We start from the raw sequence: 57671 nt of genomic DNA on the forward strand, positions 1-57671 counted from the left end.
ACCCGTAACAAAGCATCCTGTATAAAAATGTTGGTGTAATTATCTAAAAAAGTGATGTTATGTGTGCCTTTGGGAGCGTATATGGCTACCATCATCAGCATACTTGGGTTAACTGCACGTACAGTGAGCCCAAGCCTGCTTACCACGGCAGGCAACAGCGGCGTAGCTATGCTAACCCGGTTTTGAACATCAAGGGCTGCAACATCAATATCGGTTCCGGGCTTAAACGTTACATTCAAAGTCATCTGCCCGTTATTGGTACTGTTACTTTGCATATACTCCATACCCGGTGTCCCGTTTACCTGTTCTTCAATAGGGGTAGCAACAGTTTGCTCAACGGTTTGAGCATCGGCCCCTGTGAACTGGCCGTTAACCTGTACAATGGGCGGTGTAATATCGGGGTACTGATCTATAGGTAACAGCAATATGGATACCGTACCCGTAATAACCAGTACAATAGATATCACGATTGCCGTTACAGGTCTTTTTATAAAGGTATTAGCTATCATAAATTTTTTCCTGAATAAATTAAGCGTGTTTTATCGGCCTCCTTTACCACCTGCAGAGGGAGCAGCCTTGTTGGCCGTTGTTATCGGCACGCCATTGCGCAGCAGTTGCACTCCATCAACAACAATGCGGTCGCCGGCTGCAATACCACTTTTGATGATCATGCCGGCTCCAATGGTTTGCCCCGGCTGTACCTTTTTTTGTACCGCAAAAAGCCTGGATATTTTATTTTTAGCAGAATCGGCCCCGGCTTTTGGGTTGTTAACCAAACTATCCTTGGCGGTAAATACAAAGTATTCGCCCATTTGCTCAACTACAGCTTTGCCCGGCACCACCAGCTGAGGGCCTGCTTCCTGGTTATGTACCCGTACAACACAGCTCATACCAACCCTTAACATGCGCTTTGGGTTAGCAAATACAAGCCTGATAGTAACCGACCCGGTTTGCGGGTTAACTGCACGGTCGATAACCGAAATTTTACCGTTTACAGGATATAGTGAATTATCAGACAATAAGAGCGTAAAAAGCGAATCTACAGCCTGAGTTTTACTTTGTTGCAGGCGCTCAAATTGGGGCAGTTGCTTTTCATTTATTACAAAATCAACCGCCATTGGGTCATCGGTTGATATAGTGTTTAATACGGTTGAGCCAACGTTTACTACATCACCCAGTTTAACCTGGCTAAAACCTATGGTGCCGCTAAATGGTGCATAAACCGTAGCATAGTTTAGGTTGGTTTTTGCAGTTTTTACGGCCTGCCCTGATGCGCTTAACTGATTCTGTGCATTTTGCAGCGCAATAACTGCATGGTCATAAAGCTGTTTGGCAACTGCGTTGTATTTGTTGAGATACTCGTACCGGTCGGCATCTTGTTGCGCCTGGGTAAGACTGCCTTCGGCGACCTTGCGATTGGCTACCGCCGCATCATAATTATCCTGGTATATACGCCTGTCTATTTCAAAAAGCTTTTGTCCTTTTTCCACATGCCTCCCCTCGGTAAAAAATATACCGGTTATAGCTCCCTGCACCTGTGGAAGCAGGTTAACCTGGCTTAAAGCAGCAGTAGTAGAAGGATATTGATCATAGTAAAGCACATTTTTGGCTTTGATCTTTAACAAATTAACCGGTATTTCCGGGTCGACAGGTGGCTGTTTTTGTTTGCATGCACCCAGGATAAGTACGGTTATGAAGCTGATTATTAATGATAATTTATTCATGGAGGTTTATTTTCTTTTGCATTAATAAGTAATGTCACCCATTGCCTTTTGCAGGTCTATCTTGCTTGACAGCAGCTGGAACAACGAGTTTGTATAGTTTATTTCTGCGGTAATGAGATTTGATTCGGCTGTTATTACATTGAGGTAGGCTACAACGCCTTGCTTATATTGCAGGTTTACAACAAAGTACACCCGCTTTGCCATGCCTACATTTTTTTGCTGCTCCTGGAAACTGTACAGGTTGCTTTTATAGTTGGCCATACTGGTGGCATATTCTTTATAAATCCCAAGTTTTAAGTTCGTCTCGTCCCAGTTGATGAGCTGTTCCTGCAGGTGCGACTTGTGTATATTATGCATACGGGCAAATCCGGTGAAAATGGGAATGCTGAGAGACAAGCCGACTGAAGAGCTTGGGTATGAGCCCGACAGCAGATCTGAGAAGCGGTTATTCGCAAACTGAAGCCCATAATTAAAAAAACCGGACACCGTAGGCAAAAAGGCGTATTTATAATAGTTGGTGAGTTGCGCCTGTAAATCTTTACGTGTTTGAATCTGCTTATATTCTATCCTGTTTTCATATTGAAGTCTCTTGCCGGTATCAATGCGGATATCGTTCATCATCTGCACGGTATCTATACTCACGTTAAACTGTTTTTCGGGTTCGTATCCCATCAGTTGCTTCAAAGCGGCGTACTGCGGGGCAAGGTTTTCCTTAGCTTGTTTTAATTGCGTTTTTGAGTTACTAAGGGTTATGGTTGCCTGCAGATAATCTGTTTCATCTGCAATACCACCTTTATATTGATGATAGGCATCGCGCAAACTTTTACCGAGCCTTGTAGTATCTTCTTTTAGTACATTGATTTGCTGCAGGGTGAGCAATACATTATAAAAAGCTTTACTGACCGAGCTTACGAGATAAATTTTAGTACTGTCTGTAACTTGCTTTGCCTGCTTAACGAGTAAAGGTGCGCTCTTAGCAGCGTATAACAATCCCGGGCTTACGATAGATTGTGTTACGGACAGTTCGGGGATGAATGTATTGGCATAGTTGCTGCGTACGCCCGTAATGCTACCGGCTCCTGTTGTTGCGCCGCTGCCGGCATTGGTTGAAATGTTATTGTTAGTTTGCTGTATGTAATGGACAAGGTTACCACTTGCATTGACCTGTGGCAGCCACGCCGCCAAATTAACAGCGTTTGAGGTGCGCGCTATATCTGCATTAATAAACGATTGGTTTAATGCAGGTTGATGAATTAAGGCATAATCGATACACTGCCTTAACGTAAGATACTCGCCGGAGCCCTGTATAACGGGCATCACAGGAAAACCTGCCTTCCCGGTATCCGGAACCTGATCAGGTGCAGGGAACTGCGTTTTATTATTTTGCGCGGATGCGCTTAACGACATAAGGCATAAGATAGCAGCAACCAAAAAACAGGGTCGTGCTAAGTTTATGCTGAAAAACATGATTTTCATTATTAACCGATAATTATTAAAAATTGACTTTAAATCAGGCGGGTACATGTATTAAGCGTAAGCTATTGAAACAGAAGCGCAGCTATTTGTAGCACCTCATTTACAAGCTTTGCTTATATGCATTACACTGATTAAAATGTTGTTGACACGCGAGGAAAATCGCGTAATAAGATCATGACCAAACTTATTTCAGTTAAAAAAATCAGCGGCCACGGGGAGGGTAGCAATCAGATCCTTAACCGGCGAAGTTGAAGATAAGTACCGGAATAGGAGATATTCCCTGGAGATGAATAGATGTAGTGTTTTTTCTTTAATAAGAATAAAGCGAAGGCACTGAATATAAATGCCAGCAGGGGAGTAAAGGCTGTTAATTTGGGGACAATGACTTTGCGTTTACTTTCAACAACCGAACGAATGCCATGGTGTGCCGACGAAGTGCCGTTACTTTGACTCCTGTTTTTATGAATAAATTCGCTATTGGCTAAGGCTTTGAGTTTTAAAGCCTCCTTATTAAGGTTAGGTAAAAAAAAGATATGCGTTAATGTAATAAATAAATATGCCGCTATAGCAAGCACATTTATAAACTGATCAACGATACTTTTAAACCGGTTCACCTGATTGAATTTTAACGTGATTATATTACAATACAGTAGCTATTAATGTTTTGTAACTATTTGAGTACAAATGCCGGAGCTACCATTCTTCATGCAAAAAAAATATTTCTATGCCTTTCCAATACATCCAAATAAGCGCTCTTAACGTGGTAAATGCATCTAAAAGCTATAAAATAGCCGTTTTTTAGCTGCTTTGGCTGTTTGCCTTTTCTTTACCCTGCAATAATAGCAAGATTTATTACTTGCTGTTGTAAAAATTGCTTTACCAATTGAGTATCTCCCCGAAATATTATTGTCTCTATATGTGATAATACCCTGTTTGTCAATAGTATTATTTTTTTGTTCTCGCAAACTAATTACCATTTATAAATCTAACCTCGCTGGTTATCAAATATTGTTTGGCCAACATTGAAGTTGTCTGTCTTCATAAAACAGGCAGGGGAAAGTTGCACCCCTGAAAATGCACTATCATCAAATATGTTTTATTTATCTGTTCTGTAAAAATTAAGTTTGGGGCTATTGAATATTTTATCCCAAACATTTGATTTTTTAGGATTAACAGGAGTGTTTTTAACCAATAGCAAACCCTTCTGATAAATAGCGTGGAGGCTAACAGCCTGCCATTACATAACAATTTTAACTATGAGAAAGAACTTATTGATACTAATCACCTGCTGTATCATTGCAGCAACTGGTTGTAAAAAAACAATTTCGCCCGAAAGTATCGCCAGTGAAGCCAATCACTCTGGGGGCAGTAAACTTAAAACAAATGCTACGTTCAGTTTCATCCATCCGGGTATGCTGCATACTTCTGCCGATCTGATCCGGATGCAAACACAGGTAAATGCCAATGCCTCGCCATGGGTTGACAGTTACAACATCCTCACTGCCAATTCTTATGCGCAACTTAGTTATACTATGGCCGGCCCGAATGATACACTCACGCGAACGAGTACCGGAGGCAACTATGTACACATTATGCGCGATGCCGCCGCTGCCTATCAGGATGCCTTGCGGTGGTACATTTCGGGCAATAATGCCTATGCCGATAAAGCTGTGAGCATTCTTAATGCCTGGGCAACAACCTGTAAGGCCATAGGCGGAGATTCCAACTATGCATTAGCTTCCGGTTTGTATGGATACCAGCTTGCAAATGCCGCCGAAATCCTTCGATCGTACAGTGGCTGGTCGGCTACCGACTTCAGCAATTTCAAAACATTTATGTTAAATGTTTTTTATCCGGCAGCCAATGGTTTCCTGACTAATCATAACGGTACCTGCGATACGCATTATTGGGCAAACTGGGACCTTTGCAACATGGCTACTATTTTATCTATCGGCATTTTATGCGACGATCAGGCTAAATTTAACCAGGCTATAACTTATTTTAAGAGCGGCATCGGTAATGGCAACATCGACAGAGCTGTATTCTATGTTCACCCCGGAAACCTTGGGCAAAATCAGGAAGCTGGTCGCGACCAGGGGCACGCAACACTGGATATATCACTGGTAGGCGCATTTTGCCAGATGGCTTTTAACCAGGGGCAGGACTTGTTCGCGTACGAAAACAACAAAGTATTGGCATTAGCCGAATACACTGCCAAGTATAACCTGAATATGACGGTGCCTTATAACACCTACAACAATTGCGACAACGTGAACCAAACCGTTATTTCAGATGCTTCGCGCGGTACCATACGCCCGTGCTGGGAATTGATCTATAATCACTACCAAAACGTGATGGGCATTACAGCAACTTATAGCAGCCAGTTTGCTACCCAGGTAAGGCCGGAAGGCGGCGGCGGAAACTACGGTTCAAGCAGCGGCGGCTTTGATCAGCTTGGATTTGGTACGCTTACCTGTACCGTTGGTACGCAGCCGATTGCTAATGGTACCTACCATTTAGTTAACCGGGCTACGGGCAAATACCTCGATAACCTTGGCGCAACCACAGATGGCGCTAATGTGGGGCAATGGACCTCGAGTACCAGCAATAATCAAAAATGGACATTAACCTATACCGGAGGTTATTATAAGCTGATTTGTGTATCCAGCGGAAAAGCGTTGGATAGTGATAACCATACGGACGATGCTTCAACAGTTGTACAGTGGACAAGCGGTGGCAGCACCAATCAGCAATGGACAATTGTGCCAATTGGTTCGTACTATAAAATTGTGAACAGAACTAACGGCAAATGCCTGGATACCGGCGGCGGAACAACCAACGGCAGCCCTATGGAATTTTATGGTAACAATAGCAGTTTAAACCAGCAATGGAGTATTGTGCCTTGATACTCATAGCTTGATATAGTAAAAAGGCGGCTATCTGTACTTATCGGATAGCCGCCTTTTTAAAACGGTTTGCTCTGAGTCGATTAAACCTCGCTCAACTTAAATGGCAATTTCCTGATCCTTTTACCTGTTAAATCAAATATGGCATCAGTGAGTGCAGGGGCAAAAGGCGGTAAGCCGGGTTCGCCCACACCTCCGGCATCTGCGGTATTTTCCATAATATGTACTTCAACAGGAGGGACGTCACTCATTCGAGGCATCAGGTAATCGTAAAAATTATGCTGCTCCACCAGTCCATCTTTGAATGTAATTTCATGGATAGTAGCTGCGCCCAATGCCATAACAACAGATCCCTCAACCTGAGCTTTAATAATATCCGGATTCACGTACCAGCCGCAATCCATAACTGCCCATACTTTGTCAATCTTCACTTTTCCATCTGTGTGCCTGGAAACTTTTACAATTTGGCCTACGGTAGTTTCAAAACATTCGGTTATTGCCACGCCAAAGCCTTCATTCTTTTTCCTCGATTTCCAGCCCGAAACTTCTTCCATTCTGTCAATCAGGCGCTGACAACGTTCATCTTTTAAATATTTCCTTCTAAAGTCAAGCTGATCTTGTCCTGCCAAAGCAGCCATTTCATTGATAAAACTCTCATAGCCGAAACCGTTTGTAGAGGCATAAACCGAACGCCACCACATATTAGGCAAAGGCATTTCATAGGGAACATCGGCGAAGCTGATATTCTTAATACTGTCAAAGTAAGGTTTCAAAAAACCTTCTGTTGTACTATTATTGGCTTTTCCTCTCTTATCAGTATTCCAGTGATCGATGTTCTGACCGGCCATTTTGAATTTCAATGCACTGATTTCACCATTTTCAATGGCACCCTGGCCTCTGTAGGAAATTCCGGCACGATATGGACCTTGCTTTACATCATCCTCTCTTGACCAAATAACCTGAACCGGTCCGCCTATTTCTTTCGAAATGGCTACGGCCTCATGGGTATAATCCAAAAAAGCCTTTCGACCGAAGCCTCCGCCTAAAAAAGTCATATTAACGATCACTTTTTCTTTAGGCATCTTAAATTTATTGCTGATATCACCCTGCACCCAATCCGGAGCCTGTATAGGGCCCCAAATTTCTATCTTGTCATTTTGGTAATATGCCACGCAGTTTAACGGCTCCATTGCGGCATGCGCCTGGTAAGGTGTTTGATAGATCACGTCAATTTTATTGGCCGATTTGGCCAAAATATCATCCGGATCACCTTGTTTTTTAAATGAAAGGCCTTCTTCTTTTTGAAGTAGTTCCTCGTGCTGTTTGTATATATCGGCGGTGTTTACATGCTCAAAGCCGCTTTCATCCCAGTCAACCTTTAGCGCTTTCCGGCCTTGCATAGCCGCCCAGGTTGAATTGGCAATAACTACCACGCCATCACGGGTAGTATTAAAAACCATCATTTGTATCTTAAATACATTTTTCACCCCCGGAACTTTCAAAGCCGCGGAGGCATCAAAACTTTTAAGCTTACCGCGCAGCCTAGGATTGCGCTCTACAGATGCATAAAGCATTCCCGGCAGCTTCTTATCCAGCCCGAAGATGGCCTCACCATTGGTTTTCATTGGCGTATCCAGCCTTTGAAGAGGCTTACGAATCAGTTTATATTGAGATGTTTCCTTCAACTTAACATCTGCAGGAGGCGTGAGTTTAGATGCATCAACAACCAGTTCTCCGTAATTTAATTTTTTTCCGGACGGCCTATGGATAACGTGGCCAGATTCTGCGTAGCACTCGCCAGCAGGGACATTCCATTTGTTCGCCGCCGCGGTGATCAGCATCTCACGCGCTGTTGCACTTAATTTGAGTAGTTTTTTGTAAGATCCCCTAATGGTTGAGCTGCCCCCGGTAATCTGACTGCCAAATTTATCAGGATTGCCTTGTGCAAAAACTACACTGATATCCTTGAGGTCAACCTCCAGCTCCTCTGCAATAATTTGCGGCACGGACTGAAAAGATCCCTGACCCATTTCTGCGCGATGATCTGTGAGCGTTACCTTGCCATTAGTATCGATATGCATCCAGGCATTAAAATCAAAGCCATGCTCAGCGCCGTTTGCCGATATTAACTGCTCTTTTTTTGCATTGGCGGGGAAATAAAAGCCTAAACAAAGTGCGGTGCTGGCAAGACCAGACACGCGGAGAAAATTTCTTCTTGATATCGCATTAGTTTCCATAATGGTTGCTCTTATCGTTTAAATCATTCATTTTGCCTTTGCCGAAGGTGCATACGCTCCTTTAGCTATCCACAAACGTACCTGTGCAACAAAGGCTGTCCGACTCATAGGAGGTAACGTTCTTCCATCGCCGGGATGCCATGCCCAGCCTACCAGGTCGTCTTTAGCCATATGATCGATTAGCTGTTGTTTGGTACGCCCGCCGTTTTGTTTAGGGTCAAGAAGTTGCAATGCCAGCTGGCGTGGGGTACGTCCCTGGAACACCATTCGCATATTGGCAGGAGGCAGACCCCATTTAGGATTCCCGGGCGGCATATGCAAACCTGCGGTGTTCTCCGCCTGATGACAGTTACTGCAGCGAACAGCATAAATGCCGTGCCCGTCGGCACCCCGCTTAACATTCATCGTATGTAAATGGCTATCATCGCCCTGTAAAGGCACATCGCCAGAGGGATGACAATTCATACACCTTGCACTCATCAATACTTTATATACCGACATAAATGCTTTGGTTGAGCCAACGCTGTCTTTTGCTAAGAGGGGGGAATTATTAACTTTTACAGGTTCCGTTCTGAACGATAGCAGTAGTGCCCCTCCAACGATAAGTATGGTGCTTATGATCAGCAGCTTCTTCATAATTTGGCTCCTTCCGTTTGCATGGCTGCAACTTTGTGAATGGCAGCCCGGATGCGCTGATATGTACCACAGCGACAGATATTACCCGACATAGCGTCATCAATATCCTGATCGGTTGGGTTGGGATTTTCGCGTAACAATACGGCTGCAGACATCAGTTGTCCCGACTGGCAATAGCCACACTGCGGGACATTCATTTCGTTCCAGGCCAATTGTAGCGGATGATTATTATGGAGAGAAAGCCCTTCGATTGTTACTATTTTTTGCCCAGCGGCACGGCTTAGCTTCGTAACGCATGATCGTACTGCTTCGCCATTCAAATGTACTGTACATGCCCCACATTGTGCTGCGCCGCAGCCAAATTTAGTACCTGTTAGGCCCAGGATGTCCCGAATAACCCAAAGTAAAGGCATGTTAGGGTCAGCATCGACATCGTGACGTTGCCCGTTTACCGTAATGTTGATCATAAACCAGTGATTAGTTAAATAAAATTAGGAAAAAATCAGAAATCAAAACAATAGTATTGTACTTTTCCGGGTGAGGAGGAACTTATTGTTTGGGGCAGCCATTTCGACGATTGTTGTTGAATTTATGATGCGTTATGAACTGGGCCTGGAAGAACCTGATGCAAACCGCGCTACCCAAAGCGCCATCACCATAGGCATTTCCTATATCGTAGGTGGCATCATCCCGCTTTCACCCTATTTTATTATTCATGAGGCACAAGAGGCACTTTATTACTCATGTGGGGTAACGATAATTTGCTTGTTTATTTTTGGCTATTTTAAAAGTAAAATGACCGGCCAGCATGCGTTAAGCGGGGCATTAAAAGTAGTAATTATTGGGGCTCTTGCCGCAGGGGCCGCATTCATTATGGCAAAGCTGATTACAGGGAAATAATGTTTATTTACCGTTACCGCCGTTTATCATGTCTGAAACTATGCCTCTGTCATCTCTTCTTTCGGCAAAAATACGGCAGGCTTAATTTGTCGCTGCTTTTTAAACCTGTCGCCGTTTGTCACATTTTTTATACAAAGGGTCAACTACAGTTTTGCTTCAGATTACCGTAATAGCTTGGCACGAATACTATTTGTATCCGTTTTAATGCTTTATATCGATGAAATACGTTTACTTACTGATCCTTACATTTTGCGCCCTCAACCTAAAAGCACAGGATAATTATGAAATTCAGGTTTATGGTTCAGAGACCGTTGAAAAAAGCAAAACCATGGTTGAGCTTCACAGTAATTATACGATAAGCGGCAGTACAACAGTAAGTAACGGCGAGCTTCCTACAAATCATGTTGAACATGAAACCATTGAGATTACTCATGGCTGGACAACATGGTTTGAAACCGGGTTCTACATTTTTAATTCAGTAGGCGATGGCGGCCGCACCGCTTATGTAGGCTCTCATATAAGACCCAGGGTTGCTGCACCGGAAAGCTGGAATTGGCCGGTAGGGGTAAGCATTTCAACCGAGTTCGGTTTTCAAAAAGCTGCATTTTCTGCCAATACATCCACATTGGAGATCAGGCCGATCATTGATAAAAAATGGAATAAACTTTATATATCCGTTAACCCAACGCTCGAAAAAAGCTTTAAAGGCCCCGATCAGAATAGGGGTTTTACGTTTTCACCTAACGTTAAAGGGAGTTATGATGTAACAAAAGTTGTTGCACTTGGCCTGGAATATTATGGCAGTACAGGCCCATTTTTTCATTATGACCCAATTAAGCTGCAAGACCATCAATTGTTTGTTGCAACCGACTTGAACGTTGATCCTAAATGGGAGTTTAATGGCGGTGTAGGGTACGGTTTTACGTCAAATTCAGACAGGGCTATTTTGAAGATCATTGTAGGTCGCCGGTTTTAGGTCACGCATAATTAATCCGGAGGTTTGCGCCTGGATTTACTACAATGGCCGGAGGGGGATTTGATTTAGGGAAGCAGCAAATCATGGCTTTAAAGACGTTTGCGTAAATCGATGGTTGTAATATCCAGTTACCTGTAGAGCAGAAATCCAATCCCTGCTGTGGGTTAAAAACAAAAAACGCCGTAAATAATTTTACAGCGCTTTTTGATCCTAATTGATATCTGGCGGAGAGTTAGGGTTCAGTAAGCAGTTTAATGTCCGCTATAAATCAATGCTTTGTGCTTTTATTCAGTTAGGGGTCACCTGATAGATCACCCTTAAATAATCAAATCGCTTGTGCTTATTTAACAAAGATATAACTATTTTAAATGTAAATATTCACAACTTCAAGATGAAGGAATTGACAGACGCACTAGTCTAAAAGATCTGTCGGAAACCGTACCGGTTCGATTCCGGTTTGGAAAGATTTGATACTCCAAAAAAAGCTATTTCTAAGAGCTGATTACCAATAGGACAAACTTTGCTTATCCGCGCTTTGAAAAGTGTCAGAAATGACTATCATTTCTGACTTTCAACTGCTGATATCTTCCACATAGTTTCAATAACCGAGTTTTCCGGGTGACCGATATCATTAAGTTATTTGACGGAGGTCATTCTTTTTGGTAAATGTTATTCAAAACTTTACTTAAAAAATTGATGATCATTTGTCTCTTCGAAAATGGCACCGGTATCATAAAATGATTAAAAATGAAAAAGTTGATTTTGGTGATGTTTATAGTCGAATTATTCTTTTCGATAGATGGATTTGCCCAGGACAATAATCCGGCGCTAGTCAGTGCCGTCCGTCATCAACTGAATTCACCAGCTTTACTGCAGGTATTACATTACCCGCAAACCGCAACCCGTTTTTACAGGCAAAATAACTATCGCGCGGTATGGATAAACCCCGAATCTCATTCAAATACCGGAAATGCTATGTTGCTTATAGATTGTGTAATGCAGTACGGATTATCGCATAACGATTTTCATCCCAAGGACCTTCAATTCGACGTACTTCGTGATATTTTAGATAATCCCAATACAGTGGGTGACTCGTTGAAGGCAAAATTTGATGTTTTGCTCACGGATGCGATAATCACCATGATGAATCATTTGCATTACGGAAAACTAAATCCAGATTACGGATCTGCACGTATCGATTATGGGATGGACATTCCGTTTGCAGCGGAAACCAAGCTAAAAAACGTTATAGATTCGCCCGATTTCAAAGATGCGATTCTTAGTGTTCAGCCACGTGCTAAAATCTACGTTGTTTTGCGGGAAATGCTGTATGTAATCAGGGGGCAGGCGCCTGACGATTGTTACGGAGAACCTGGCAGCGATGTTATGAAAATAGCCGCCAATATGGAACGGATCAGATGGGCGGAGATTGATGACAAGCAAGAGTTTATCCAGATCAATGTGCCAACTTATACGTTAAAATTGCATTTGCCGGATACTACAATGCTCTTTAAAGTAATTGTAGGAGCACCGGAAACACCAAGCCCGACGTTGCAAAGTCAGGTGACTTATTTGACTACATATCCGAATTGGCTTATCCCTAACCAGATATTTACCCATCATATATTACAAAATGCCCTTGCAGATAGCCTGTTTCTTGTGCGCAACCAAATAAGCATCTACAATATGGACGGGGAACTAACAGATATCACAAATGCCCAATTGAAACTGATATTAAAATCACCTGGCGGATATTATGCCAAACAAGCGCCGGGGTGCGATAAAACGCTTGGGGCGATGGTGTTTCATTTTCAAAATAGCTACAATATTTATTTAAATCAAACGGATGATCCAAAACTGTTTATATTGGATAAGCGCGATGTAAGTAATGGTTGCATTTGGATAGATAAGGCGGCTGAACTTGGTGCGTTGCTGCTTAAATATGACGGTTTGGGACAAGCTGCTCAAATGTACAGGAGTTTGAAAAAAGCAAAGACTCAAAATTTTATTCTTAATAAGTCGGTTCCTTTAAAAATTACTTATTTAACGTGTGAAGTGAGAAACGGCGAGTTGATACGGTTTGAAGATATCTATAATTTGGATGAAAGCCTTGAAATGGCCATCTATGGTAAAAATACACATAACATAAGTGTGAAATAAACATCGGTTTGCTAACCTTAACATTTAACCATTTGGTATTTTAAAGTTCCGGGTTTCATTTTCCCCTGAAGAGGTTGCTTAACATAGATCAAATTATTCTGACATTTTGCGATAATGAAAAGTAACCAGCAGCTAATTAAAAATCGAAAAAATGGGGTGGTGAAGTTTTTTTCAGTATTGGGTCCGGGCCTTACAACCGGCGCTGCTGATGACGATCCCTCTGGTATAGCCACTTATTCGCAAACCGGTGCACAGTTTGGTTATAATCAATTGTGGACAGCTCTTTATATGTTGCCTTTTATGATCGCCGTGCAAGAAGCTTGCGCAAGCATCGGGATGGTTACCGGTAAGGGTATATCGGCCGTAATAAAGGAACATTATAGCAAAGGTGTTTTGTACACGGTTGCAGGGCTGGTATTAATAGCAAATACCATTAATATCGGCGCCGACATAGGAGCCATGGCCGCTGCCGCGCAATTATTGGTTCCAACATCTTTTGTTACCTTGACGTTGTTTTTTACGCTATTAATCCTTATTCTTGAAGTTTTTACTTCTTATCGGTCATATGCCAGGATTTTAAAATGGCTGGCGATAACCTTGCTTGCATATCCCATAACTTTATTTATTGTGCGGCAACCCTGGCTCACTATACTGAAAGCATCAGTATTACCTCATTTTGAATTAAATTTTAGCTTCCTGTTTATTATTACAGGGGTGTTGGGAACTACTATTTCTCCATATATGTTTTTTTGGGAGGCATCACAGGAAGTAGAGGAACAAAAGGAATGGGAACGGCTTTCACATCATAAACCAAAAGTAAGCCGGGGGCAAATTAAGCGGATGCATATCGACAATACTTTCGGAATGTTGTTTTCAGAATTTACCACCTGGAGTATTATTGTAGTTTCTGCTACGGTTTTACACAACAGCGGTGTAACAGACATCAGGAGCGCTTCCGATGCCGCAAAAGCGATCGAACCATTGGTACATACCTTTCCGAACGCCGGTTTTTTAGCAAAATTAATTTTTTCAATTGGTATCATTGGCCTCGGCTTGCTGGCGGTTCCCGTGCTTTCTGGTTCAGTAGGATATGCTACTTGTGAAGCGTTCAATTGGAAATCGGGACTTAATTTGAAGTTAAAAAGGGCCCCGGCATTTTATGCTGTTATTTGTATCTCCACTTTAATTGGATTACTTATCAATTATAGCGGGGTAGATCCTGTTAAAGCACTTGTTTATGCTGCAGTGTTAAACGGAATTGCTGCGGTGCCTTTACTTTTTTTAATAATCCGGATCACTTCTAACAGAAATATCATGGGGGAATTCAAAAGTAAACTATTTTCTAAAATACTGCTTTGGTTCACTTTCGTCACTATGGGGGCGTCTGCGATAGCGTTATTTTATACAGTTTACGTATAAACCAGATCCTTTCGCAACAGCTATAATCATTGACTTCCTTTTTTATATTAAATAAACACGCTTTTATTGCTGATAAGCCAAATGATTTTGACACCTCAATTAAATGATTTAAATTAGGCTATGTCCAGTACCTGATTTATGAGTATTCCAATCTTAATAATAGAAGATACCGCCGACATTCGGGAGGGTGTAGTTGAAATACTCGAACTGGCCGGTTATACCGTTTATGCTGCAGAGAACGGAAAGGTAGGCGTTGAACTTGCTAAAACCCATTTGCCGCATATAATTCTTTGTGACATTATGATGCCGGAGCTCGACGGGTATGGTGTGCTGTATATGCTCAATAAATTGCCGGAAACGGCTAACATACCATTCATTTTTCTTACAGCCAAGGCGGATCGGGTTGATTTACGCAAGGCGATGGAAATGGGAGCTGATGACTATCTCACCAAGCCTTTTGATGATGTGGAACTGTTTGCAGCCATTGAGAGCAGATTGAAAAAGCAGGAACAGCAAAAGAAATTTTATAGCGGGAGCCTTGATCAGCTAAGCTGTGTTGTTTCCCGGAATGAAGGTTTAGCCGAACTGCAAAAGATCATTAAAGAACGCAAGGTTCGTTCATTCAAAAAAAATCAGGTTATATATTATGAAGGAGATAAAGGGAACGGCTTGTATGTTGTATTGAATGGGAAAATTAAAACCAGCAAGCTTTCTTCAGACGGGCGGGAATTGATAACAGATTTGCATACGGCAGGCCAATATCTGGGTGTCAGGGCTCTCCTGGCCGATGATGTATATTCGGAAACTGCCAGCGCGGTTGAAGATAGTCAGTTATGCCTCATTCCCAAGGAGCGGTTGGATGAAATGCTTAATTTATATCCCGATATAACAAGTGAGTTTATTAAACTGATGGCGGGCCAAATACGGGAGAATGAAGATCGTTTGCTGCAATTGGCTTATGATTCTGTTAGAAAGAAAATGGCAGATGCCATTTTAAGGCTTTACAAGCAAACCAACGCTGGAGACGGAAGTATTCGTATTTCCAGAGAGGATTTGGCCGCATTTGCAGGTATGGCTACAGAAACCGTTAGCCGCACATTGTCAGATTTCCGCAGCGAAGGATTGATCGAAAAAAATGGCAGTATAATCAGAGTGATTGATTTGCAGCGGTTAAGTAAAATGAAGAATTAATCCTTTTTGAAAAACCGACAAATATGTTAAAATTATGACGGAGGAAGTTTAGCGTGTGTTTTTTATTCCCCAGCCGATCGCAGGCATTGCTCAAGCGTTTGCAGTAATTCTTCCGGGCTAAAAGGCTTGCAAACGTACCCTTTTGCTCCTAAATGCATCCCCGATTCCATTTCTTTTTTCTCGGTATTTGCCGTAAGAAAAATAAAAGGAATCGTTGCTGTAACAGGGAGCGATTTTAGTGAACTAAACACTTCATAGCCATTGGCCACGGGCATCATGATATCACAGAGGATAACATCCGGCAACCAGTCTCTCGCTAACTGCAAACCAGTTTTTCCATCCCCAGCCGTCAGTACCTCGTAACCTTCCAGTTCCAATAACTCACTTGTATTTTCCCGGATATCCTGATTATCTTCAATTACCAAGACTTTTTTCATAGCGCCTCATCTTGTGGTCTTAGTGCCGCAAACAGAGTTTCAATAATAAAGATATAAAAGATTTCTTAAATACTCCTGTGAGTTGTGAGCTGGTATCAGCTGAGCTGCCTCGTTATTGGAAACGCCATTTTTAATAATCCTAAATAGTTATAATCATAATGTGAAGAGGATATAGCTGTGCCAAACTGACAACCCTATTCAATTAAATTAAGCGCTGCCATAAAGCGACAGCGCCTTCCTGTTAAAAAGCAAATTCAGCTTCTCCGATATCCAGTTTGTTTTTTACATGGAATATGCCGGGCGCGGCCCATGCTGCATTCTCGGCGTCGTCTTTCTCCGCAAGGGAGCGTACCCTGCCGGTCAGCGTTACGGTGTTTCCATCGATCTCCGCATGAACCTTCGCTGCATCTATACCTGCGCTTCTGTGAAAAGCCGCGCTAATTTTTTGCTCCAGTTCGTAAGGAGATAGCCTGGGTTTCAGCGCAATCCGGTTGATTACCGATTTTATACCCGTGAGGTTTTGAATAGCTGTTACTGCGCCGGCGCGCTGATATTCCCATTCCAATTCGCCCTCAAGTGTGACAACGCCGCTTTCTACCTTGATTTTGATCTTATCGTTGGGGATCGCTGAATGCCATTGCAGGGTGTTTAATATTGCCTCGGCGATTTCAGTATCGGTTCTGCGGTAGATTGGGGAAATCCCTATTTGGATGTCTTCGGCTACAGCCTTTACGCCGGCCACCTTTTTTACTGCCTTTTCCGCATCAACCTTTTTAGAAAATGTGTCTACGGTACCCGACAGCGTAACAATGCCGTTTTTAACGGCAACTCCAATTGTGGATGAGTTTAGGAATGGTTGCCATTTAAGTTCATCCATCACGTCTTTCTGAATTTCATGGTCTGTTTTCATAATTAATTATTAAATAATAGAGTTGTGTTAATTGATATTCAAATGACCTCATTTTCAGTAGAAAACAACATGACGGTGGACAGTACCCCGGATGATTGTTGTCACGATAATAACCCATACAAAAAAGGTAGGGAACAGCGATAGTTTGGACCATTTTCGAACATGACCCAGGTCATTTTTGTATTGGTATTTGCCAGGTAACTTGCCCGTACAAAATCGACAATTGCCATGAAAGGAATCATCATTTACGGGAGTAAATACGGCGCGACTAAACAATATGCGCATTGGCTGGCCAATATCTTGCAAATGCCGGTATCAAAAGCCGAGAGTGTAACTCCCGACTTGCTGGCTCTTTATGATATGATTGTAATTGGTAGCCCAGTTTATATTGGCAAGTTAGTGCTGCGTGATTGGCTGAGGAAAAATATCAATAGTCTAAAACACAAAAAGCTTTTTATATTCATCGTTAGTAGCACCAATGGTGAGGATATTGCCCAGCGCCAGACGCTGATAAAAAACAACCTCGACCACAACATCAGCAAAGTAGCCAAAATCTTTTTCCTCTCAGGAAGATGCGTTGTCGCTAAACTTTCGTGGAAAGACCGGTTATTATTAAAGATGGGCGCGTGGCTGGAAAAGGATCCGGAGAAAAAATTAGTTATGAAAAAGGGATTTAACTATATAGACCGCCACCACCTTGATGATATCATTGCGCAAATTCAGCGTTTAGCTGACGATTAGCGCGAGCTTTTTTGTGCAGATGTCAAACAGTTCAGAATAGCAGCTTTTAGATCAGGCTTCATCCATAACCAGCACTGCGGCGCCGCTGATTTTCCCTGATCTTAACATCGAGATTGCTTCATTAGCTTCGGCCAGTTTGAATACCTGGGTTTGCGTATGTACCGCAACATCTTTTAATACCGAAAAGAAGTTCAAACCATCCTGATGGGTTAAATTGGCGACTGATTTTACCGAGCGTTCGCCCCAAAGCAAATCGTATGAAAAGGCCGGGATATCGGTCATGTGAATGCCCCCGCAAATCACCTGCCCGCCTTTGCCCACCTCTTTTAAAGCTTTCGGAATTAATTCGCCGGCGGATGCAAAAATAATAGCGGCATCAAGTAACTCAGGAGCTGTTTCTGAACTGCCGCCTGACCAATATGCGCCCATTGTTTTTGCAAACTGTTTTGCCTGGTGGTCATTGTCGCGAACGAACGCGAACACTTTCTTATTTTGGGCTATAGCTATCTGGATAAGGATATGAGCCGCTGCCCCGAAGCCATACATGCCTATATTTTGGGCTGATGCCGTAATCATCTGATAAGAACGAAAACCTATAAGGCGGGCACAAAGCAAAGGGGCTGAAGATGGGCTGCGATACGGCTCATCTAATACAAAACAAAAGCGGGAATCTGCCACTGTATACTCGGCATAGCCCCCATCTATGGTATAGCCGGTAAATAACGGGGTATCGCAAAGGTTTTCCATTCCTTGCAGGCAAAACTTACAATGCCCGCAGGTACTCCCCAGCCACGGTATACCTACAAGCTGGCCAGCAACTGGTTCTTTGACCGCCTTTCCGGTTTCGATTACTGTTCCTAAGATCTCGTGCCCGGGGATTAGCGGAAGTTTGGGTTTATTAAGTTCGCCATCCATTATATGCAGGTCGGTACGGCAAATGCCGCAAGCCAATACTTTAACAAGCACCTGGTTATCAGAAGGCCGGGGGATCGGCAGCTTTTTGCAGATGAGCGGGTTGCCGGCTTTTTCCAGCACCATGGCGCTCATCGTATCGGGGTATATCATGAGTATTTCGGTTTTATTTATTAAGCATCAAAACAGCCGACGTCAAAATATAATTTATTGCATCGCTGATAGTTTATGAACTGTACATTTTCATGTAGTATTCATCAGCCATCCTTGCCGATTCAAAGGCTGGGAATATATCTTTTGCTGCTTGCTTCATGAAAGATAGCCATTGATCCTGGTTGCGATAATACATGGGCATTATTACGTTTTCTAACAAGTCCATCAGGTTCCGGTTTTCCAGAATATCTTTTTCTTCTTCTGATATCGTACCAGGCGCGGGCCTGATCAGGAAACAATTATTCATTTCACGGGCAAATTCGGGAACCCAGCCATCAGGCATCGAAAGGTTTATACTTCCGTTCATGGCCGCCGTCATACCGCTTGTGCCTGATGCTTCATGATAAAGTTTCGGGTTATTCAGCCACACATCCGATCCTTTTTTTAACATAGCCGATAGCGCAAGCTCATAGCCTGTCAACACCGCGCAGCACTTAAAAGGCTTGGTTTTAACCATGATCTGGTTAAATTGATCTATGGAATCCTTATCTTCGGGATAAGGTTTACCTGCCCAGATCAACTGTACAGGGTAATCGCTTTGTTCGAGCAAATGTGTAAAACGTTCCCAGTCTTTCATGATGAGGCCAGCCCGTTTATAGCCTGCAAAACGTCGCGCCCAAACAATGGTTAGTATGTTTTCGTCAAAAAGTTTACCGCATTGATCGGCTACGGCTTTGAACATGCTTCTTTTCATTTCTTTTTTCCAGGCTATGATGCGGTCATCATTATTATCAGCAAAGGCCGCGTTAAGATCAGTGTCGCTCCAGTAAGCCTTGTTTTGCGCGTTGGTAATAGAAGTGATTTCACAGATGCCTGGGTTTTTACCCCACATTTGCCTGGCGACTTCGCCGTGAAGCTTTGAAACTCCGTTGGCTTTTCCGGAAAATTTAAGTGCTGCTAATGTATAATTTAACTGATCGCCTTCCATGCCCAGCATTGCCCTTACCTCGGTGCCCTGTAATTGATAAAAGAACGACATTTCTTTTAACAGTGCATAGCTATGTGATTCGTTACCGGCCATTTCGGGGGTATGGGTTGTAAATATCACTCGTTTTTTTATCTCTGCAAGGCTTTTAAATTTATCAAACAGGTAAAAGTTGAGGGGTAGGGAATGCCCCTCATTCATGTGGTAAATATCCGGTTCAAACCCTAAAAGGTCCAGTAAAGCAGCTCCACCAATGCCCAATATGATACTTTGCGCAATGCGGGTTGCTTCATTCGGGTCATACAGGCAATGAGTGATGGATCGCGAAAGCTCATCATTTTCGTCAATATCGGTGCTAAGCAGGATTAATGGGGCTGTTCCGAACGTTTCAGGCGGCAGTAAATAAGCTTTAACATGTACCGGGGCGTCATGAACGGATACCTGGAAAACAATGCATAAGTCTTTCAGAAAAGCATATTCTTTCCGGATAAATTCTGCTTTCATCAAACCTTCACTATCTCTTACCTGGTCATAATAACCATATTTCCATAAAATACCTATCCCAATCAGGTTTTGCTTTAACTCATAGGCGCTACGCAAATGCGAACCTGATAAAAAGCCCAACCCTCCGCTGTAAATCTTCAGCGCCTGGTCAACAGCAAATTCCATAGAAAAATAGGCTACGTTGGTTTGATATTTTTTATCGGGCGTATAGCCGAAAATCTCGTCTTTGGTTATCATAAATAGTCGATTGGTGGCTTATTCTATAACAGGTGGCGCTATTGTTTGTGTTATCTGGTGCCGGGTATGAGTTTGCCTTAATTACTATGCTTAGGTTCAACAAAGTTAGGTTGTTGCTTCGCCCGCGAAATGATCGTTTCTCCTCAAATAAATGATATTGGTCATTTATTTGGTAAACAGTTGTTTAGTAATACATGATGAGTATCACCCTTGCAGCTGTTTGTAGTCATTCCGGCCATGGGCAGCGCGTTGCAATTTTGTATCATGAAAAATCATATCAATATCAAATACGTTAAAAACCTCAATAATGACGCTTTACGGGGCATTGTTTTTTATACACAGGAATTGGGTATCCTTCAGGAGAGGTTACAGGAAATAGCAGCAGATAATACCGCGCGAGAAGTGCAGGAAAAGGTTGAACATTTTCAAAATCAGTTCAGCATCCACCGGGATTATCTGACAAAGTTAAGGCAGGATATTCAAATCAATGATAAGGCAATCGAGGCCCAATTACTGGCTACCGATGCCGTGATCTCTGAAAGGACTGCAGCTGAGCATGCCGACATACATGAGAACTACATCACTGAGGAGAATATTTTTAACAACCTGCGACACGAATTTAACCGCTTCGCCGCACAATGGATGTAATCTAAGGAAATAAGAAGAAATAGGTGCAAACCTTGGTTTTTAAAAGGCATTTAAGGTTCTCCAAATGACGAGGATCACAAACAAAACTGATCATTGTCCTGTCCGGTCTTCAATATAGTAGATAGTTTTGTTATAACCGATGGATGGAATTTATTCCTGTTTCGGTAAATGATCCACGTCATGGGTTCAATACCGGTGACGGCGGCATTACGGAACGGGAGGTACCGGTTCCGTTTTTTTATTAAATACCCCCCCGCGTTGTCAATGACTAAAAATAATTTCCATATCCAGGGTTTGAGCCGGTTGGACGTTGCCGTTGCGCGGGAAAAATATGGTATTAATCGCCTTTCAATAGAAAAGAATAATGTTTTTTTTGCTGTTCTGAAAGACCTCGTGGCAGAGCCAATGGTTGTTTTACTATTGGCAACAGCCGTTATATATTTAATTAGAGGTCAGAACGGCGATGCAATATTTTTAGCGGTAGCCGTGATTTTGGTAGCCGGAATTTCTATTTTCCAAAACTCCAGGAGCAAGGCCGCCCTAAATAAATTAAAAGACTTTACACAGCCAAAGTGCAGGGTGGTTCGGGAAGGTTTGGTAACTGATATAAATAGCGACGAGCTTGTTGTAGGCGATAGCCTTATAGTCGAAGAAGGTATGTCTATCGCAGCAGATGGAAGGATCGTGCATTCCAATGATTTTTCTGTTAATGAAAGCACACTGACAGGAGAATCCCTTCCGGTTTTTAAGGATCCATTGTCTGTTGAACCCATCGTATTTCAGGGTACAACAGTAGTAAGCGGCCTTGCAGTGGTTTCTGTTTCTGCTGTAGGTGATCGGACCCAGCTTGGTAAAATTGGAAGGGGGCTGGAAGCAATCACGGTAGAAAAAACGCCGTTGGAATTACAGATCAACAATTTCGTAAAAAAGATGGTCATCATTGGCGTAATTGTTTTTGCGATTGTTTGGGCTATCAATTTTTTCCGCTCTGCTGATTGGCTGGCCAGCCTTACTAAAGCACTTACCCTGGCTATGAGCATTTTGCCGGAAGAAATCCCGGTTGCATTTACCACTTTCATGGCTTTGGGGGCCTGGCGATTGATGCAGATGGGAGTGGTGGTCAAAGAAATCAAAACCGTAGAAACCTTAGGCAGCGCATCGGTAATATGCACCGATAAAACAGGTACTCTTACTGAAAACAGGATGAGTCTTGCCAAATTATATTTAAGAGGGTCCAGGCAATTTTATGACGCCGTAGAGTTGACGGATGAAAAAAAAGTAAGGCAGTTGGTAGTATTGGCAATGTGGGCAAGCGAACCTATTCCTTTTGATCCGATGGAAGTGGCTTTACATGAAAACTATCAGAAAACCTGTGATATAGATGAGCGCCCCGGTTATCATATGGTTTATGAATATCCATTGGCTGGTAAGCCGCCAATGATGACACATATTTTTGAAAATAAAAGCGGCCACCGGATCATTGCGGCAAAAGGCGCGCCGGAGGCTTTGTTAGCGGTATCAGGATTAAATATTGAAGAAAAAAAAGTTATTGAAAGCGCGATCAGGAAACTATCGGCAGAAGGTTACCGGGTATTAGGCGTAGGGCGGGGACTTCTTGATGGCAATCAGTTTCCGCCTGTGCAGCAGGAAATCCAATTTGACTTTATTGGCCTGGTGGCTTTTTATGATCCACCAAAAAAGAACATAAAGGATGTACTGGAAGCTTTTTACAAGGCAGGCATCGTTGTGAAAATTATAACAGGCGATAATCCTTTCACCACCCAGGCAATTGCAAAGGAAATAGGTTTCCGCAACGGCAATGAAACCATCTCCGGCGACGCGTTACTCGCCTTGCCCGAAAAAGAGTTCGGGGAGAAGATAAAGCATGTCAATATTTTTAGCAGGATGTTCCCCGATGCAAAACTGAAGATTGTCAACACGTTAAAAGCCGCAGGCGAAATTGTTGCTATGACCGGCGATGGTGTTAATGACGGGCCCGCACTCAAGGCAGCGCATATTGGTATAGCCATGGGCACTAAAGGCACGGAAATAGCCAAAGATGCCGCTTCGCTGGTGCTTGTAAAAGATGATTTGTCAAAAATGGTTGACGCGATAGCCATGGGCCGGCGTATTTATACTAACCTTAAAAAGGCAATACAGTATATTATTTCAATTCATATACCTATCATTCTTACTGTATTTATTCCTTTAGCGTTTGGATGGATCTACCCTAATATGTTTTCCCCGGTTCATATTATATTTCTGGAACTGATTATGGGGCCGACATGTTCTATTGTTTACGAGAATGAGCCTATTGAAAAGAACACCATGCTTCGGCCTCCAAGACCTCTGGTCTCGACATTTTTCAATTGGAATGAGTTAGTGACCAGTGTTATTCAAGGATTAGTGATCACCGGGGTGACCTTGCTTATTTACCAATATGCAGTAAACGCAGGGTTTAGTGAGCAACTGACACGTACCATGGTTTTTAGTTGCCTGCTCTCCGCCAATATTTTCCTGACGCTGGTTAACCGTTCATTTTACTACTCGCTGTGGGTTACAATAAAGTATAAGAACCGGCTGATGTTTCCGATGCTTGGTTTTACCTTGCTGCTTGGGTTGGCGTTGCTTTATATCAGGCCATTAGCAATGTTCTTTGAATTTAAGTCTCCTTCTGCATTTCAGCTTGCAGTAAGTGCCGGCGCAGGTTCTCTTTCCGCCGGATGGTTTGAGGCATTGAAATGGGTTAAGAGAAAACGAGATTAGCGCGTCAATAGTTATGTGCTAATGATTTCGGGGATACTCCTGATCGGAGCAAATTAGGTTTTATTGACCATGAAAGAAACTATAAACAGTTACAATCAGCACGTATCTGCTCTTTATTTCGCACCCAACCGGATGATTAATTGTGCTCAAACCGACCGGTTGTTTTGTCAATTATTATTTTATAAACTATAAGGTCAATTTTATCTCCCAGGTCGTATTCACTTTCGGTGATCCCATGGGAGGGATGGCCAGAAGGCTGTTCAACCAATGGCATGATCCGGTGAATTAGCGCCTGCATAGCTCGTTCCTGTTCTCCAATTTCGGTAATCTCTTCAAATTTTCCCCAGGCGATGACACTTTTCCAGCTAAAGATGTTTTTTATTTCGTCCACCTCAAAACAAACTTCAGGGTTTTGCCGCATCATCTCGATCTTTTTTCCCGGCCCTGAGTGCGCATAGATAACGCCGTTTTTATATACGTAATTAACAGGCACAATATAGGTAGTACCGTTGGCGTGGCATCCCAGGCGGCCTGTAATTTGCCGGCTGAGCAAAGCTTCGATTTCCGGCTGTTCCAATTTTCCTAACATAGCTAAGAGCATTAAGTTTATCAAAACTAAACAAGCAGGGATTTAAATAAGATGTTCTTTGTCAGCGGGAGATATGATCTATATCACTCTTGTTGAATTGTTGCTGATATCAATTTTTTAACCGGTGCTCTGCCGCTCTAAGTTTTTGCGCGATACAGATACTTGTTATATCCGAATGAGATTTTTTCGATGAGGCCGGCCTCCACCAGTTTCTTCAACTTATTATTGAATGAGCTGTGTGAGATATCGAGCCCGATAGCTCGAACATCCAACCAGATAGATTCGGCATCCTTGCTTTCTTTTGATGTTAACATGTGATTGATAATGTAGCCATTTATCAACTGCATTTGTTCCTGCGGTTTAGTAAGCCGTGACTTTGATGACCTGAAGGGATATTGGATACTCATTGTTTTATATACTCAATGATTTATAGGTTAGTTCCAGTAAGCCAAAATAGCTTTCAAATTTGAAGCAAATCTGTACCTGGCTTTAATAACCGTTTTTTAAGGGCTTCAAATTGTTAAATTCTGTTAAACAATACGCATTTCATCTCAACTACAGAATGTTGCAATATTCTTGTTGAAAAAAGAAGAATGCAGATAACTATGCTACGTTGTTTACCGACACAAAATAGCCGTTTGTCCGCACATTGTTTGAAATACCTAATTGCTAATTAAATTTAAAGGAAACTTATTTATATACCCCGATCTTAAATTTATGGACAGAAAAGAATTTCTTTCAACGATTGGAATTACGGCCGCTTCATTTGCGTTGATCAATTGCATCGGATGCAGTAAAAAATCAGATAGCGCATCCGGCAGTATTACCGGGCCGACGGGCGTTGATTTTACACTTGATCTCAGCCTTTCGGCAAATTCGGCTTTACTGAGCAATGGTGGTTACCTCGCTTCAAACGGCGTAATTGTAGCAAAGACTACGGCCGGCGCTTACATTGCTGTTCAGCAATCCTGCACGCACGAAAGTTACCCGCTCATTTATCAGGGTAGTAGTCAGCAGTTTTATTGTAATAACCATGGCTCCGCGTTTACTGAGGCCGGAGTGGTTAAAAATTCGCCGGCAAACCGTAACCTAACTGTTTATAAAACAACTCTAACAGGTACATCTTTGAGGGTATTCTCTTAAAAAACGTTAAAATGAAATTACTGATTTTTACATTTTTTTTATTTGTGGCTAAGCCGGTTACCTGGCTTGGCGATTTCAGCAAGGCCCGGGCCGAAGCTTCTGCATCACATAAACTGATTGTTATAAACTTTTCCGGTTCGGACTGGTGCGGCCCCTGTATCCGGTTACGAAAAGAGATACTGGAATCGGATAAATTCAATGATTTTGCCGCTGATAAACTTGTTTTGGTAAGGGCTGATTTTCCACGGCAAAAGAAAAACCAACTGAGTAAAGAGCAGGTGAAACTGAACGAGGCACTTGCCGACAAATACAACCCCGATGGTAAATTTCCGTTTACACTGCTTGTTGATGAGCATGGTAAAGTGTTAACAGAGTGGGACGGGTATCCAAATGAATCCACCGATCAGTTTATTGACCAGATCAAAGCCTTTACAAATGATAGCCATTGAAATTGCCCCAACCGTTTACAAACGCGTTCTGAAATTGATGGGCAACCGCTTTGAAATAAGCGTAGTAAGCGATGATGAGAACTGGGCGTCAGGTCGTATCGATTTGGCTGTAGCAGAAATAAGCCGGATAGAAAAATTACTCACCACCTTTAGCGACGATAGCCAAACCAACCAGATTAATGCTGCTGCCGGCATAAAGCCGGTAAAAGTGGATCAGGAGGTTTTTCAGCTTATTCAACGCTCGCTCAAAATATCCGCGCTTACGCAGGGGGCATTTGATATTACCTACGGATCAATTGATAAAAGCCTTTGGAACTTTGATGTAAACATGAAAAGTTTGCCTGATGCTGAAACCGCGCGTAAGGCTGTACGACTGATCAATTACAAAAACGTGATCATGGATCCTGAACACCTGACAGTTATGCTCAAAGAAAAAGGTATGCGCATAGGTTTTGGCGGGATAGGAAAGGGATATGCTGCCGACCGGGCAAAAGCCATTTTACAGCAAAACGACGTAAACAGTGGCATAGTAAATGCAGCTGGCGACCTAACCACCTGGGGAACACAGCCCAACGGCAAGCCATGGACTATAGCTATAGCCGATCCAAACAGGCAATTGACCCCGTTTTCAACACTTAATATTAGCGATATGGCTATCGCTACATCCGGCAACTATGAAAAATATGCAGTTATAGGGGGTAAAAAATATTCCCATACCATCGATCCTAAAACAGGCTTGCCTGTAAGCGGGATTAAAAGTGTGAGCATTATTTGCCCAAGCGCGGAATTTGCCGATGCTATGGCCACACCGGTAACCGTAATGGGTATCAGGGTAGGACTTGATTTGGTAAATCAACTACAGCAACTTGCTTGTGTGATCATCGACGACAATAACCGCCTTTACACCTCCAGGAATATCAACGTTAAAAATTAATACATGAAAAAAATACCCCTGATTAAATTAATGCTGGTGAGTAGCTTGCCGGCGCTTTGTCTGTCATCTTGTATGTCGGTAAAGGCTTATCAGAAAAATCGCCTTAATGATGCGGAGATGGAACTGTCAGCCCGTAAATCTCAGAAGTTTGAGCAAAGTTTTCAATTATACCGTGAAGGCGGCTCAGGAGCAAATGGCGGTAAAAGCGGCGGTGGCTGCGGATGTAATTAAAACGGCGGCCGGAAATGAGAAAAATATATTTATGCGTTGCCGCTTTGTATTTAGGAATAGTTGCCGCGCATGCGCAAACTAAAACCTTACCCGTTAAAGATAGTAGCAATTACCAGCCACGTAAACTTAAAATTGATGAAATTAACATCGTATCTGCTTATTACCATCAGGATGGTAACAACTCTGCTGTTACAGGCGGTATTGGTACCGAAAAGCTGACTGATTTTGCTAATACCTTTGATCTGCAATTATCAAAATATGGTGTAGGAGGAAGTAAGCACACTTTTACTTTTGAACTGGGTGTTGACCATTATACGTCGGCCTCTTCAGATAAGATCGATCCTTATAGCGTTTCTTCGGCGTCCAGGCAGGACACCCGTGTTTATCCCTCACTAAATTGGACGGTATCCAACGATAAAACGGGAAACGCATTTGGCTTAACCGGATCTTATTCACATGAGTTTGATTACCAGTCTTTCGGCGGAGGGATTAACCTAACCCGAGTATCAAAAGATAAAAACACGCAGTTTGATTTTAAGGGACAGGTGTTCCTTGATACCTGGAAAGTTATATTGCCGGTTGAGTTACGACCGCCGGGATATGGGTCAGGGTCAGATAGGGATGGACGGGGTAACGTGGACCATAGTCCCCGCAATTCATTTAGTACATCATTTTCAATTTCGCAGGTGCTGAGCACGCGTTTACAGGCTTTGTTTATTATCGAGCCGTCCTACCAGCATGGTTTATTGGCAACAAAATATCAACGTGATTATTTTACCGATGGATCTGAAAGGGTTGAAAACCTGCCGGGCAGCCGTTATAAACTTCCCATTGCGGTAAGGTTCAATTATTTCCTGGACGACCATTTTGTGATCAGAACGTTTTACAGATATTACATGGACAATTGGGGGATCCAGGCGCACACAGCCGAATTGGAGATACCCATAAAGCTAACCTCTTTTGTGTCGGTAAGTCCCTATTACCGGTATAATAATCAGCAGGGTACACGCTATTTTGCACCTTATGGGCAACATGATCCAACTGCTGTATATTATACCAGCGATTACGACCTGTCAACACTCCATAGTAATTTTGTTGGCGCCAATATCAGGTTATCACCGCCAACTGGTGTATTTGGATGGCAGCATTTCAATTCGCTGGAGATCAGGGCAGGGCATTATATGCGCTCAACGGGCTTAAACTCAAATATTGTAACTTTAGCAATGAAGTTTAAATAAATTATTATGCATCGCGAACATCATGTAACAAGTTCAGAAACCATCAGGGATATCGTTATCGGTATGTCTGATGGTTTAACCGTACCTTTTGCACTGGCGGCAGGGCTAAGTGGGGCGGTAAGTTCGTCAGCCCTGGTGGTTACGGCGGGTATTGCCGAAATAGTGGCCGGATCTATTGCCATGGGTTTGGGCGGATATCTTGCCGGACGAACAGAAGTTGACCACTATCAATCTGAGTTGAAGCGTGAATACGATGAAGTTGAGAACGTGCCTGATCAGGAAAAGGCAGAAGTAAAGAAAGTATTTGCAAGCTTCGGTCTTTCAAAGCATCTTCAGGATGAGATTGCAGATGAACTGGCGAAAGATAAGACCCAATGGGTTGAATTTATGATGCGTTATGAACTGGGCCTGGAAGAACCTGATGCAAACCGCGCTACCCAAAGCGCCATCACTATAGGCATTTCCTATATCGTAGGTGGCATCATCCCGCTTTCACCCTATTTTATTATTCATGAAGCACAAGAGGCACTTTATTACTCATGTGGGGTAACGATAATTTGCTTATTTATTTTTGGCTATTTTAAAAGTAAAATGACCGGCCAGCCTGCGTTAAACGGCGCATTAAAAGTAGTAATTATTGGGGCTCTTGCCGCGGGGGCCGCATTTATTATGGCAAAGCTGATCACCGGAAAATAATGTTTATTTATTATTACCGCCATTTATCATGTCTGAAACAATGCCCTTGTCATCTTTCCTTTCAGCTAAAAATACGCCAGCCAAATGCACAAGTATAAATGCGATAATCAGGTACATGCAAAATCCGTGAACTTCTTTAACACTATGCCTGATAGATTTAAATGGTGCTAAAAGGTCTTCAAATGCCAGGAATAAACCCGTTAGGGCCATTATAATAAGTAAGATATAGAATAACGCATAAATGGCTTTCACTGTAAGCTCATGTTTGGCAAGTTCACGCTCTTTTTTGGTGGAATGAAACTGACGGTAAAGTTCTTTTATCCGGCGGATGAATTTTTGATCAGCTAGTTGAAAAAACTCCAGAATAAGCCTGAACAGCAATAGGCTGACTAATACATAACCAAACCAGGTATGTATGCTCCAAACGCTATCTCCGAGAGCGTGCGCAACTGAGCCCGACTGCTCGTCGGTTATGGTAGCTCCACCGGCCTTAAGCTGTGTTTTAATTATGTTTGATACAGTCCTTCTATCGGTAATAGTGGAATTGATCAAAACAGTAATTAATGAACCGCTGATAACGATTGTGTTTGCCCAATGCCAAAAGCGCAAAGGGGCCGAGTATACCCGATGGATAAGGCTCTCATGATTAGGTTGGATTATTGCCATAGTTTTTTGACTGAAACAGGATTTGTTATATCCTCACTTAAAATGTTTGTAAATTAACTGATGATTTTGAAGCAAGTCTGTAGTTTGTGACACTTCAGCTTCTCTTCAGTTTCCATATTTAAATTTGATCAAAAAGCTTTGAAAATCCTGGTAATAGAAGACGAGCAAGGTTTACGCGAAAACATCACAAGTTATTTGAATGTAGATGGCAATATCTGTGAAAGCTGTAGCACATTAACTACGTCACTGCAAAAACTTTCTGACTATGACTATGACTGTGTTTTGCTCGATATTGGCTTGCCCGATGGAGAAGGGTTTGGCGTGCTTGAATACCTGAGCATCAAACAAAAAACCGAAGCTGTTTTGATCATCTCGGCCCGAAACTCGCTCGATGATAAATTAAAAGGGCTTAATATAGGCGCCGACGACTATCTTACAAAACCCTTTCATTTGGCGGAGTTAAAAGCCCGGTTGATGGCTGTGTACCGCCGAAAAGCTTTCAATACAAGTAATAAATTGGTTTTCAATGAAATTTCTGTTGATATGCAGGGACGCACAGTTGAAATTAATCAAACTCCAATTGTCCTGACCAGGAAAGAGTATGATATGTTACTTTATTTTATGGCCAATAAAGGAAAAGTTATCTCCAAAAATGCCATTGCCGAACACCTTTGGGGAGATGAAATGGATATGTACGATAGTTTTGATTTTATATACACGCATATAAAAAATCTCAGACGGAAAATTCTGGAGGCTGGCGGGAAGGATTATTTGACATCTATATACGGTATGGGTTATAAATTTACTGATTGATGAAGCTGGCGCAGCATTATACCAGGACGAGCGTTTACGTCACCCTGACTGTTTTAGTGATAGGAGCAGTTATTTACTACTTTGCCATAAATTACATTGGCACACAGCAACTTGACCGGGCGCTTCAGCAACAGCTAACTGAGGCAGAAGAGTATATCAGGAGTAATAATGGTAACCCACAGCAATATGACGTTGACCGTGATCATGCTGTGTTTGTTAAAACTAATAGACAACTGTTACTAAAGCGCTTTTTTGATACAACGTATTTTAATCCAAAAGAACAACGAAGCGAAGCAGGCAGGGCGGTAGAAGACCTGGTAAAACAAAAAGACAGTAACTACAAGGTTGTGATCACTGTTTCGCGGGCAGGGCAAAAAAATCTTATCGAGCTTATTTCTATCATTACGCTTGTATTGCTGGCTGGTTTACTTGCAGTACTTTTTGTCATCAATAAATACATGTTAAATGGTCTTTGGAAACCCTTTCAACTCACCCTAAATGAAATCAAACAGTTTAATATCGCCGACGTTGACCAATTTAAAGGCAAACCAAGTAAAGTTGACGAGTTTACAGAGCTTAATGAAGCTATAAGGGAGATGTCTCTAAGGGTAACCCACGATTATCTTAATCTGAAACAATTCACCGAAAACGCATCACATGAAATGATGACCCCGCTGGCTGTTGTTACTACTAAACTGGATACCCTCATACAGGATGAAACATTAAGTGCAGATCAGTTGGGACAAATAGCAGACATTTACAGTTCGATAAATAAGTCCAGTCGGCTTAATCAGTCGTTATTGCTATTGGCCAAATTGGAAAATAAACTGGTTACTGAAGAGGAACCAATTAAACTTGAAATGATAATTGAAACTAAAATACTCCAGTTTCAGGAGCTTATTGAAAAAAAAGAACTTACCATCCGGTATACCCTGCACCACAAGCAGATAGTAGCCAGTAAATACCTGGTTGATATTTTGTTGAATAACCTTTTAAGCAATGCCATCCGGCACAACGTGCCGGGTGGATCTATAATAATTGATCTTAATTCCGATCAGCTATCTATAAGAAATACCGGGACAGCAAATACATTAAGCGGGCTGCAAATTTTTGAACGTTTTCAAAAAGGGAAGGACTCACAGGGTACCGGATTAGGCTTAACATTGGTTAAAAATATCTGCCAGTTATATGGCTATACTATTCAGTATGAGTACGAGCCCGGCTGGCATAAATTTGCCGTTTCTTTTTAAGCCTGTCGCTGTTTTGTCACGTTTTTTATACACAGGGATCAACTACAATTTTGCTTCAGGTTATCGTAATAGCTTAGCACGAATACAATTTGTATACGAGTTGATCAAATAATGACGCAGATCATTTGTTGTGTTGATGCGGGTCAACATAATATCCGGCGATATGGGCTTAATTTGACAGGTATTTCCAAAATCTCTTCGGCCAAAACCAATGGAACATAAAAACAATCAATTAAATACCTTCTGGCAGCTTACGCAAGATGACGCATTGCACTTGCTTGACACTACAGTTACAGGGCTTAGTTCATCGCAAGCTATTGAAAGGCTTAAACAACACGGTGCCAATACATTAAAAAAAGCAAGCAAATTCAACAATCTGGTATTGTTACTCTCTCAATTTAAAAGCCCTGTAACATTATTACTTATAGCCGCAGCATTACTGTCTGCCGGTTTAGGTGACATGGCCGATACTTTAATTATCATGGGTATAGTGCTTGTTAGCAGTATTTTGGGGTTTTGGCAGGAGAGGGGGGCTGCCGGCGCAGTTAATGAATTGTTGAAAATGGTTCAATTACATTGCACCGTACTGCGTGATGGCAAAAAAACAGAGCTTGAAGTAACTGGTGTAGTTCCGGGGGATGTTATCTGTCTGTCGGCCGGGGATATTGTGCCTGCCGATTGCCTGATCATTGAATCAGATGCCCTGTTTGTTGATGAAGCAGCATTTACCGGCGAAACCTATCCGGTTGAAAAAAATCCTGGTATTGAACGCGCTAACACACCTTTAGCCAGGCGCAACAATTGTCTTTTCATGGGCTCGAGTGTAGTGAGCGGCATCGGAAAAGCGCTAATAGTACAAACAGGGCGAAATACAGAATTTGGGAAAATATCAAATGATTTGTTATTGAAAGCGCCAGAAACCGATTTTGAAAGAGGGATAAGAAAATTTGGTTATATGCTAATGGAAATCACCCTTTTATTGGTATTGGTGATTTTTGCGATAAACGTATTGCTACATAAACCGGTGCTTGATTCCTTTTTATTTTCACTTGCTTTGGCCGTTGGCCTTACCCCGCAGCTTTTACCTGCAATTATTACCGTTAATCTTTCATCAGGCGCCCGAAGGATGGCCAAACAAGAGGTAATCGTAAAGCGCCTTAGCGCTATAGAAAATTTTGGCAGCATGAATATATTATGCTCTGATAAAACCGGCACTATTACCGGGGGAAAAGTTAATTTAAAAGATACACTTGATTTTAAGGGCGATCATAACGATAAAGTGTTTACCTATGCCTGGCTTAATGCCAGATCCCAGCAGGGTTTTGTAAACCCCATAGATGTTGCTATTTGCTCAGCCGGTACCGGACAAAAAGACTTAGAACCCTTTTCTGTAATTACTGAAATTCCATATGATTTTATCCGTAAGCGGCTCACCGTACAATTGAAAAGCCAGGCTGCTAACCTGGCTATCACCAAGGGTGCGTTAAGTGTAATTCTTGATATCTGTAACCGGGTTGAAGTGTCCGAAGGTGTTATTGAAGATATAGGAGATCGTAAACAGGCGATGTTAGATCTTTATCACAAATTAAGCGATTTGGGGCTTCGAACGCTGGGGGTTGCCTATAAAGAAGTGGCCGATGACCAGGTTTTTACGAGGGATAATGAAAATAATATGGTATTCCTTGGATTTGTAACGCTGTTTGACCCACCCCGGGTGGGCATGCTTCAAACAATTGAAAAGTTGCAAAACCTTGGTATAAAGCTAAAAATAATTACGGGTGATAATGCGCCGGTGGCCCTTAATCTCGCGCGGCAAATCGGCTTTCAATCAGTTCGGATACTTACAGGTCAGCAAATGCGCAATATGAGTAATTCCGCACTCCGGCATAGCGCACCACTTACCGATATTTTTGCGGAGGTTGAACCAAGCCAAAAAGAGCGGATTATAAGCATACTAAAAAAAGCAGGGAATGTTGTTGGTTTTATGGGCGACGGAATAAATGACGCCCCCGCGCTGCATACTGCTGACGTAGGTATTTCTGTAAATTCTGCTGTTGACGTAGCTAAGGAGGCGGCCGACATAGTACTGTTGAACCAGGGCCTCAATGTATTAATCAATGGTGTTACGGAAGGCCGTAAAACTTTCACCAATACCATGAAGTATATTTTTATGGCTACCAGTGCCAATTTTGGCAATATGTTCAGTATGGCCGGTGCATCGTTGTTTTTACCATTTTTGCCATTGTTGCCAAAACAAATATTGCTCACTAATCTGTTAACCGATTTTCCTGAAATGACTATTTCTTCGGACAAGGTGGACGATATTAATGTTAAAACACCTCAACGCTGGGACCTACGCTTTATTCAGCGTTTCATGATTGTTTTTGGTTTACTGAGTTCGGTTTTTGATTACCTCACTTTTGCGGTGCTCATTTTTGTGCTGCACCCCAATGAAAAGGTTTTTCAAACCGGTTGGTTCACCGAATCCGTGATTTCAGCTATTTTGATTGTATTGGTAGTGCGTACACGTTTGTCATTTATGAAAAGCCTGCCGGGTAAATATTTATCATTGGTAACTACCGGCATAATGTTCCTGGTATTGGCTATTCCATTTTCACCCTTTGCAGCAATGTTTGGTTTTATAACACTATCATGGAAGTATTATGTGTTGATGATGGGCACAGTAATAGCGTACATCTTATCAGCGGAACTTGCGAAGCAATGGTTTTATAAACGAATTGCTAAGTAACTATTTATTTGCATGCCCCGTAGTTTTAAGCAGGAACAACTAAATTATTTCGCGGGTAGGATTTGAAAGTATGCTGCCAGTTTACCTGATGATATAGTTAATTTACCCGGGCATTGAATATTAATATGGGCACATTTACATTTTTAGTCATTTCAAGCGTGTGGCTGCCCTTAAATAAACGTTTTATAAAACCCAAATGATGATGCACCATCGCCAGCATATCCACATGCTCTTCTACGCAAAGTGTTGCAAGCTCATTTTCAATTTCTTTAGATCTCAGAATTTTGGTGCTCAATAAATCGTTTTTGTTTTTTAATGCCATGGCGTTCAATATTTCCTGCATAAATCGTTCATTGAGAGCGAAGTAATTATCGTGCTCGTCAACTGTTGTTAATAGTATTTCTGCATTAAGCGGTTCTATAAGTTTGGTTAATGATTCAATAGCCTCAATATCGTCTTTTGTTGATGTCAGATCGGTCGCGAACGCTATACGCCTGATATCGTCAAACCCGGCGGCGGGAGGAACAAGCAACAGGGGAAGGTCTAAATTATTCACCATGCTTTTCATGTTGTTGCCTTGCAAAAAGGTATTTAATCGGTCTTTATCATGCGTGCCGGCCACAATCATAGCAACGTTATTGGTGGATGAAAGGAATTTTATTACGCTGCACAAATTGCCAAAAGAACTATTAACAGATATTTGAGGGCTAAACCCATTTTCTTCACGAAGAGTACCCCGCCAGGTTTCCAATTGGCTCTTCAAAAGGTTTAGCATGTTGGTGCTTTCTTCGCTCAGCATATCATATTCTTCAACCGGCCAGCCAACAGTGTAAGGACTTGGAATTTCTGAAGGCAACAGATAAGCATTGCACAATAGTAAATTGGCTTTTAGGCTCATTGCAAGTTTTAATGCAAAATGTGCGGCGTGTGTCGCATTAGGGGAGAAATCGGTGAGTGCAATAACGGTTTTCATGATCCGGTAATTTTTAAGGTAAAAATGCGATACCCGCGGCAGGAAAAGCATGATGAAAATCATATAAATGATTGATAGTCATCAGTGAATGAGGTTTTACAGATAGCTTATTTTGCAGATGTTACCCGGTTATTCACCTAAAAAGCATTATTATGAAAACGATCCTTGTAATTGACGATGGTTCCGCATCAGCAAAACATGCGGCACATTTTGCCCTTAGCATGGCTCAGCAGGCAGAAGCAAGTTTGGTGTTGGCACATGTTTATCCATTAAAACGGCCTGCGGCATCCAGAAAACTCCAGTTGGCCGGCCAAAATATACCCGAATATGATATTACTGAACCAACGCAAGATCTTTCGGCTCAACTCAAATTGGTAGCAACAGGTGCTTTTGTGCCCCCAATTGATGAATTTGACGCATTGCTTGATACTGAAGCTCAATTAATCTCTTACATCAATAAAAATAATATCTGGCTGGTAATAAAAGGGGGGACGAAACCTGAACCTTTTGACACGGAAATAAAAATTCAGTCGGTTTTAAACAGGATCACATGTCCGTTGATGCTAATTCCTGAAAAATATGACAGGCAGGGTTTTAAACAAGTTATTTATATCGCTGACTTAAGGTATTGCCGGTTAAGTGTGCTGCATTACCTTGCCGCGCTGGCCCGGCCATATAAAGCCAATTTGTTGCTCACACACCTGTCGGCAAAAGGATTGCCCCATATTGAACAAAACTATGCGCTCAGCCTATTCAATGATGAAATAAGTACAAGGATTAATTACGAACAATTGCATTTTAATAATACGAAGGAACGTGATGTTACCCGGGCAGTTGATGTTATGGTACACACTATGAATGCCGATCTGCTGGCCGTTGTTCATCATCGTTTTCATTGCGAAGAATTGGCTGCAGAAAGCAAAGGTAGTTCTGTGCCTGTTCAGGTAACTATTCCGGTTATAATCTTTCCTTATTGAATTTCAGTTGGTTATGGTTTATCCGGGTGTTGAGGATCAATCAGATAAGTGACGGCTGTCACTAATTTAGCAATTGGTGCGTTGCAACTTTACATTATAAAAAAAGATGTTATGAAAACAGGTGAGATGAATAACGCGGTTATTAACAGAGTTGTAATTTTTCTTTTTATCTCATGCGTTCTTACTGCTGCCAATGTTCAGGCCAGGGGCTTAGCAATTTTAAAAACCGATACTTCGGTAAAAGCGGAGATAACCAGGCAACTGAATGACAGGGCGGTAAATAGCGTGTTATATTTCCCTTTGTCAACAAAGCGTTTTTATCTTAAGCGTAATTTTGCACCTGTTTGGACATTAGAGCAAAAAGACCAGAATAAAACCTGGGCCGCCATGCTGCTGGTTGATTGTGTATTACAGTTTGGTTTAAGGCACGAGGATTATCACCCTAAAGACCTATTGTACCCACTACTTCACAAAATACTTGAACAGCCCGAAAAAATAAGCAACAGCCAAAAAGCCAGGTTTGAAATACTGCTTACAGATGCCATGCTTACCTTCATGAATAACCTGCATTTCGGCAAGTTAAACCCATATTATTCACCTGCAAAAATTGATAGGGAAACTGTAAATGGTTTCAATGGCAGCGATATTTTAGCTAACGCGCTCAACCAACCTGCCTTTATGGACGCGATAGTAAAAGTGCAGCCAGCTAATGAAGATTATAAGATTTTTCAGCATCAGTTACACATGATAAAAGGGGTTTATGAAGGCGATTGCTATGAAACACCTGAAGCCGACGTGAGGAAAATAGCCGTCAATATGGAAAGGCTGCGATGGGCCGAGATTAATGACAGTACTTATATCCAGATCAACATTCCAACTTATTCATTAAGACTGGTACGGCCGGATACGACAATTAACTTTAGAGTTATTGTGGGAAAACGTGCGACACCAACTCCATTAATGGTTAGCATGCTTACAGATTTTGCAACTTCGGCAGGACCTCGGATTATAAAAAGCGAGAGCCGGGATAAATTTAATTCCGGAGATTTTTCATTCAAAGCCGCAGCACCTAACGAAGGAAAAGGGGCATATATATACTTTATGCCAGGCAATAAAGCAGGTATTGAACTACAGGGAGTATCAGATAAAAGTTTATTCGGCAAAGGGGGAAGGGCAGCAAGTGACGGAGGTATAAAGATTGAGCGAGGGGAGGAGCTTGCAAAGCAATTACTAATAACAGGCGGTGATAAAAATGATATAAAATCAGTTCATCGCGCTTTGATGAACCGTGAAGTTAAGGTTTTCTCATTAAAAAAGCCCATCCCAATCAGGATCACCTACATTACGGCGGCTATTGTAAACGGCCAGATTGTTAAATACAATGACGTTTACAATTTGGACAGCACGTTTGAAAACATGCTTTATGATATTAAGCCTAACAATAAAACTAAATGATCATATTATTAATAGTTGTTAAGTTATGAAAACGATCTTAGTACCAACCGATTTTTCAGCTCCTGCTCACAATGCGGCAAGCTATGCTTTAAACCTTGCAAAAAATATAAGGGCCGGGGTAACGTTGTGCCATGCTATTAAAGTGCCATCGGAAGCCCCCATGGCGGCGCAGGTTGCCTGGCCGCTGGAAGATTATGCCTCTTTGAAGGAAGATGCGGACCAGGAACTGAAGTACTTGTCGGTAACTTTACGACATGAAGTCCCTTTTGAGAAAATTGCCTCTGGTCGCGAATTTATCGGCACCCATAGCGCTACCGGTGAAGTAATGGATGTGATAAGAAACGCCGTTGAAGAACAAAAATGTGTAATGGTAGTAATGGGAATGTCGGGAGAAGGGGCTGTAAGCAGGTTTTTTTTAGGGAGTAATACCCAGGAGATCATTAATAAAGCAACATTCCCGGTACTGCTAATCCCGGCGGAGGCCCGTTTTCGTCCGATATTTAAAATAGCGTTTGCTACTGATTTGAGTAGGGGAGATATCGAACTGATTCATTCGGTAGCCAGCCTGGCTTACTATTTCAACGCCGAGTTGTTAATAGCCCATATTACCGACGACAAATTTGAAAAAGGTGATGATAAACGAAAAGTTGATGAATTTTTAAAAGAGGTTACCTGTAAAGCCAATTATCCCAAAATCTATTATAAGCACATAAAAAGTATAGATGTAATGCACGGGCTCGACTGGCTTAGCGAACACGGTGTAATTGATATGCTGGTTATGGTACACCGGAGGCTAAGCCCCCTCGGACAGCTTTTAGGTTTTAGTTACACTCAAAAGCTTTCACATCATATTGAAATACCCCTGCTAATGCTGCCTGAAGGCCTGCCTGCCGTACACTTTTAACTGAGCGAATATTTTGAAAACAATTAACAGCATGGCGGATATCCGTAATTTTTATGTCATTGGGATAAGTTACAAAAAAACAGACGCCGATAACAGGGGTAAATTTGCGATAAGCAGCGGGCAATATGAAGCTTTATTAAAAAGGGCAAATAGCTATGGTATCAATTCGGTATTTGTTCTGTCAACATGTAACCGTACCGAAATTTATGGGTTAACAGACAATGCAAACAAGCTTATTGATTTATTATGTGGTGTTGCCGTTGGCAAAAAGAATGAATTTACCGCTTATTGTTATGTGAAAGAGAACGTGAATGCAGTTAGGCATTTATTTAATGTTGCGGCAGGTTTAGACTCACAGATACTGGGTGATTATGAAATTGTAGGGCAGTTAAAACAAGCTGTTAAATTTGCCAAAGAACGTGCCTTTATCGATAGTTTTTTAGAGAAGCTTTACAACACCGCTTTGCAGGCATCGAAGCAGGTTAAAAATCAAACCGGCTTGAGTAAGGGAACTACATCCGTTTCTTTCGCAACCGCTCAACTCATAAAAAAACATAGCCTTTTTAATATTGATAGTAAAATATTGCTCGTGGGCGCCGGAAAAATGGCGCGGCTAACATGTAAGAATCTGACCGAATACCTGGGGAGGGTTAGTATTACTGTGGTTAACCGTTCTGTAGATAAGGCAAGCGAAATTGCAGGTGAAATGAATACTGATTACGCAGCCATTGACGATTTGAATAGCCTGATAAGATCTTCTGATATTATCATCGTGGCTACAGGGGCACCTTATCCCATTGTTTTAAAAGGAGACCTTGAATGCCCGGGTAAAAAACTGGTTATAGATTTGTCCATGCCCTATAATGTTGACCCGGAAGCAGCAAAATTGCCTCATATTGATTTAGTTAATATTGATGAGGTATCGCTGATTAATAGTAAAACGTTACAAAAAAGACAAGGGGACGTATGCGCCGCCCAAAAGATCAATGAATACTTTATTGACAAGTTTATGGAGTGGTGTGAAATTCGTAGAAGCCTTTTATTGGTAAATACTATTAAAGGAAAACTAACCTCCATTTGTATAAGTCAATCATTGCTTGCCCATGGTACAGGTAGCCCTATTGTTTTTGAAGAGCAACAAAGGATACAGCAAATTTTGAATGAAACAGCCACAAAAATGAAAAGCTCAAATCAAGTCGGCTGCCATTATCTTGAAGCTTTAAATGATTTTATGTCACCTCAGTTTTCGGTGCAAAAAACCGCTCTGATATGATATCTGTCAAATAAGTTATTGACTAAGATCATTTCAAAATTCTGTTTTAATCAACAGATTTGATTAAAATAACTTCTTATGGCTAACGATGTAAGCAAATCAGAGATCGCATTCCTGGAAGGTCCCCGTTCCCGGTTCAAGGAGTTGCGTTTTACTTTAGAAACCATGTGGGAATTTATAAAGGGTTTCCGTGCTTTGCATTTTATCGGCCCTTGTATTACCGTTTTCGGTTCTGCCAGGTTTAATGAAGACCACCCTTATTATGAACTTACCAGAAAAGCCGCGGCCGAATTTGCTAAACTTGGGTTTACTATAATGACCGGAGGGGGGCCGGGACTTATGGAAGCGGCCAATCGTGGCGCTAAGGATGTTGGCGGTAAATCGGTAGCTTGTAATATTCAGCTACCAGTGGAGCAGAAACCCAATCGTTACCTCGATAAGTGGGTTTATATGAAGCATTTTTTTATCAGGAAAGTATTGCTGGTCAAATATTCTTTTGCCTTTGTAGTAATGCCGGGCGGTTACGGTACCATGGACGAGTACTTTGAAGCGCTTACCCTGATTCAAACCCATAAAATAGAAAACTTTCCCGTTATTATTTTCGGCAAAGCTTATCACAGGGAGCTTGTGGAACATATCAACCTGATGAAGGCGAATGGAACCATTGGGCCCAACGACACGAAATTATACCTGATTACCGATGATATACAAGAAGCAGTTAGCCTGATAGCAGAGAAGAGCATCAAAGCTTTCGGTTTAAAACCCGCTAACCCCATAAAGCCAATGAAATGGCTGCTCGAGCACATTTAAATTATCTGCTGATATTTAACGGGATCAACAGGGACGATTTACCGGCTTGAACCACAATATTGTTAAGCATTATCTCGAATTAGTACAGAATACTATCAATATTGAAAGCCAAATTGAGCCTGGTGCCGTTTTTTTAATCAACTCTCTCGCCACACAGTCAGTTGCCCATTGCCGAAAATTGTTTTTTCTGATATCTGCTTGTAATAAAGGCTTACAGCATTGGAAAGCCAGTTAAGTGTTCTAATGTTATAAGCCCTTATTAGTAAATAACAGATCATTAATAATGCCGGTACGCGTTATACAGTTGCAGGAAAAATGAATAATGGTAGTTTTAAATCTTCAAGAGCATCTTTAGTTGTGCTGTGCTCAAAATAGCGTCTGAAGAACGAATGCTGATGATGAACTACAGCAAGAATATCCGGTTTTACCTCAGCACAATGACGGTGCAGCCTGTCTGCAACATCATGACCTCCAAGGTTTCTGAACGAGATTTTATCATACCCAAATCTGGCTATGTGCTTTTGGAATGCCGCTTCCTTTTCAATCTGTTGCTGCTTGTCCTTAACCGGTTGATTTACGTGTACCACTTCGATGCTAAAATGAAAGGTTTTGCCAAGGTTTATTAAATAGTGCAGGGCCTGGATGTCGGGTTCATCAAAAGTTGTGGCGAATACTACATTTTTAATATCTGCTAAAGCACCATTGGCAGGTATAACAAGTACGGGTTTTTGAGCATGCCTTATTATTTTATTCGTTTCACTGCCAAAAAACAAATGGTCGATTGATGTACCTGATGGTGCGCCCATAGTTATAAATTCGATTTGGTTTTCATCAATTACCTGTTTGAGGTTGTCTTCCAGGTTTCCGTCACCACTCAAACCTTTGAGTGTTGGTTTACGATAGCTTTTATCAATGTCATCGGCAATGTATTGAAGGGTGTTTAGCTGGTGGTCAAGCTTTTTCTTTGTTTCAGTGGTAGCTAAAAAAAACTCTTCATCTACGTAAGGGCCGCCTGAGAAAGTAGAAGCTACAGCTATCGTTTCATAATTATGATACAACAGCATGTTGGCATGTAATTTACCCGCAAGCAACACAGCTGAGTTAGCCGCGTTTACTGAATTATCAGAAAAATCGGTAAGTGCAAGGATAGTTTTCATGATGACAAATTGGTTTAATGTTATTGAAATTGTTTATACAAATTTTTGCATAATAAGCCCCGCTGCAAATGATCGTGATCATCAGGAATACTGATATCGGACATCGATTATTCAGCCACTGCAACACTTTGATGTTGAATGTCATACCTTATTGTGACGGCCGTCATGTTACGTTAAATGGTTTGTTCCCAATTTTGGACTATAAACTTAATACATACCGCTATGTCAACATTAGTAAAATCAAACAACGCGCCTTCATTACGTTCAATGATGGAAGATTTTTGGAACAACGACAGTTTTTTCACGTTCCCTTTATTTAATCAGGAATTATTGCCCGCGGTAAACATTCGTGATACTAAGGATAATTATGAGCTTGAAGTTGCCGCTCCGGGTTTTAAAAAAGATGATTTTAATATCAGTACCGAAAATGGCTTGTTAAATATAAGTGCGGAAACCAGCGAGGAGCATAACGAAGAAAAGAAAAATTATACCCGTAAGGAGTTTTCTAATACTTCGTTTACCCGCACTTTTCGCTTGCCGGACAATGTGGACAACGAGCATATCAAAGCAAACTACAATCACGGATTACTGACTATTGATATCCGCAAAACAAAGCAGGACACAACGGAGAAAAAGAAAATCAATATTGACTGATCAAACCACGTTGCACCTGTGCCTGGTTGCACCGGTGCAACTTTTTCTTTGATCTAAAGCGAAAAAAATCAAGCGATGGAAGTAGTGGTTTATAAAAGTGCCAGAGTGCCCTCAAGATATTGGGTGTTGATGCTATTATCAGGGATATTACTTTCTATTCTCGGCGTGTGGATCATTTTATCGCCGCTGCAGTCCTACTTATCGCTCAGCCTTACGTTTGCAGCAGGCATGATCATAACAGGTTTTTTTGAAGCCATTGTATCCCTCATGAGCATCAGACATATTGAGCGCTGGGGGTGGTTATTGGCAAGCGGGCTCATTGATATTGCTATTGGAAGTTACCTCTTTAGCTATCCTTCAATAACCATGATGCTACTTCCGATTATTATTGGCTTTTGGTTGCTGGTTAGAGGGATAATGGGGATTGGAAGTGCTATCGATATGCGTGCTTATGGTATTTCAAGTTGGGGCTGGATCTTATTTAACAGCCTTGTTGTTGTTTTTTTCTCGGTAGGGATACTGGCCTATCCTGCTTTTGGAATAGCAAATCTGATCATTTGGACCGGGCTGGCTTTTTTAGGGGCCGGAATATTCAGGATCGTTATTTCAATAAAGATAAAGGAAATAAGCCGGCGTATATCCGGCCATAGGTGACATTGTCATTAGTTTTCTTTCAATAATCAGTAGCCCGGTTTCATTTAACGAATATTGGGCGTTTAGTATTTGTTACAGTATTTAAATGTCTGAAAATGAACCCAGAAGTTCCAACCCCGGCAGCATTACTTGCAATTAATGCAGGTTCATCAAGTATCAAATTCTCTTTATTCCGCCTAAGTGATAATGTTCAGAAAATAGGAGACGGACGGATAGTCCGCATTGGCTTACCCGGAATGTCATTTGAACTTACAAGAAATCAGTTCTCCGAAATTGAACCACTCCCTAATGATGTTAGTGATTATGTATCGGCGATAAAATTCATTGTTGACTGGTTGGAATGCCAACCGTCATTCACCCAGGTTAAAGTTATAGTGCACAGGATGGTACATGGCATGGAGGATTGCTCACCCGCTATTGTTGATGACCGCATGTTATCCTCTTTAAAACAGGAGGCCGGTGATGATCCGGAGCATCTGCCAAACGAAATTAAGCTGATCGAAGCTTTCATATATCGTTATCCGCAATTGCCCCAATATGTTTGTTTCGATTCATATTTCCATCAGGATATGCCAGCCGTAGCCAAGTTACTGCCATTGCCAAGGCGCTTTACACAAACTGGAATACAGCGTTACGGCTTCCACGGCCTTTCGTATCAATATATCATGCAAAAGTTAAAGGCAGAGGGCAACGGGGAAGGCAAAATTATCATTGCGCACTTAGGTAATGGTTCGAGCCTGGCGGCGGTGAAGGACGGCAAAAGCGTGGATACCACCATGGGTTTTACCCCAGCTTCGGGGTTGCCAATGAGCACCCGGTCGGGAGATATTGACCCTGGCGTGGCCTGGCACATTATGAAGCATGAACGGCTTACTGCCGATCAATTTATCCACATGACCAACCATGAGTCGGGACTTTTGGGTGTCTCCGGAAGCAGCGGCGATATGCATGACCTGCTTTCGCGGGACGCAACGGATTATTTTGCAGGAGAAGCGGTAGATCTGTTCTGCTATTATGTTAAGAAATCTGTTGGAGCCTTCACTGCCGCTTTAGGTGGCATTGATACCTTGGTTTTCACAGGTGGAATAGGGGAAAAAGCAGCAGTGATACGAAAAAAGGTATGCGCGGGGCTTGAATTTTTAGGAATCGAGCTTGATTACGAAGCAAACCAAAAAAACGAAAATGTCATATCAGTAGCTGAAGCGGGGGTTAAAGTTTATGTAATGCCAACCGATGAAGAGCTAATGATGGCTGAGACGATTAGTGAATTAATGAACATTTAAATTTTTAAAAGTTAAGAAATGAAAATGATAACGGATATTACCCAAAACGAGAATGCACCGTTAACCGATGATTGTTTAACAAAATTGGATGCATATTGGCGTGCAGCAAATTATTTATCTGTTGGCCAGCTTTACTTGTGCGATAATCCGCTGCTGGATGAGCCTTTAAAGATAGAGCATATAAAAAAGATGCAATTGGGGCACTGGGGAACCACACCCGGTCAAAACTTTATATACACACACCTCAACAGGCTTATTAACAGGTACGACCTAAACATGCTTTATATTTCCGGTCCCGGGCACGGGGGGCCTGCTGTAGTTGCAGGCACCTACCTTGAGGGTACTTATAGTGAAATATATCCCGAAGTTAGCCAGGATAAGGCTGGGATGAGAAAACTATTCAAACAGTTTTCATTTCCCGGTGGTATCTCCAGCCACGCCTCGCCCCAAACACCGGGATCAATGCACGAAGGAGGAGAGCTGGGTTATTCGCTAAGTCACGCGTTTGGCGCGGTGCTTGATAACCCAGACTTGATAGTTGCGTGTGTAGTTGGCGACGGTGAGGCCGAAACCGGGCCGCTTGCAACTGCCTGGCACTCTAACAAATTTCTAAATCCGCTTACCGATGGTGCCGTATTGCCCATTTTGCATCTCAACGGCTATAAAATATCTAACCCAACCGTATTAGCCCGTTTACCTCACGATGAGCTGGAACAGCTATTTTATGGTTATGGTTATAGCCCGATATTTGTTGAAGGATCAGATCCTGAATTTATGCACCAGGCTATGGCGGCAGCCTTGGAGCAATCGATTCATTACCTTAAGCAAATTAAATATAATGCCGCCGAACACCCCGGAATGGAGAGGCCAAAATGGCCGATGGTTATTCTGCGGTCACCCAAAGGCTGGACAGGACCTAAAGTTGTCGACGGAAAACAAATAGAGGGTACGTTCCGCTCTCATCAAATCCCGCTTACAGTGTCACCAGCTTACGAAAGCCATTTGCAAATGCTTGAGAGCTGGATGAAAAGCTATCGGCCTGAAGAATTATTTGATATCGACGGCAGCTTGAAAAAAGAGATAGCGGAGATAGCACCGAAAGGGAACCGCCGGATGGGGGCGAATTCTCATGCTAACGGTGGGCTATTATTGAAAGAACTCCGCCTGCCGGATTTCCAGCAATACACCGTAAATGTACCTGCCCCTGGTGTTGCGGGGGAGGGTGATGTACACGTATCCGGACGTTTTTTACGGGACGTTATATCCCTTAATCCCCAAAATTTTCGCGTTTTTGGTCCGGATGAAACGGTTTCGAATAAACTGGAAGCTGTTTTTGAAGTAACCAACAGGCAATGGAATGCCGATGTTGATTCAAATGATGAATACTTGGCTGCAACCGGAAGGGTAATGGAAATGTTGAGTGAACATCAATGCGAAGGCTGGCTGGAAGGATACCTGCTTACCGGCAGGCATGGCCTGTTCAACTGCTATGAAGCATTTATTCATATTGTAGATTCGATGTTTAATCAGCATGCCAAATGGCTCAAAATGACCAGCGAGATCCCATGGCGAAGAAAGATAGCTTCATTAAATATACTGCTAACATCTACCGTTTGGCGGCAGGATCATAACGGTTTTACCCACCAGGACCCGGGTTTTATAGATCATGTGATCAACAAAAAATCAGAGATTGTGAGAGTTTATTTACCGCCCGATTCTAATTGCCTCTTATCTGTAATGGATCATTGCCTGCGGAGCAGTCATTATGTAAATGTTATGGTGGCTGGAAAACATCCTTCCCCACAATGGTTGAATATGAAAGATGCTGTAGATCATTGTACAAGAGGAATAGGGATTTGGGACTGGGCGAGTAATGATCAGGACTGTGATCCGGATGTAGTAATGGCGTGTTGCGGAGATATCCCTACACTGGAAACCCTTGCTGCGGTATCCATTCTAAGGGAACACCTGCCGGATTTAAAAATAAGGGTTGTAAATGTAGTTGACCTTTTGAAGCTCGAAAGGCAATCCGGGCATCCTCATGGCTTGAATGATCATGATTTTGACGCGCTATTTACTGCCAATAAGCCTGTGATTTTTGCTTTTCATGGATATCCATGGCTTATTCACCGGCTTACCTATAACCGCACCAATAATAATATTCACGTAAGGGGATACAAGGAAGAAGGTACAATTACCACCTCATTTGATATGACTGTTTTAAATGAAATGGACAGGTTTCATCTAACTATCGATGTTATAGATCGCGTGGCTACACTTGGCAGTAGGGGCACATATTTAAAACAGAAATTAATGGATAAGTTAGTTGAGCATAAACAATTTATCTGCGCTCATGGGGAAGATATGCCTGAGATAAGGAATTGGCAATGGAAAGTGGGAAGTAAATCATAAAAAACTACAAAATGTTTTCGCGAAGGTATTTTGCAGGAAAAATTACTTGATTCAGTACGGGTAATATGAAGGTGGGAGGAGCGCCGCTTGCTAATTTTGAGTCTGTTCAATCATTTTTCACTGGGCTATCCTGAAGCGCTGAAATCAGGCAGAATGGTAAGACGAAAGAAGCCGCAACGCTCCTTGAGTATACCCCAGGCTCAAGCCCGCTTTGGCTCGGGTTAGGTTTTTAAAATAAACCCAACGTTTCTTTCTGACGGTCCCGGTATCCCAATTCTTTGTTGCATCCCAATTCAGGATACTCCTCGCTGTTATCTTTAAGTACAATGACGGGGTAAGCATATCCTGTAATGATCAGGGCTACATAAACAAGTAAAGTGTTGCCAGGCCAATGGCTACAGTACTTTTCATGGTTTCTAACCTGCTTTTGTTTTGAGACAAAGGTTGTTAGGAAATGTTTGCGGGCATACAAATTATGTTAGTAAAATTTTTTTTAAGCTGGATGAAAGATCGGTAAGAGAGGGGAGTCTGTTTCGTAAGCTGGCACCTTTCGGGGAGTTTTAACTAATTGGTCGTATTGCTGCTGTTTCTCAGAATAACATTTTATCGGGGTATATATGCTTAGTAATAATGATATCGACAATATTACTTCCTGAGGAAAGCCGCATAATGACCACCTATTAGATATCCTGTTAATCAAGCTGGCGAAGCATTCGTTTGTGATATCGGAGCGGTGGTAATGACGTACCGGGCATTTCTTTTGAAAAGGGCGATATCAAAATGAAAGGATCTGCCATTGACCGGAGCTTGAGCTATGCCGGGATTAATACGCAGCTTAACCGCAATCTACGGGCGCAGCAAGAACATGTAGTAAGAAAAGTAGATTCACCTTCATTAGCCGATCAGTTAAGGGATGCGATCAGGCAGCGAGGCCAGGCTGATCAGATACACAATCAATCCGGCGGTAAAGGCTTACTGGAAACGTTGCTGGAACCGCAGTTTGTTGCCGGTCCGCCCGATCCGATGGGGGATGCGGATATAGCCAAAAGGAAACGAAAGAAATATGAAGCAGAACATTCCCAGTCACAAGGGATCAGCAGGTAGCGTGATTACAAAAGGATTATTCAAACTATTAAAACTTAAGGTTTATGCAATAGGAAGAATTGGAAGAAAAAGTAACGATGCTGGAGGAACTGATACAAGGGTTTATTCAAAGGATAACAATAGTAGAAACTGAAATACCGGATTTTCTAACGAGTTTTTTACAGCAATACAAAGAAACATTAGACCGGATAACCAGCAGGATCGAAACGGCTAATAAACGTTATGATGATAAAAAAATCCAGCAACAGATGGATGAATTGAAAGCTGTGGTTTCGAGGGTGCCTACAGTGATGGGTGTTAAAAACTATCATCACTTTGGGGCATGGTCAAAAAGCCTGATTATCGGGGTGGTGGTGGCTTTTGTTGTGACAGCAGGTTCGTTTGGTGCAACTTTGTATCTAAATCATCAAAATGACCGGCTAAACGAGGAGACTTATAATTTATGGCTGGTCAGGGCGATGTATCCTGAAACAGCGGAAGCAATCCTTACAGGATTAAAGAATGATCCGAATGCTTTTATCGCTAAGGCAGAAAAGGCGATGGAGAAGCAACAGATAATTACTGCTGCTAAAGCTCTTGCCGATCAGGCAGACAAGGATCAGAAAACGGCGAGAGATAACCTGAAGAAAGTAAGGTCAGCCAAGTGAGTACACTTTGACCGATTTTCTTTTTTGACAGGAGCGGATGGCCATGCGGCTGCGGCAGGCGGCTGCATTACACCACGCGCTTCGCTCCGGGTTCCATTAGGCTGCCAGCCTCGCCGCCGCACGTGCAGGAGTGTATTCGTTCCTCATACACACCTGCCTTTACCGCCCACGAATTATCGGTTAGTCACAGCACCACAGTCACAAAGTTAGCTACGCATGAAAACAGTCAAGGCTATATAAACCGGCTATCGCCGGGCTTTGACAGTTTTCATGCTAACAGCTCCGGTTGTTTAAGCGGTGATATGACGGGGTGTGCGCAGATCAAAAGTCGAGAATTATCCGGTTCGCTGCTTCCTTTCTTGCCTTGTCTATAACACGGGTATACCGTTGCGTGGTTTTAAGGTGCCGGTGTCCTAAAAGTTTTGATATGGTATAAATATCTGTTCCGTGATCAAGCTGTAAAGTAGCATAGGTGTGCCGGAGACAATTGAAGGTTAGATGCTTATTTATACCGGCTTCTTTGGGCCAGGCTTTTAAAAGGGCCCTGGTGTAATTATAGTTGACCTTAGAAAAGACAAATGTACAAGGATCGCCTCGTTCACCCAGTAGATCGAATGCTTTGTTCGGAATGTAGACATATCAGCTCCCGATAAGCAATTATATACTGAAGGGTTCGGAATGTAAAGGACATATTGGTGAAAATATATATTGCGTTATGCGCACCACATTGCGATACATTTATTAATTTGTCAGCCCCAGTTGCCCATTATGATTATTATAATAAACGTTATTTTTTGCCTTTCTTTTTTGGTCTTCGCTTATCTTAACCTGAATGATATCGACCCCTGGCTTTGGGTGCCAATATACCTTAGCGCGGCAATTTGCTGCGGACTGGTAGTATTCCATCTGGTATACCCGCGGGTATATTTGTACCTAATTGCAATCTACCTAATTCATGCTACCACTATTTATTTTTCCAAAGATGGTGTACATGACTGGATCACGAAGTACAACAGGCCAAGCCTGGTGGAAACTATGCAGGCCGAAAAACCATATATTGAAAAAACAAGGGAGTTCTTCGGACTTTTGATTATTGCCGGCGCATTGCTGATCAATTATTTAGCGGCCTGAACAACTTGGATCAATTATTCTTAATTAATTGAATATATGTTCACTTATGAAATTGAAAAATTCAAACCCTTGCTTACTGAACTCATAGTAAGGAATATAAACGCGGAGGATGCAAACTGGCTGTTGGCACAAGGTGTCAATAGTGTATCGGCAACAGCATTTAACAGCGCCTTTGCTGCTTTACCACGCAGGACCGGGAAGAAGCCGGTTAATGCCAGTACTGAAATTGAAATTGGTTTATCGGCTATACGTAAAGGTTTCTCTACCATAGGATGGTCCGTTGATCGGCTATCACGTGTTTGGTTGTTATTAACAATTGACCCTTCAGAACAGGGGCGTTATTTACGAACAATTGAGAACCTGTATTTGGCTGCTGAAATGAACGAGTTGGTCGCCTTATATTCGGCCTTACCCTTGCTTGCCTACCCGGAGGCATGGGTAAACAGATGTACGGAAGGTAACCGTAGTAATTTAGGCGTGGTTCTCGAAGCGATCATGTATAATAACCCTTATCCTTCGGAAAATTTGCCCGAGTCCGCGTGGAATCAATTGGTACTGAAGGCTTTATTTACTGAAAAACGGCTGGAGCTGATCACAGGGATAGACGAACGTGCCAATGCCGCGCTTGCCCATACACTGATCGATTACGCCCTTGAGCGCCTGGCCGCAGGCCGCAATACCGATCCAATGTTGTGGCGCTTGATTGGCCGTTTTATTGATGATGGTATCCTGCACGATATCAGGGGCATGTTACCCCGTTTAGGTTTACCTGAAAAAGAGGCTGTGGCGCTGGCGATCCGCGAAAGCGGGTTCCTGCCTGCAAAGAAATTGCTGGAAACCGCTCCATTACAAGCAATAGCCGGAAAGAAAACGAGTTGGAACAAATTTATCAACGATACAAAAAAATAAATTTAGGATATGTGTTGCAGTCATTTTGAGAACAGAGAGCAAGTAAGCGGCGAAAAGGCCGCATCTTTTGATTTGGCGTCGGTAAAAGGCATGCGTTTCTTTGACCCGCATGTGCATATGACCTCGCGTACTACTGATGATTATCAGGCTATGGCAGACGCTGGTGTGGTGGGATTGATCGAACCAGCCTTTTGGCTTGGACAGCCCCGAACTGGTATCGACAGCTTCCGGGATTACTACAGCAGCCTGATCGGCTGGGAAAGGTTTCGCTCATCACAATTTGGGATCAAGCATTACTGTACTATAGGGCTTAATTCAAGAGAGGCGAATAATGAAAGCCTTGCCGAACAGGTAATGGAGATTCTTCCGCTGTTTGTTTATAAAGAAGGTGTGGTCGGGATCGGCGAAATAGGTTTTGATGATCAGACAGCCGCTGAGGAAAAATACTATCGCCTGCAACTGGAATTGGCCAAAGAAGCCGGCCTCCCGGTACAGGTTCATACGCCGCACCGCGACAAAAAAAATGGCACGCGCCGCAGCATGGATATCGCGATAGAACATGGCATTGATCCGTCAAAAGTTATTATAGATCATAACAACGAAGAAACCGTTAAAGAGGTTCTTGACCGGGGATTCTGGGCCGCGTTTACCATTTATCCCTTTACCAAAATGGGGAATGAGCGTATGGTTGAGATAGCCCGGGAATACGGCCCTGACCGCATTATGGTCAACTCGGCTGCCGATTGGGGAATCAGCGACCCTTTGGCGGTACCCAAAACTGCCGCGCTGATGAAATTGCGCGGCATCAGCGAAGAAGCTATCCAACTGATCACCTACGGCAACGCTATTGCCGCCTTTGCACAAAGCGACCAGATCGATGAGGCGGATTTCACATCGGTCCTCAGTGTAGATCAGAGCGCGAAATTTGAAGGCAACAGTATATTGCGTGGTGGCCAGCAGCCCAGGATCGATAAATCATCTATTATTATCAGCTAACATTGGGCTACAGTAAACCATATCTTTATCTGCAGCTTATGAGGCCGGCCAATATTGTTACCTCTGTAGCTGATATTCTGGCAGGTATCGCCATTGTAAGCGTTCCGGTCAGCTCAATAAGAGCATTCTCGCCGGTAATACTGTTACTTTGCCTGTCAACAGCCTGTCTTTACGGGGGAGGTATTGTCTTCAATGACGTTTTCGATGTGGAGCTGGATAAGATCGAACGGCCAGAGCGTGCGATCCCATCGGGCAAGGTAAGCTTAAAGGAAGCCTTCATACTTGGCACGATACTGCTATGCGCAGGCGTCTTATCAGCCCTTTTCGTTTCGGTTGTATCAGGTATGATCGCAGCAGCTATCGCACTTTGTGCTTTACTTTACGATAAGTTTGGTAAACACCACCCATTTTTCGGACCGCTTAATATGGGTATGTGCAGGGGATTGAACCTGTTGCTGGGTATCAGTATAATTCCGATAGCGCTCATTAACTGGTTTTTGCTGGCCTTGGTGCCGGTGGCCTATATATTTTCCATCACGCTCACCAGCCGCGGTGAAGTACATGGCGGCAGTAAAATCAGCCTATATACAGCGGCAACTTTGTATGCAGGGGTCATCGGCTTCATCAGTTATTTTTCCTATGCAAATAACCGTTTGCTATGGTCGCTTTTGTTCCTCATTCCCTTCACCTGGATGATATTCCGCCCGTTGCTTAAAGCGATCAGGGAGCCTATCGGTAAAAATATTGGTAAAGCCGTCAAGGCCGGGGTAATCTCCTTAATATTGATGGACGCCTCCTGGTCTGCCACATTCGGCTCGCTTACCTTCGCCGTGCTGATCGCTTGCCTGTTACCGCTCTCAATCTGGTTTTCAAAAACCTTCGCGGTTACTTAATAATTTTAATTAAAACAGACCTTCCCCCGCATGGAACATTTACAACAAAACTTCAGCGTCAAATATAGTTACAACGTTTTTTTTACTTCAAGCTTATTCAAAGCCAACAACCCGCTATTGAACCGGTTTTTAACAAACGCTGCCACCTCAGGAGCGTTAAAGAAGATTCTTTTCGTGGTTGACCAGGGAGTTGCGGACGCCCATGAGCATTTATGCTCGGAGATCAATGCCTATTTTCGGGTTCATACCGCCGTTGAGCTGGTACCTGAGATATTGATCATCCCCGGCGGCGAACAGGTGAAGAATGATGAGCGCTATTTTGAGCTGATCCTTGAAGCGGTCAATAATTACAGTATTGACAGACACTCCTACATAGCCGCTTTGGGCGGAGGTGCCCTTTTAGATATGGCAGGGTACGCAGCAGCTGTAGCGCACCGCGGTGTGAAACTTATCCGGATACCAACAACCGTACTTTCACAGAACGACTCAGGTATCGGCGTTAAAAATAGTATCAATTATTTTGGAAAGAAGAATTTCCTGGGCACTTTCGCGCCGCCTGCAGCTGTATTTAACGATGATCGTTTTTTGACCACGCTTTCCGAACGTGACTGGCGCTCCGGCATATCCGAGGCGATTAAAGTCGCGCTGATCAAAGATCAAATGTTTTTTGACTGGATAGAGGAGAATGCTCCTGCCCTTGTAAGCCGGGATGCGGCAGCTATGAACTACCTCATTTGGCGTTGTGCACAGCTGCACATGGAACATATTGCCGGTGCCGATCCCTTTGAAAGCGGTTCTTCACGCCCTTTAGACTTTGGGCATTGGAGCGCACACAAACTGGAGTACCTCAGCAATTTTGACATCCGGCATGGTGAGGCAGTCGCCATGGGCATTGCCCTTGACACAGTCTATTCCTTCCTTGCAGGCCGTTTAACAGCTTTGGAAAGTGAACGTGTAGTAAACCTGATCCAAAACCTGGGTTTTGATATCAGCCATGAACTTTTAAGGTTCAGCGGAGAGAACGATCCTTTACTAATGGGACTGGAAGAGTTTCGCGAGCATCTGGGCGGAGAGCTCACGATCACGCTGCTGGACGGGGTCGGCAAAGGTACAGAGGTTCATGAAATTGATACGCGGCTACTGAAACAGGCAAGCCTCGCGCTGTACAACAGGCAACGCGAACTTCAGCAATCAAAATTTTAATCAAAACAACTGCTGTCATGAAAATTAATACCGCGTACCTTACCTATTGTACGAATATCCATCCCGGGGAAACCTGGCCGGAAACATTTCAGGCGTTAAAAAAACATTTCCCGGAAATCAGGGCCTCCGTAGCCGGAGACGAGCCAATGGGTATTGGCCTGCGCCTTTCGAATTTAGCAAGCTTAGGGCTGCTGGCCAACGAATATAAATTAACAGAATTCGGCCGATGGCTTTCTGATAATCATGCATATGTTTTTACAATGAATGGCTTCCCCTACGGCGGATTCCACGATACCATTGTGAAGGACCAGGTACATGCGCCGGACTGGACAAGTCCCGACCGCTTGGAATACACCTTAAGGTTGTTTGATATATTGTCCAAATTACTGCCGGATGGCTTGCAGGGGGGCATATCAACATCACCTTTAAGCTATAAGCCATGGCATACCGCCGGCGAAGCCAGGAATACAGCGAAGGCTATCGCCACAAAAAATATTTTAGCGGTTGCTGAAGCCCTTTTCAAAAAACACCGCTCGACCGGAATACTCATGCACCTGGATATTGAACCCGAACCAGACGGGTTCCTGGAATCGGGCCCGGAATTTATCGATTGGTTTGAGAAAGATCTTCTGCCGCAAGGTATTTTATCGCTGAGGGAAAAGTTTAACCTATCCCCAGCCGATGCCGAAGCAGCTATCAAACGTCATATTAACCTGTGTTATGATGTTTGCCATTTTGCAATAGGTTATGAAGAGCATGAGCGCGTTATCGACGAGTTACTGGCTAAGGAAATCCGGGTTGGCAAGATACAGATCAGTGCTGCCTTAAAGGCATTCCTTCCCGAGAAAATGACATTGATGGAGGAAGTGACCAACGCGCTTGCCAGGTTTAATGAGCCTACCTACCTGCACCAGGTGATCGCCAAAACAGGAAATGGTAATTTGATCCGCTATCCTGATTTGCCGGAAGCTCTGGCAGATAGCCGGAACAATGCGGTGAGGGAATGGCGGTCACATTTCCATGTACCTATTTTTGTGGAAGATATGGGACCCGTGCAATCCACGCAAGCCGATATTGTCAGGGTGCTCAATAAATTCAAGAATATGCCTTTCACCCAACACCTCGAGGTGGAAACGTATACCTGGACCGTGTTACCTGAAGAACTGAAAGCCCCATTATCACAATCGATCATCCGGGAGTTGAATTGGGTCAAGGAACAACTTTTGTAAAGGAGAGAAAATATGAATAAAACGGTAGTCATCGACGTGGTGGGTTTATCTTCCTCTCTGATCGGCAAGCATACGCCATTCCTTGAAACGTATATTAACGAAAGGCATCTGGCGCATATTAAACCGGTGTTGCCTGCTGTCACAACATCCATGCAGTCGGCCTATCTCACCGGTAAATTTCCGGCCGGGAACGGTATTGTTGGTAACGGTTGGTACGACCGTATTGATTGTGAAGTGAAATTCTGGAAGCAATCAAACAAACTTGTGGATGGGCAGAAAATATGGGAAAAAGCCAAAAGTGAAGATCCATCGTTTACCAGTTCGGTAATGTTTTGGTGGTATAATATGTATTCCTCCGCGGATTACTCTGTGACCCCAAGGCCTAATTACCTTGCAGATGGGCGAAAAATGCCGGATTGTTATTCGGAGCCGGCCGACCTGCGCGACCATCTTCAGGCCAAGCTCGGCCAGTTTCCACTTTTTCAATTTTGGGGGCCTGGTGCAAATATCAAGTCAACCCGTTGGATAGCGGACGCGGCCATGGAAACTGATAGATTGCATAACCCGACACTTACACTGATATATCTGCCGCATCTGGATTATTGCCTGCAAAAATCCGGTCCGGATTTGGAGCTTATTGCCAATGATCTCAGGGAAATTGACAAAGTGATCGAGGATCTGGTGCGTTTTTACCAGCAAAAAGGTGCGAAGGTGATCATTCTTTCTGAATATGGTATATCTCCGGTGGATCGCCCGGTACATTTGAACCGGGTATTGAGGCAAAACGACCTGTTAGGCATCAGGATCGAGCGGGGGCTCGAATTGCTGGACCCGGGAGCTTCAAAAGCTTTCGCGGTAGCCGACCACCAACTGGCACACGTGTACATCAACGATGAAAGTATAAAGGAAAAAGTCAAAGCGCTGCTTGAAGCTGTTCCGGGTGTTGAACGGGTCCTTAACCGTGAAGAGCAGGCGGAATATCACATCAACCATCCAAGGGCTGGCGACCTCGTCCTGATCGCTGATGAAAAAAGCTGGTTCACTTATTATTTTTGGCTGGATGACGCGCTTGCTCCTGATTATGCACGTGTAGTTGATATTCATAAAAAGCCTGGTTATGACCCTGTTGAGATGTTTATGAGCTCGAAACTGCGTGCCGGCTATAAATTGCTGCGCAAAAAAGCCGGATTCAGGTATGTAATGGATGTGATTCCGCTCGACGCCAACTTGATCAAGGGTTCACATGGCCGCGTGGATGTGGCGCGGTGTTACCAGCCGGTTATCATCACCGAAAAAACTTTAGATAAACGGGAGATCATCGCTACCGATGTTCACGATATCATATGGAGTCATCTTAAATGGTGAATATTTGATTAAGCATTACTGTGGGTTGATCAGGAAGGTGGCTAATCCCGAACGTTGATTGAGAACACTACGTGACATCCAATTCAAATCTTAGACAAAACTAAACCTATCAACAAGCCATTGTAAATAGTAATATTCTAATAACCGGAGGCACACAACTGACAGTAATTGATTATAATTCAACAATTAGATAAAAGCTTTATTATGACACTTACCGCTTTCTTAGATGCCGCAGTTTGATGCTTTAAAGCCGTTAGTTTGCCTGTTTCACAGCTTCAGTTGATGCCAGACATTACTGCATTCTGCCTTGGGCGGTATAAGAAAGTTGGTCACAATGCATTCCTGAAAACTATAATAGATTGTCAACATAGAGCCATATATAGCTCTATGTTGATCAAATAGATAACCTATTAATAAAGCTGTCTCAGCTTAGACATGTCTTGCGCTACTTTCATATCAAGGATTTTCGCGTAATGTTGGGTTGTTTTGATATTGGTATGGCCGAGCATCTTAGATACGCTTTCGATAGAAACACCATTTGCAAGTGTTACAGTCGTTGCAAAAGCGTGCTATGTAGTAAGTCAGTTCTTTATTGATGCTACAGGCATCAGCTATTTCCTTCAAATAGCTATTCATCTTTTGATTGCTCAATACAGGAAGCAATAAACCATCATTTACGCATTGTGGATGCTCTTTGTATTTTGCCATTAGCTCCATCGCCTGTGGAAGTAAAGGAATTCGGGAAGAAGTATCTGTTTTCTGACGACTTGTGTAAACCCATTTTTGCCCGTCGATTCCGGTTACAATTTCCGAACGTTTTAATTTCTTAACATCAGCATAGGCTAAGCCGGTGTAACAACTGAAAAGAAAAATATCCCTTACCTGTGATACCCGGTCGCTAACAAGTTTCTTATTGGCCATGACTTCCAGTTCTTCAGCGTTTAAGAAACGCTCTTTTAACCTCTT

At 42.7% G+C, this 57671-nt stretch carries 55 protein-coding genes (2 of these 55 cut by a window edge); 36 read left to right on the forward strand and 19 right to left on the reverse strand.

Features of this window, described 5'->3' with window-relative positions:
- From ACEN9X_RS26120 to ACEN9X_RS26135, 4 genes are all read right to left on the reverse strand, one after another.
- On the reverse strand, nucleotides 1-509 hold the start of the coding sequence (locus ACEN9X_RS26120) for an efflux RND transporter permease subunit (RefSeq protein WP_413667925.1). It extends 2746 nt beyond the left edge of the window; only the first 509 of its 3255 coding nucleotides appear in the window; the start codon lies at nucleotides 507-509; its stop codon lies off the left edge, out of view.
- Nucleotides 510-539: 30 nt separating this feature from the next.
- Nucleotides 540-1724, reverse strand: a complete 1185-nt coding sequence (locus ACEN9X_RS26125) for an efflux RND transporter periplasmic adaptor subunit (protein WP_413667926.1) — start codon at nucleotides 1722-1724, stop codon at nucleotides 540-542.
- A 21-nt stretch (nucleotides 1725-1745) separates the two neighbouring features.
- Nucleotides 1746-3131, reverse strand: a complete 1386-nt coding sequence (locus ACEN9X_RS26130) for a TolC family protein (RefSeq protein ID WP_413667927.1) — start codon at nucleotides 3129-3131, stop codon at nucleotides 1746-1748.
- A gap of 296 nt (nucleotides 3132-3427) precedes the next feature.
- Nucleotides 3428-3814 carry a hypothetical protein gene (locus tag ACEN9X_RS26135; protein ID WP_413667928.1) on the reverse strand — a complete coding sequence of 129 codons (387 nt, stop codon included), beginning with the start codon at nucleotides 3812-3814 and terminating at the stop codon, nucleotides 3428-3430.
- A 642-nt stretch (nucleotides 3815-4456) separates the two neighbouring features.
- Between ACEN9X_RS26135 and ACEN9X_RS26140 the strand changes: the two genes are divergently transcribed.
- Nucleotides 4457-6106, forward strand: coding sequence for an RICIN domain-containing protein (locus tag ACEN9X_RS26140; RefSeq protein ID WP_413667929.1), 1650 nt, complete (start codon nucleotides 4457-4459; stop codon nucleotides 6104-6106).
- A gap of 83 nt (nucleotides 6107-6189) precedes the next feature.
- Here ACEN9X_RS26140 and ACEN9X_RS26145 read toward each other — a convergent pair whose 3' ends face one another.
- From ACEN9X_RS26145 to ACEN9X_RS26155, 3 genes are read right to left on the reverse strand one after another with little or no spacing between them, the layout of a single operon-like run.
- Nucleotides 6190-8343, reverse strand: coding sequence for a molybdopterin cofactor-binding domain-containing protein (locus ACEN9X_RS26145; RefSeq protein WP_413667930.1), 2154 nt, complete (start codon nucleotides 8341-8343; stop codon nucleotides 6190-6192).
- A 27-nt stretch (nucleotides 8344-8370) separates the two neighbouring features.
- Nucleotides 8371-8979, reverse strand: coding sequence for a c-type cytochrome (locus ACEN9X_RS26150; protein WP_413667931.1), 609 nt, complete (start codon nucleotides 8977-8979; stop codon nucleotides 8371-8373).
- Nucleotides 8976-9446, reverse strand: a complete 471-nt coding sequence (locus tag ACEN9X_RS26155) for a (2Fe-2S)-binding protein (protein ID WP_413667932.1) — start codon at nucleotides 9444-9446, stop codon at nucleotides 8976-8978. The genes ACEN9X_RS26150 and ACEN9X_RS26155 overlap by 4 nt, the downstream gene beginning before the upstream one ends.
- Before the next feature lie 70 nt (nucleotides 9447-9516).
- Between ACEN9X_RS26155 and ACEN9X_RS26160 the strand changes: the two genes are divergently transcribed.
- From ACEN9X_RS26160 to ACEN9X_RS26180, 5 genes are all read left to right on the forward strand, one after another.
- Nucleotides 9517-9879 (forward strand): VIT1/CCC1 transporter family protein, encoded by a 363-nt coding sequence (locus tag ACEN9X_RS26160; protein WP_413667933.1) that lies wholly within the window; start codon nucleotides 9517-9519, stop codon nucleotides 9877-9879.
- Nucleotides 9880-10096: 217 nt separating this feature from the next.
- Nucleotides 10097-10855, forward strand: a complete 759-nt coding sequence (locus tag ACEN9X_RS26165) for a hypothetical protein (protein ID WP_413667934.1) — start codon at nucleotides 10097-10099, stop codon at nucleotides 10853-10855.
- Between the two features lie 747 nt (nucleotides 10856-11602).
- The gene (locus ACEN9X_RS26170; RefSeq protein ID WP_413667935.1) at nucleotides 11603-13015 is read left to right on the forward strand and encodes a L,D-transpeptidase family protein; all 1413 of its coding nucleotides are present in this window, start codon (nucleotides 11603-11605) and stop codon (nucleotides 13013-13015) included.
- Between the two features lie 114 nt (nucleotides 13016-13129).
- Nucleotides 13130-14434, forward strand: a complete 1305-nt coding sequence (locus tag ACEN9X_RS26175; protein WP_413667936.1) for an NRAMP family divalent metal transporter — start codon at nucleotides 13130-13132, stop codon at nucleotides 14432-14434.
- Between the two features lie 138 nt (nucleotides 14435-14572).
- A complete protein-coding gene (locus ACEN9X_RS26180; protein WP_413667937.1) occupies nucleotides 14573-15625 on the forward strand; it encodes a response regulator in 1053 nt (350 codons plus the stop codon).
- Between the two features lie 62 nt (nucleotides 15626-15687).
- Here ACEN9X_RS26180 and ACEN9X_RS26185 read toward each other — a convergent pair whose 3' ends face one another.
- A complete protein-coding gene (locus ACEN9X_RS26185) occupies nucleotides 15688-16062 on the reverse strand; it encodes a response regulator transcription factor (RefSeq protein ID WP_413667938.1) in 375 nt (124 codons plus the stop codon).
- A 241-nt stretch (nucleotides 16063-16303) separates the two neighbouring features.
- Nucleotides 16304-16972, reverse strand: a complete 669-nt coding sequence (locus tag ACEN9X_RS26190; RefSeq protein ID WP_413667939.1) for a BON domain-containing protein — start codon at nucleotides 16970-16972, stop codon at nucleotides 16304-16306.
- A 228-nt stretch (nucleotides 16973-17200) separates the two neighbouring features.
- Here ACEN9X_RS26190 and ACEN9X_RS26195 point away from each other — a divergent pair, with 228 nt between their 5' ends.
- The gene (locus tag ACEN9X_RS26195; RefSeq protein ID WP_413667940.1) at nucleotides 17201-17713 is read left to right on the forward strand and encodes a flavodoxin domain-containing protein; all 513 of its coding nucleotides are present in this window, start codon (nucleotides 17201-17203) and stop codon (nucleotides 17711-17713) included.
- A gap of 51 nt (nucleotides 17714-17764) precedes the next feature.
- Here the strand turns inward: ACEN9X_RS26195 and ACEN9X_RS26200 are convergent, their stop codons facing one another.
- Nucleotides 17765-18778, reverse strand: coding sequence for a zinc-dependent alcohol dehydrogenase family protein (locus tag ACEN9X_RS26200; RefSeq protein WP_413667941.1), 1014 nt, complete (start codon nucleotides 18776-18778; stop codon nucleotides 17765-17767).
- Between the two features lie 73 nt (nucleotides 18779-18851).
- Entirely contained in the window at nucleotides 18852-20504 is a 1653-nt protein-coding gene (glgP, locus tag ACEN9X_RS26205; RefSeq protein WP_413667942.1) for an alpha-glucan family phosphorylase, read from the reverse strand.
- Between the two features lie 264 nt (nucleotides 20505-20768).
- Here glgP and ACEN9X_RS26210 point away from each other — a divergent pair, with 264 nt between their 5' ends.
- Together ACEN9X_RS26210 and ACEN9X_RS26215 are read left to right on the forward strand one after the other, a co-directional pair.
- On the forward strand, nucleotides 20769-21152 hold the full coding sequence (locus ACEN9X_RS26210) for a hypothetical protein (protein WP_413667943.1): 384 nt from the start codon (nucleotides 20769-20771) through the stop codon (nucleotides 21150-21152).
- 264 nt (nucleotides 21153-21416) lie between these two features.
- Complete coding sequence (locus ACEN9X_RS26215) at nucleotides 21417-23918, forward strand: cation-translocating P-type ATPase (RefSeq protein ID WP_413667944.1); 2502 nt, start codon at nucleotides 21417-21419, stop codon at nucleotides 23916-23918.
- Nucleotides 23919-24054: 136 nt separating this feature from the next.
- On the opposite strand, the gene ACEN9X_RS26220 is transcribed toward ACEN9X_RS26215, so the two are convergent.
- Together ACEN9X_RS26220 and ACEN9X_RS26225 are read right to left on the reverse strand one after the other, a co-directional pair.
- The gene (locus tag ACEN9X_RS26220; protein WP_413667945.1) at nucleotides 24055-24507 is read right to left on the reverse strand and encodes a pyridoxamine 5'-phosphate oxidase family protein; all 453 of its coding nucleotides are present in this window, start codon (nucleotides 24505-24507) and stop codon (nucleotides 24055-24057) included.
- 137 nt (nucleotides 24508-24644) lie between these two features.
- Nucleotides 24645-24914, reverse strand: coding sequence for a hypothetical protein (locus ACEN9X_RS26225; protein ID WP_413667946.1), 270 nt, complete (start codon nucleotides 24912-24914; stop codon nucleotides 24645-24647).
- 310 nt (nucleotides 24915-25224) lie between these two features.
- Between ACEN9X_RS26225 and ACEN9X_RS26230 the strand changes: the two genes are divergently transcribed.
- Genes ACEN9X_RS26230 through ACEN9X_RS26255 form a run of 6 tightly spaced genes read left to right on the forward strand, consistent with a single transcriptional unit; the run spans nucleotide 25225 to nucleotide 29198 of the window.
- Entirely contained in the window at nucleotides 25225-25650 is a 426-nt protein-coding gene (locus tag ACEN9X_RS26230; RefSeq protein ID WP_413667947.1) for a ubiquinol-cytochrome c reductase iron-sulfur subunit, read from the forward strand.
- An 11-nt stretch (nucleotides 25651-25661) separates the two neighbouring features.
- Nucleotides 25662-26099 (forward strand): thioredoxin family protein, encoded by a 438-nt coding sequence (locus tag ACEN9X_RS26235; protein WP_413667948.1) that lies wholly within the window; start codon nucleotides 25662-25664, stop codon nucleotides 26097-26099.
- A complete protein-coding gene (locus ACEN9X_RS26240; RefSeq protein WP_413667949.1) occupies nucleotides 26086-27033 on the forward strand; it encodes an FAD:protein FMN transferase in 948 nt (315 codons plus the stop codon). The genes ACEN9X_RS26235 and ACEN9X_RS26240 overlap by 14 nt, the downstream gene beginning before the upstream one ends.
- Nucleotides 27034-27036: 3 nt before the next feature.
- Complete coding sequence (locus tag ACEN9X_RS26245) at nucleotides 27037-27264, forward strand: DUF4266 domain-containing protein (RefSeq protein ID WP_413667950.1); 228 nt, start codon at nucleotides 27037-27039, stop codon at nucleotides 27262-27264.
- Between the two features lie 14 nt (nucleotides 27265-27278).
- A complete protein-coding gene (locus ACEN9X_RS26250; RefSeq protein WP_413667951.1) occupies nucleotides 27279-28502 on the forward strand; it encodes a DUF3570 domain-containing protein in 1224 nt (407 codons plus the stop codon).
- Between the two features lie 6 nt (nucleotides 28503-28508).
- The gene (locus ACEN9X_RS26255) at nucleotides 28509-29198 is read left to right on the forward strand and encodes a VIT1/CCC1 transporter family protein (protein ID WP_413667952.1); all 690 of its coding nucleotides are present in this window, start codon (nucleotides 28509-28511) and stop codon (nucleotides 29196-29198) included.
- 3 nt (nucleotides 29199-29201) lie between these two features.
- Here ACEN9X_RS26255 and ACEN9X_RS26260 read toward each other — a convergent pair whose 3' ends face one another.
- Nucleotides 29202-29864: a cytochrome b/b6 domain-containing protein gene (locus ACEN9X_RS26260; RefSeq protein WP_413667953.1), complete on the reverse strand. Its 663-nt coding sequence runs from the start codon at nucleotides 29862-29864 to the stop codon at nucleotides 29202-29204.
- A 138-nt stretch (nucleotides 29865-30002) separates the two neighbouring features.
- Between ACEN9X_RS26260 and ACEN9X_RS26265 the strand changes: the two genes are divergently transcribed.
- The 3 genes from ACEN9X_RS26265 (at nucleotide 30003) to mgtA (ending at nucleotide 34676) form a co-directional block, all read left to right on the forward strand.
- Nucleotides 30003-30677, forward strand: coding sequence for a response regulator transcription factor (locus ACEN9X_RS26265; RefSeq protein ID WP_413667954.1), 675 nt, complete (start codon nucleotides 30003-30005; stop codon nucleotides 30675-30677).
- On the forward strand, nucleotides 30677-31927 hold the full coding sequence (locus tag ACEN9X_RS26270) for a sensor histidine kinase (RefSeq protein ID WP_413667955.1): 1251 nt from the start codon (nucleotides 30677-30679) through the stop codon (nucleotides 31925-31927). Before ACEN9X_RS26265 ends, ACEN9X_RS26270 begins: the two co-directional genes overlap by 1 nt.
- A gap of 211 nt (nucleotides 31928-32138) precedes the next feature.
- Nucleotides 32139-34676: a magnesium-translocating P-type ATPase gene (gene mgtA / locus ACEN9X_RS26275; RefSeq protein WP_413667956.1), complete on the forward strand. Its 2538-nt coding sequence runs from the start codon at nucleotides 32139-32141 to the stop codon at nucleotides 34674-34676.
- A 97-nt stretch (nucleotides 34677-34773) separates the two neighbouring features.
- Here the strand turns inward: mgtA and ACEN9X_RS26280 are convergent, their stop codons facing one another.
- Nucleotides 34774-35649 carry a universal stress protein gene (locus ACEN9X_RS26280; RefSeq protein ID WP_413667957.1) on the reverse strand — a complete coding sequence of 292 codons (876 nt, stop codon included), beginning with the start codon at nucleotides 35647-35649 and terminating at the stop codon, nucleotides 34774-34776.
- Nucleotides 35650-35801: 152 nt separating this feature from the next.
- Here ACEN9X_RS26280 and ACEN9X_RS26285 point away from each other — a divergent pair, with 152 nt between their 5' ends.
- The 5 genes from ACEN9X_RS26285 to ACEN9X_RS26305 all read left to right on the forward strand — a co-directional run bounded on the left by ACEN9X_RS26285 (nucleotide 35802) and on the right by ACEN9X_RS26305 (nucleotide 41068).
- Nucleotides 35802-36626 (forward strand): universal stress protein, encoded by an 825-nt coding sequence (locus ACEN9X_RS26285; RefSeq protein WP_413667958.1) that lies wholly within the window; start codon nucleotides 35802-35804, stop codon nucleotides 36624-36626.
- Nucleotides 36627-36737: 111 nt separating this feature from the next.
- A complete protein-coding gene (locus tag ACEN9X_RS26290; RefSeq protein WP_413667959.1) occupies nucleotides 36738-38081 on the forward strand; it encodes a hypothetical protein in 1344 nt (447 codons plus the stop codon).
- A gap of 25 nt (nucleotides 38082-38106) precedes the next feature.
- Nucleotides 38107-38985 carry a universal stress protein gene (locus ACEN9X_RS26295; RefSeq protein ID WP_413667960.1) on the forward strand — a complete coding sequence of 293 codons (879 nt, stop codon included), beginning with the start codon at nucleotides 38107-38109 and terminating at the stop codon, nucleotides 38983-38985.
- A 31-nt stretch (nucleotides 38986-39016) separates the two neighbouring features.
- Nucleotides 39017-40258, forward strand: coding sequence for a glutamyl-tRNA reductase (hemA, locus tag ACEN9X_RS26300; protein ID WP_413671161.1), 1242 nt, complete (start codon nucleotides 39017-39019; stop codon nucleotides 40256-40258).
- Nucleotides 40259-40336: 78 nt separating this feature from the next.
- A complete protein-coding gene (locus tag ACEN9X_RS26305; protein WP_413667961.1) occupies nucleotides 40337-41068 on the forward strand; it encodes a TIGR00730 family Rossman fold protein in 732 nt (243 codons plus the stop codon).
- Between the two features lie 296 nt (nucleotides 41069-41364).
- Here the strand turns inward: ACEN9X_RS26305 and ACEN9X_RS26310 are convergent, their stop codons facing one another.
- The gene (locus tag ACEN9X_RS26310; protein ID WP_413667962.1) at nucleotides 41365-42225 is read right to left on the reverse strand and encodes a universal stress protein; all 861 of its coding nucleotides are present in this window, start codon (nucleotides 42223-42225) and stop codon (nucleotides 41365-41367) included.
- A 222-nt stretch (nucleotides 42226-42447) separates the two neighbouring features.
- Here ACEN9X_RS26310 and ACEN9X_RS26315 point away from each other — a divergent pair, with 222 nt between their 5' ends.
- The 6 genes from ACEN9X_RS26315 to ACEN9X_RS26340 all read left to right on the forward strand — a co-directional run bounded on the left by ACEN9X_RS26315 (nucleotide 42448) and on the right by ACEN9X_RS26340 (nucleotide 48979).
- Nucleotides 42448-42879, forward strand: coding sequence for an Hsp20/alpha crystallin family protein (locus ACEN9X_RS26315; protein ID WP_413667963.1), 432 nt, complete (start codon nucleotides 42448-42450; stop codon nucleotides 42877-42879).
- A gap of 75 nt (nucleotides 42880-42954) precedes the next feature.
- Complete coding sequence (locus ACEN9X_RS26320; RefSeq protein ID WP_413667964.1) at nucleotides 42955-43533, forward strand: HdeD family acid-resistance protein; 579 nt, start codon at nucleotides 42955-42957, stop codon at nucleotides 43531-43533.
- A 95-nt stretch (nucleotides 43534-43628) separates the two neighbouring features.
- The gene (locus ACEN9X_RS26325) at nucleotides 43629-44816 is read left to right on the forward strand and encodes an acetate/propionate family kinase (protein WP_413667965.1); all 1188 of its coding nucleotides are present in this window, start codon (nucleotides 43629-43631) and stop codon (nucleotides 44814-44816) included.
- 18 nt (nucleotides 44817-44834) lie between these two features.
- The gene (locus tag ACEN9X_RS26330) at nucleotides 44835-47228 is read left to right on the forward strand and encodes a phosphoketolase (RefSeq protein ID WP_413667966.1); all 2394 of its coding nucleotides are present in this window, start codon (nucleotides 44835-44837) and stop codon (nucleotides 47226-47228) included.
- 780 nt (nucleotides 47229-48008) lie between these two features.
- Nucleotides 48009-48332, forward strand: a complete 324-nt coding sequence (locus ACEN9X_RS26335) for a hypothetical protein (RefSeq protein WP_413667967.1) — start codon at nucleotides 48009-48011, stop codon at nucleotides 48330-48332.
- Nucleotides 48333-48391: 59 nt separating this feature from the next.
- Complete coding sequence (locus tag ACEN9X_RS26340; protein WP_413667968.1) at nucleotides 48392-48979, forward strand: hypothetical protein; 588 nt, start codon at nucleotides 48392-48394, stop codon at nucleotides 48977-48979.
- A 321-nt stretch (nucleotides 48980-49300) separates the two neighbouring features.
- On the opposite strand, the gene ACEN9X_RS26345 is transcribed toward ACEN9X_RS26340, so the two are convergent.
- Nucleotides 49301-49609, reverse strand: coding sequence for a tyrosine-type recombinase/integrase (locus ACEN9X_RS26345; protein ID WP_413671162.1), 309 nt, complete (start codon nucleotides 49607-49609; stop codon nucleotides 49301-49303).
- Between the two features lie 138 nt (nucleotides 49610-49747).
- Here ACEN9X_RS26345 and ACEN9X_RS26350 point away from each other — a divergent pair, with 138 nt between their 5' ends.
- The 7 genes from ACEN9X_RS26350 to ACEN9X_RS26380 are packed head-to-tail and all read left to right on the forward strand — an operon-like array spanning nucleotide 49748 to nucleotide 56705.
- Nucleotides 49748-50110, forward strand: a complete 363-nt coding sequence (locus ACEN9X_RS26350) for a transmembrane 220 family protein (protein ID WP_413667969.1) — start codon at nucleotides 49748-49750, stop codon at nucleotides 50108-50110.
- Between the two features lie 36 nt (nucleotides 50111-50146).
- Complete coding sequence (locus ACEN9X_RS26355; protein ID WP_413667970.1) at nucleotides 50147-51019, forward strand: EboA domain-containing protein; 873 nt, start codon at nucleotides 50147-50149, stop codon at nucleotides 51017-51019.
- 9 nt (nucleotides 51020-51028) lie between these two features.
- The gene (locus ACEN9X_RS26360; RefSeq protein ID WP_413667971.1) at nucleotides 51029-52015 is read left to right on the forward strand and encodes a TatD family hydrolase; all 987 of its coding nucleotides are present in this window, start codon (nucleotides 51029-51031) and stop codon (nucleotides 52013-52015) included.
- A 38-nt stretch (nucleotides 52016-52053) separates the two neighbouring features.
- On the forward strand, nucleotides 52054-52908 hold the full coding sequence (gene eboC / locus ACEN9X_RS26365; protein ID WP_413667972.1) for a UbiA-like protein EboC: 855 nt from the start codon (nucleotides 52054-52056) through the stop codon (nucleotides 52906-52908).
- A 30-nt stretch (nucleotides 52909-52938) separates the two neighbouring features.
- Nucleotides 52939-54111, forward strand: a complete 1173-nt coding sequence (locus tag ACEN9X_RS26370) for a 3-dehydroquinate synthase (RefSeq protein ID WP_413667973.1) — start codon at nucleotides 52939-52941, stop codon at nucleotides 54109-54111.
- Between the two features lie 17 nt (nucleotides 54112-54128).
- Nucleotides 54129-55340, forward strand: a complete 1212-nt coding sequence (eboE, locus tag ACEN9X_RS26375) for a metabolite traffic protein EboE (RefSeq protein WP_413667974.1) — start codon at nucleotides 54129-54131, stop codon at nucleotides 55338-55340.
- Nucleotides 55341-55352: 12 nt separating this feature from the next.
- Complete coding sequence (locus tag ACEN9X_RS26380) at nucleotides 55353-56705, forward strand: alkaline phosphatase family protein (protein WP_413667975.1); 1353 nt, start codon at nucleotides 55353-55355, stop codon at nucleotides 56703-56705.
- 510 nt (nucleotides 56706-57215) lie between these two features.
- Here ACEN9X_RS26380 and ACEN9X_RS26385 read toward each other — a convergent pair.
- On the reverse strand, nucleotides 57216-57626 hold the full coding sequence (locus ACEN9X_RS26385; RefSeq protein WP_413667976.1) for a site-specific integrase: 411 nt from the start codon (nucleotides 57624-57626) through the stop codon (nucleotides 57216-57218).
- Between the two features lie 13 nt (nucleotides 57627-57639).
- On the reverse strand, nucleotides 57640-57671 hold the final stretch of the coding sequence (locus ACEN9X_RS26390; protein WP_413667977.1) for a phage integrase SAM-like domain and Arm DNA-binding domain-containing protein. Its footprint extends 643 nt past the window's final position; 32 of the gene's 675 nt are visible here — the last part of the coding sequence; its start codon lies off the right edge, out of view — the gene reads right to left on this strand; it ends in the stop codon at nucleotides 57640-57642.

This window comes from Mucilaginibacter sp. Mucisp86 (assembly GCF_047324315.1).
In the GTDB taxonomy this organism is placed as follows: Bacteria; Bacteroidota; Bacteroidia; order Sphingobacteriales; family Sphingobacteriaceae; genus Mucilaginibacter.

Bases quoted from the DNA above. Each gene is read 5' to 3' on its own strand.
- ACEN9X_RS26330 (WP_413667966.1), top strand. From the start codon at position 44,835: ATGAAAATGATAACGGATATTACCCAAAACGAGAATGCACCGTTAACC.
- ACEN9X_RS26295 (WP_413667960.1), top strand. From the start codon at position 38,107: ATGAAAACGATCTTAGTACCAACCGATTTTTCAGCTCCTGCTCACAAT.
- ACEN9X_RS26370 (WP_413667973.1), top strand. From the start codon at position 52,939: ATGGAACATTTACAACAAAACTTCAGCGTCAAATATAGTTACAACGTT.
- ACEN9X_RS26315 (WP_413667963.1), top strand. From the start codon at position 42,448: ATGTCAACATTAGTAAAATCAAACAACGCGCCTTCATTACGTTCAATG.
- ACEN9X_RS26320 (WP_413667964.1), top strand. From the start codon at position 42,955: ATGGAAGTAGTGGTTTATAAAAGTGCCAGAGTGCCCTCAAGATATTGG.
- ACEN9X_RS26255 (WP_413667952.1), top strand. From the start codon at position 28,509: ATGCATCGCGAACATCATGTAACAAGTTCAGAAACCATCAGGGATATC.
- ACEN9X_RS26260 (WP_413667953.1), bottom strand. From the start codon at position 29,864: ATGGCAATAATCCAACCTAATCATGAGAGCCTTATCCATCGGGTATAC.
- ACEN9X_RS26290 (WP_413667959.1), top strand. From the start codon at position 36,738: ATGAAAACAGGTGAGATGAATAACGCGGTTATTAACAGAGTTGTAATT.
- ACEN9X_RS26270 (WP_413667955.1), top strand. From the start codon at position 30,677: ATGAAGCTGGCGCAGCATTATACCAGGACGAGCGTTTACGTCACCCTG.
- ACEN9X_RS26380 (WP_413667975.1), top strand. From the start codon at position 55,353: ATGAATAAAACGGTAGTCATCGACGTGGTGGGTTTATCTTCCTCTCTG.
- ACEN9X_RS26360 (WP_413667971.1), top strand. From the start codon at position 51,029: ATGTGTTGCAGTCATTTTGAGAACAGAGAGCAAGTAAGCGGCGAAAAG.
- ACEN9X_RS26355 (WP_413667970.1), top strand. From the start codon at position 50,147: ATGTTCACTTATGAAATTGAAAAATTCAAACCCTTGCTTACTGAACTC.
- ACEN9X_RS26235 (WP_413667948.1), top strand. From the start codon at position 25,662: ATGAAATTACTGATTTTTACATTTTTTTTATTTGTGGCTAAGCCGGTT.
- ACEN9X_RS26285 (WP_413667958.1), top strand. From the start codon at position 35,802: ATGAAAACGATCCTTGTAATTGACGATGGTTCCGCATCAGCAAAACAT.
- hemA (WP_413671161.1), top strand. From the start codon at position 39,017: ATGGCGGATATCCGTAATTTTTATGTCATTGGGATAAGTTACAAAAAA.
- ACEN9X_RS26250 (WP_413667951.1), top strand. From the start codon at position 27,279: ATGAGAAAAATATATTTATGCGTTGCCGCTTTGTATTTAGGAATAGTT.
- ACEN9X_RS26200 (WP_413667941.1), bottom strand. From the start codon at position 18,778: ATGATATACCCCGATACGATGAGCGCCATGGTGCTGGAAAAAGCCGGC.
- ACEN9X_RS26165 (WP_413667934.1), top strand. From the start codon at position 10,097: ATGAAATACGTTTACTTACTGATCCTTACATTTTGCGCCCTCAACCTA.
- ACEN9X_RS26335 (WP_413667967.1), top strand. From the start codon at position 48,009: ATGAAAGGATCTGCCATTGACCGGAGCTTGAGCTATGCCGGGATTAAT.
- mgtA (WP_413667956.1), top strand. From the start codon at position 32,139: ATGGAACATAAAAACAATCAATTAAATACCTTCTGGCAGCTTACGCAA.
- ACEN9X_RS26210 (WP_413667943.1), top strand. From the start codon at position 20,769: ATGAAAAATCATATCAATATCAAATACGTTAAAAACCTCAATAATGAC.
- glgP (WP_413667942.1), bottom strand. From the start codon at position 20,504: ATGATAACCAAAGACGAGATTTTCGGCTATACGCCCGATAAAAAATAT.
- ACEN9X_RS26280 (WP_413667957.1), bottom strand. From the start codon at position 35,649: ATGAAAACCGTTATTGCACTCACCGATTTCTCCCCTAATGCGACACAC.
- ACEN9X_RS26130 (WP_413667927.1), bottom strand. From the start codon at position 3,131: ATGTCGTTAAGCGCATCCGCGCAAAATAATAAAACGCAGTTCCCTGCA.
- ACEN9X_RS26220 (WP_413667945.1), bottom strand. From the start codon at position 24,507: ATGTTAGGAAAATTGGAACAGCCGGAAATCGAAGCTTTGCTCAGCCGG.
- ACEN9X_RS26245 (WP_413667950.1), top strand. From the start codon at position 27,037: ATGAAAAAAATACCCCTGATTAAATTAATGCTGGTGAGTAGCTTGCCG.
- ACEN9X_RS26195 (WP_413667940.1), top strand. From the start codon at position 17,201: ATGAAAGGAATCATCATTTACGGGAGTAAATACGGCGCGACTAAACAA.
- ACEN9X_RS26240 (WP_413667949.1), top strand. From the start codon at position 26,086: ATGATAGCCATTGAAATTGCCCCAACCGTTTACAAACGCGTTCTGAAA.
- ACEN9X_RS26180 (WP_413667937.1), top strand. From the start codon at position 14,573: ATGAGTATTCCAATCTTAATAATAGAAGATACCGCCGACATTCGGGAG.
- ACEN9X_RS26125 (WP_413667926.1), bottom strand. From the start codon at position 1,724: ATGAATAAATTATCATTAATAATCAGCTTCATAACCGTACTTATCCTG.
- ACEN9X_RS26140 (WP_413667929.1), top strand. From the start codon at position 4,457: ATGAGAAAGAACTTATTGATACTAATCACCTGCTGTATCATTGCAGCA.
- ACEN9X_RS26230 (WP_413667947.1), top strand. From the start codon at position 25,225: ATGGACAGAAAAGAATTTCTTTCAACGATTGGAATTACGGCCGCTTCA.
- eboC (WP_413667972.1), top strand. From the start codon at position 52,054: ATGAGGCCGGCCAATATTGTTACCTCTGTAGCTGATATTCTGGCAGGT.
- ACEN9X_RS26305 (WP_413667961.1), top strand. From the start codon at position 40,337: ATGGCTAACGATGTAAGCAAATCAGAGATCGCATTCCTGGAAGGTCCC.
- ACEN9X_RS26175 (WP_413667936.1), top strand. From the start codon at position 13,130: ATGAAAAGTAACCAGCAGCTAATTAAAAATCGAAAAAATGGGGTGGTG.
- ACEN9X_RS26155 (WP_413667932.1), bottom strand. From the start codon at position 9,446: ATGATCAACATTACGGTAAACGGGCAACGTCACGATGTCGATGCTGAC.
- eboE (WP_413667974.1), top strand. From the start codon at position 54,129: ATGAAAATTAATACCGCGTACCTTACCTATTGTACGAATATCCATCCC.
- ACEN9X_RS26350 (WP_413667969.1), top strand. From the start codon at position 49,748: ATGATTATTATAATAAACGTTATTTTTTGCCTTTCTTTTTTGGTCTTC.
- ACEN9X_RS26385 (WP_413667976.1), bottom strand. From the start codon at position 57,626: ATGGCCAATAAGAAACTTGTTAGCGACCGGGTATCACAGGTAAGGGAT.
- ACEN9X_RS26215 (WP_413667944.1), top strand. From the start codon at position 21,417: ATGACTAAAAATAATTTCCATATCCAGGGTTTGAGCCGGTTGGACGTT.
- ACEN9X_RS26190 (WP_413667939.1), bottom strand. From the start codon at position 16,972: ATGAAAACAGACCATGAAATTCAGAAAGACGTGATGGATGAACTTAAA.
- ACEN9X_RS26185 (WP_413667938.1), bottom strand. From the start codon at position 16,062: ATGAAAAAAGTCTTGGTAATTGAAGATAATCAGGATATCCGGGAAAAT.
- ACEN9X_RS26325 (WP_413667965.1), top strand. From the start codon at position 43,629: ATGAACCCAGAAGTTCCAACCCCGGCAGCATTACTTGCAATTAATGCA.
- ACEN9X_RS26145 (WP_413667930.1), bottom strand. From the start codon at position 8,343: ATGGAAACTAATGCGATATCAAGAAGAAATTTTCTCCGCGTGTCTGGT.
- ACEN9X_RS26310 (WP_413667962.1), bottom strand. From the start codon at position 42,225: ATGAAAACTATCCTTGCACTTACCGATTTTTCTGATAATTCAGTAAAC.
- ACEN9X_RS26150 (WP_413667931.1), bottom strand. From the start codon at position 8,979: ATGAAGAAGCTGCTGATCATAAGCACCATACTTATCGTTGGAGGGGCA.
- ACEN9X_RS26170 (WP_413667935.1), top strand. From the start codon at position 11,603: ATGAAAAAGTTGATTTTGGTGATGTTTATAGTCGAATTATTCTTTTCG.
- ACEN9X_RS26225 (WP_413667946.1), bottom strand. From the start codon at position 24,914: ATGAGTATCCAATATCCCTTCAGGTCATCAAAGTCACGGCTTACTAAA.